This is a genomic window from Lactobacillus sp. VURO6/B1 (VP7) (assembly GCF_058139575.1).
In genome coordinates this window covers 1-57,671 of sequence record NZ_JBVOWJ010000005.1, presented here as the reverse complement: position 1 = coordinate 57,671, position 57,671 = coordinate 1, and the positions used below count along the sequence as shown (strand labels likewise).

The following is a 57,671-nucleotide window of genomic DNA, read 5'->3' as shown; positions in this document are numbered from 1 at the left end:
AGTCGTAATTTGGATATTTGCGATCTTTTAACTTTTTGGCAAGTTTAGCTGTCTGATACCAGTGACTATCTACATACCAATAAACATTCTGATATTCTGCATAACCTAAAACTTTATTTCCATCTAATTTAGCAACGTTATACCAATCAAGCGTACCTTCGTCAGGGTAACCCCAAATGCCAACTCCTATCCAAGTATAGCCTTTTTGAGTCATTTTATTTGATAAATAAATCCAAGATCTTGTTTTTTTACTAGGTTTAGGCATAACCTTAGGTTTAGCTTTTAACAATTTAGGATACTGGTGGCCGTTTTCGTAATAAATTTGTTTTGTTTTAGTGAAAGTCATCTTATCGATTTTCTTTGTCTTGGAATTATATGAGTACCATGTCCCACGCCAGCTTTTAGGAAAAACTGCCTGGGTTTGCTTAGCTTGCACATTACTTGGCGTATTAATAAAATTGCCAATCGTGCCGACACCTATCAAGGCAGCTACCAACATAATCACTTTTTTTAATTTCATTTTTTGTTACCTCTATACAAAATTTAGCTTTACTACAAACAAATTATACGCTTTTCATGTTTCGTGTAACACTTTAAAGTTGATAAAAAAACATAAATAAAGAAATATAAGTCACATAATTGAAAATATATAAGATCTGCTTTCAGATTTAGGCGAGGCAAAACAGCCTTTGATTAAGAACACAAAAAATCCCAGCTCTGACTACCTAACAGAACTGGGATAACATTATTTTAACGAAAAATGCAACCTACTACCATATTTAAAAATTTAGGGATAAGAAAACAACTTGCTTATTTGTCGCCATTCATGATTGTGTTTTTAACAATCACATAATCAACTAATTTAATTGAACTAAGATCTCTGCCCCCGGCATATGAAATTGAGGATTGCAAATCTTCCTGCATTTCTCTTAAAGTATCGGCAATGTGGCCACGGTAGGGAACGAGCATTTGTTTACCTTCAACATTGCGATAGGCACCTTTTTGGACTTCAGAAGCTGATCCCCAATATTGCTTATAGGTTTTACCGTTAATTTTGATTACATTACCAGGTGATTCTTCATGTCCTGCAAGCATTGAACCAATCATAACCATTGTAGCACCAAACCGAACTGACTTTGCTATATCGCCGTTATAACGGATACCGCCATCAGCAATCAGCGGTTTGCTAGCTACTTTACTGCACATTCTTAGCGCAGCGAGTTGCCAGCCACCAGTGCCAAAACCGGTTTTAAGCTTGGTAATACAAGCGCGGCCAGGACCAACACCAACTTTTGTGGCATCTGCTCCTGCACCTTCTAATTCACGCACTGCTTCCGGGGTCGCAATATTGCCTGCTGTTAAAAAAGTGTCAGGCAATTTTTCTTTAATATACTTAATCATATCAATGACATAGATAGAATGACCGTGAGCTACATCAATTGTGATATATTCAGGTTTGACGTTTTCTTCCACTAGTTGGTCAATAAAATCATATTCGCCTTTTTTAATGCCAACAGATATAGAGGCAAATAAGCCTTTTTCATGCATCATTTTGATAAAAGCGAAACGCTTTTCAGGTTGAAAGCGGTGCATGACATAGTAGTAGCCGTTTTGGGCCAGCCAAACCGCCAAGTCATCGTTAATTACGCTTTCCATGTTGGCAGGTACGACTGGTATTTTAAATGTTCGGTTTCCGAACTTAACACTGGTATCTGCATCATGACGGCTCTTAATGATCCCTTTATTCGGCACAAGCTGGATATCATCATAATCAAAGGCTTCCATACTGAAATAATTGCTCATAAATAAATCGGCTCCTAAATAAAATCTCTTTACAAACGAAGTAACTATAATCAATAAAAGTTTTTTTGTCAACATAAAAATCGAACTATCAAAAATGTACCAGCTATAATAATTCGTATTTAAATTTGACTAAAGAATGGTAAATTGCTAGACTATTTACGTGATATTTGTAGAAATTTAATGAGGTGAATAAATATGACAGCAGTTGCAGTCGTTGGTAGCCAATGGGGCGACGAAGGAAAGGGCAAAATTACTGATTTTTTGAGTAATGAAGCTGCTTATACTGTTCGTTCAAATGGTGGTAATAATGCTGGCCATACTATTGAAATAAATGGCCAAGATTTTAAGATGCGTTTAATTCCTTCAGGTATTTTTGCGTCAAAAGAAGGGGCCGTAATTGGTAATGGCGTAGTTATTAATCCTGAGGTTTTATTTAGCGAATTAGAGAATCTGGCTGAAAAGGGAATCGATACCAGTAAATTAAAAATCTCTAACCGGGCTCATATCATCATGCCATATCATATCAAGCAAGATGAATATCAAGAAGAAGCAAAAGGTGATCAAAAAATCGGTACTACTAAAAATGGTATCGGACCGGCTTATATGGATAAAGCATCCAGAATTGGTATTCGCGTTTGTGACTTACTTGAAAAAGACACTTTTGCAGCTAAATTACGCGCTAATTTAGAGCAAAAAAATGAAGTATTTACCAAAATTTATGGCAAACCGGCACTGAAATTTGAAGATATTTTTGACAAATACTTTGAATACGGTCAGAAAATGAAAAAATATGTTACTGACACTTCAGTGCTAGTTAACGATGCCCTAGATAATGATGAAAAAGTGTTATTTGAAGGGGCACAAGGAATTATGCTTGATATAGATGAAGGAACATATCCATTTGTTACCTCATCAAATACCATTTCCGGTGGCATTGCCAGTGGCATGGGGGTAGGTGCTAATCGGTTAAAAACTGTCATTGGTGTCTGCAAAGCTTATACGACCCGTGTTGGTGCCGGACCTTTCCCAACTGAGTTATTAGATGAAACTGGTAACCGTATTCGTGAAACTGCTCATGAATATGGGACAGTTACCGGTCGTCCTAGGCGCGTAGGTTGGTTTGATTCAGTCGCTTTACGTCACGCTAAGCGCGTTTCTGGCATTAACGGTTTAAGTCTTAACCTGCTTGATATTTTTAGCGGCTTTGACACTATTAAAATTGCAACTGCTTATGAACTTGATGGTCAAAAAATTGACTACTATCCAGCTAGTCTAAAAGAATTAGACCGCTGCCAACCTGTTTACGAAGAATTACCTGCTTGGAAGGAAGATATTACAGGTGCTAAGACTTGGTCTGATTTGCCAGAGAATGCACAGAAGTTTTTGAATCGTGTGTCAGAACTCGTGGGTATACCTCTAGTTACTGTTTCGGTAGGTCCTGACCGTGAACAAACGATTGTTTTACAAAATCCGTGGGAAATGTAATTTATGCTGGAACGTTATACTCGCCCTGAAATGGGTAAAATATGGTCTGATGAAAATAAATACGAAGCATGGCTAAAAGTAGAAATTGCTGCTACCAATGCCTGGAGTGAATTAGGCGAAGTCCCAAAAGAAGATGCTGCTAAAATTGCTCAAAATGCCAGCTTCACGCCAGAGCGGGTGGCAGAATTAGAGCAGGTAACTCATCATGACGTGGTTGCTTTTACACGAACAGTTTCTGAAAGCCTTGGACCTGAGAAAAAGTGGGTACACTTTGGGCTGACTTCGACGGATGTTGTTGATACGGCACAAGGATATATCTTAAAACAGGCAGATGCGATTATTCGTCAAGATCTGCACGAACTAAAAAAGACGATTGCTGAAAAAGCACGTAAATATAAAAATACGGTGGAAATGGGACGCACGCATGGTGTGCAAGCTGAACCCACTACTTTTGGCTTAAAACTAGCTCGCTGGTATGCGGAAATTAAGCGTGATATTGAACGCTTTGAACATGCAGCAAAAGGAGTAGAATCAGGAAAAATTTCCGGAGCCGTTGGGACTTTTGCTAACGTACCACCAGCTGTTGAAACCAGTGTCTTAAAGCAGCTAGGCTTAACTCAGCAGCCAATTACCAGCCAGGTATTGCCACGCGACTTACATGCCGAATATATTGCTACTTTGGCGTTAATAGCCACAAGTATTGAAAATTGGGCTACCGAAATTAGAAGTCTGCAACGCTCTGAAATCCACGAAGTAGAAGAGCATTTCCGTGCAGGTCAAAAAGGTTCTTCAGCAATGCCTCACAAACGTAATCCTATTGGCTCAGAAAATCTTTGTGGTATGGCACGGGTTTTACGGGGTCATATTATAACTGCTTATGAGGATGTGTCACTGTGGCATGAACGCGATATTTCCCATTCTAGTGCTGAACGTGTAATTCTACCTGATACGACAATTGGTATTGATTATATGCTTGATCGTTTTAATCGCATTTTGACTAACCTTGATGTTTTTCCAGAAACAATGCTTAAGAACATGGATAAAACTTATGGTCTGATTTATTCCCAGCGCTTATTATTAAAACTGATTGATGAGGCTGGTCTTTCTCGTGAAGATGCTTATGATATGGTTCAGAAATTAACCACAAGATCTTGGAACGAAGGAATTTCCTTTAGAAAATTAGTTGAAAGCAGTTCAATCATGGACTATCTTTCAAAAGATGATGTAAGTGACGCATTTGATTATCATTACCATTTGCGTCATGTTGATGAAATCTTTAAAAAAGTTGGTTTAGAATAAATAATTAGTAAAGCAGTTCACTTAATAGTGAGCTGCTTTTTGTCATGGAATTTAAATTGTTGATAAGCAAAAGAACCTCAAAAAAGTTGAGGTGCTGAAACAAGCTGAATCTGATGATTATGGTCAAAAGGCAATCAATGAACTACCAGCAAAGATGGTTAACGCAAATACAGTTGATGTCGATGCAGTTTCGGGCGCCTCTAATACTACTAGAGGATTGAAAGATGCTGTCAGGGATGCATTAAGCAAAATCAAATAGAGATATCATCAAGAATTTAATAAGAATTTAAAGCAGGTCATAAATTTGGTTAAAACTTATGACCTGCTTTTTGTATTATGAACTTGGGGCAAAATAAACTCATAATTAGCAAACTGAAATTTTGTTTATGAATTTACCTGAAAATTTTGAAAAAGAAAGTGCTTTTAAAAAATTTCTTAACCAATTAGGCTATATTTATAACTACGCTATTTGCGGAAAAGGAGAAAAGGTAATGGAAAAAATTAATAAATATATTGATCATACTTTATTGGAGCCAAATGCGACTCAAGAGCAAATTGACAAGGTGATAGCAGAAGCTAAAAAATATCAATTTGCGTCTGTCTGTGTAAATCCTTTTTGGGTAAAATATGTGAGTGAAAAATTACAAGGAACAAAAATTAATACTGTAACAGTGATTGGTTTTCCCCTAGGAGCAACTACTACTGAAACTAAAGTTTTTGAAGCAACACAAGCAGTCGCAAATGGTGCCGACGAATGTGATATGGTACAAAACATCGGGGCGTTTCTTTCAGAAGACTATGATATGGTGCTTAAAGATGAAAAAGCGGTTGTCGAAGCAGTACATTCAAAGGGAAAAAAGGTAAAAGTAATTCTTGAAAATTGTTTTCTTAATTCGCAGCAAATTAAAAAAGCATGCTTAATAGCAGAAAAATCTGGTGCTGACTATGTGAAAACGTCAACTGGCTTTGCAAAATCTGGAGCTAGAGTAGAAGATGTTAAGATTATGGCCGCAACCGTCGGAACTAAAATGGGCATCAAAGCAGCAGGTGGTATTCATACTAAAGCTGAAGCTCGCCAAATGATTGCTAATGGAGCTACCAGGTTAGGGGCAAGTGCAAGTCTAAAAATAATAAAAGAATCATAGATTTAGCGCAAAAATGAGTATTTAAAGAAGACACAATAATTGTTAATGCAAGGTGCCTTCTTTTTTAGTGTAGTTTTTTGCATAATTTTGTTGAAAGCAGGTAGACTATGTGTCTTCTTTTTCCAAAAAAAGTGGAAACAATAAACTCTTTTTTATATGTAAGCGGTAACGTATTATTTGAATTGAGGTGAGGAATATGAAAGACCGGCAATTACTGATAATAAATGAATTGCTTGATAAAGAAAATTTATCAATTGATGAATTAAGTCAAGCCTTGAATGTTTCTTCCAGAACTATTAGAAATGATGTGGATGATATTAATCGAACTTTAAGTGACCTTTCAATTACTGGAATTTCTAATAAGCGGGGACAACTTTATTTTTGTCTTGATTTGGACGCCAGACATTCCTTATCTCACTCTTTAAAAATTAGTTCGGATACGTTTCTTGATCCTAGAGAAAGGCAGCTTCATATCATTATCAGCTTTCTAAAAGCTCCTCACCAGGTAAAAATTTATGAAGAACAAAAGCAGCTGAATATAAGTAAAAGCACGATGGACAAGGATATGCGCCAGGTTAGAGAATTTCTTGCCAAATATTCTCTGACCTTAGATACGCAACAAGGAGCAAAAATTGAAGGTGCTGAAAGAAATATCAGAACAATGATTCAACAATTGATTGTTGAAAATATTGATATTTCCAAATTAACGGAAAAAGGCAGCTTTGAAGGAAGTGATAGTTACCAAATAGTAATTGATTATTTAAATCCAAAGATACTTAAGCAAACTAATAAAGTTGCTAAAGAGCTGATACTTGGTGGTCGTTATGAAGGAGTTTCTGCCAGAGAAGCACAAATTTCTGTTTTAATGGCCATTTGGATTAGACGTTTGCAGGAAAAACAATATCTTGATGACAGTCAGGTTTCCAATTTAGAAATTGCTAACACTAGAATTATGAACTCTGTGAACAATTTGCTGGATAAGTTAGAACTGACAGTACCGGAAAATGAAAAAAGCTATATGACTTTTATTCTTAAAACATTTTTGGGTGAAAAAGAGGTAAGAATTGACAAATGGGCTGAATCGGAACTTCTGACTTTACGGTTAATAGATTATATGAGTGATATAGAAAAAATTAATTACCGTGATTCTGAACAACTTTATGAACAGCTTAACTCACATATTTCAGCATTTTTGCAAAGGCAGGAAAATCATATTGAAGTATTTAATCCGTTAACTGAAGTTCTTAAGAACAGCTATGCAACTATTTATCAAGATATCTCAGCTTTTTTTAAAAGCAGATACAGTAAAAACGTTTCAGCAGGAGAGAAAGCTTTCATAACGGTTTACTTTAGTACTTATTACGAAGAAAGCGTCAAAGAAAACAACTTTTACAGAATTGCGGTTCTTTGTAATTATGGCGAAGCTACCGGTCAGCTATTAGCTGCCAATATTTCTAGAAACATGAATGTCGAAGTTGTGGCAGTTTTAGGATTACAAGATATAAATTCTTTAAGAAAGCTAAACATAGATTTTGTTGTTAAGACAATTAATGAATCAACAGGAATGGTTCCCAGTTTTAAAATGCCTCCTGTTCCCAGGAAGCAAGACTATCAAGAGTTAAAGAAATTTATTGCCAAAGCAGATATTAAAAAACATATGCTGTCTTTAAAGCAAAGTCCTTCAGTTAAGAAAAATTTGCTTAAAGACACCATTTCGCTAATTGAATCAGAAACCAGAAAAAATGTTTCAGCCCGCTTAGTGGACAAATTAATTGAAATTTTTTCTGAACATCATATTGAAATAAAAGAGAGGGAGGTGAGGCCAATGCTTCAAGATTTGTTAACTGATGACAAAATCCAAATACACATAACGGCTAATAATTGGTGTGAAGCAATTGAAAAAACCAGCCAACCGCTAATAAAAAATAAATCAATTAATGATGATTATGTTGTCGCAATGGAAGAATCAGTTAAAAAATTCGGACCTTATATTGTCATAGGTCCTGGAATTGCTTTGGCCCATGCAAGACCGGAGGACGGGGTTGCAAAATTGGATGTCAGTGTAGCATCACTGGCTGAACCAATAGAATTCGGCAACAAGGCAAATGATCCAGTAAAAATCATTTTTGTTTTGTCTGCAATTGACAGCTATTCACATTTAAATGTTTTAAAAGCAATTGTGGATTTAATAAATAAGCCAAATAAGATTGAAGAACTTTTTAATACGGGCGATAAGGAAAGTTTTAAAAAGACCTTGTTTGGCGTAGAAAAATAATAGAGTTAGGAGTGTAAAAATATGGCAAAAGTACCTACAGTGTTCTTTATTTGCGGCAATGGCTTGGGCTCAAGCTTAGCTTGTCAGATGGAAGCAGATGATGTTTTTAGTGAAGCCGGTATCGAAGTTAATTCAGATCATGATTCGATTTCAGATGCACCTTCACTCAATGCCGATGTTATTGTTTCAGCAAGCAATTTTGAATCTCAATTTGCCAATATGCAAATTGATCCCAAAACCAAATTTGTCTATTTAGACAACATCGTTGATAAAGACGAAATTAAAGAAAAAGTTTTACCAGTTGTGAAACAAATTGCAGATAGTTAAGTTTATAAAAAGGAGTGAGAGAAATGGTCGTTATTCAATGGATAATTAACAATATCCTTACTCAGGCAGCAATTTTAATTTCATTAATTGCGATGCTGGGATTAATATTACAGGGTAAAAAAATAGGAGCGGTCATCAGTGGTACGCTTAAAACTTTGCTTGGGTTTGAAGTTTTATCCGCTGGTTCCACAATTATTCAACAAAGTTTGGCTTATTTTGCAGTAATTTTTCAGCATGGTTTTCACACAAAAGGTATTGTACCTAGTATTGAAGCTATTAATGGTCAGGCAATGAACAAGTTGGGTTTAGGTAATAGTATTGCCTTAACTCTTTTAGGTATTTTCATTGTGAACATTATCATAGCCAGATTTACTAAATGGAAGTATGTCTTTTTAACCGGACAAGCTTTATTATGGATGGCAACTATGACTGTTATTGGTGGTCACTTTGCCGGCTTAAAAGGTTTTCCGTTAATTTTAATGGGTAGTATTATAGGTGGTATTTTTGCCATTGCAATGCCGGCATTAGCGCAACCGATTGTTCGTAAAATTACTGGTAGCAATGCAATTGCCCTTGGTCACTTTTGTACAATTGGATATTTGGTTGAGGCAGGCGTGGCCTGGCTAGTCAGAGACCGCAAAGTTGATCAACATGTAACTAACATTAAGGAAAGAACAGATTCTTGGGAACACGTTAAGCTTCCTAAGAGTATGTCATTTTTACAGGATAATTCCCTTTCTATTATGGTAGTAATGGTTCCTTTATACATTATTACTGCTGCTTTTGCTGGTCCTTACTGGTCTATTAAAGCTGCCGGGGGAGCTGCGGGAGGCGTAAACTACATTATTTATGCCTTTTTACAAGCTATTCAATTTACAGTTGGTGTTTATGTAATGCTTTCAGGGGTTCGTTTGATGTTAGGTGAAATTGTTCCTGCCTTTCGTGGTATTGCTATGAAGGTAGTTCCTAATTCAGTACCTGCTCTCGACTGTCCAGTTTTATTCCCATATTCACCAAATGCAGTCATTATTGGTTTCGTAACGACAACTATTGGAACAGTTATTGGCATGTTCCTATCCCCGTTAGTAGGACTAGCAGTAATCTTGCCAGGCATGACTACTAATTTCTTTGCGGGCGGTACTGCAGGGATCTTTGGTAATGCAATTGGCGGCAAACGTGGTGCCATCATTGGTGGTATTGCACACGGTTTGTTTATTACCTTGCTTCCAGCACTTTTAGTTGGCGCATTATCATCAGTTGGCTTTGTAAACGCCACAGCTACAGATGTTGATACCATTACCGCTGCTTTATTATATCTGTGGGTTATTGCACCGGCCTTTCATGCCTTTGGCTAAGTACTTTGGAGGTGTTTAATAATGTCGTTTTGGTCGAAAATTTTTAAATCAAATGCAACGGAAAATAATTCGGCTGCGGATAAAGAAACTAATAAAACAAGTAGCCAGTTAACAGAAGATGAAAAGCAACAAATCAAGAGTCAAATCAAAGACTTAACTGAACAACTTAATGACAATGACTCAGAGTCAGTAGCAAGCAATAAACAAAAAGCTACTGTTTTAACCCAGTTAGGGCAGAACCATCAAAAGCTGGGTAATGTTGATGATGCTATTGATGCTTATGAAAAAAGCTTGAAACTCAACGAGGATTTTGGTCCGGCTTTTGACGGTTTGCTTAAGCTTTATGATATCAAACGCCAAAAAGCTGCTTATGCTAAAAATAATGATGAAATACAAAAATGGCTCAACAAGGGTGACGAATTAACAGCATTATCTAAAAAAATAATGCGTTCTAAATAAATTTCCAGATTATATAGTTGAGATTAACAATTAAAGGAGAAAAAATGGCTTATAAAACGTTAAAAGAAGTACTAAAAGAAGCAGAAGAAATGGATTTCACAGTCGGTGCGTTTAATGCTCATAACTTAGAAATGGTTCCGGCTATGATTGAGGCTGCGCACGAAGAAGGTGCTCCTATTATTATTCAAACTTCTGTTGGTACGGCTGATACGGAGGGGATGAGAAACTTTGTAGCTGTTTGCAAAAGCATGGCAGAACACGAAGCGGTGGATGTTGTGCTCCACTTAGATCATGCCCGTGATATTAAAGACATTGAAAGAGCAATTGCAGCCGGATACAGTTCGGTCATGTTTGATGGGTCATTACTTTCATTTAAGGAAAACATTGCCAAAACTAAGCGAGTTGTAGAATATGCCCATAAACGCGGTGTCTCAGTTGAGGGTGAAATTGGAACAATCGGTGGAACTGAAGAAGGATTTACGGTTAAAGAAGGAAACTATACTCGCCCTGAAGATGCTGTCAAATTCTTGCAAGAATGTGACGTTGATGCCTTAGCTGTGGGCGTTGGTACACATCACGGCCAATTTCAATCTAAAACCGAGTTGAACTTTCCACTTATTGAAGAATTGCATAGTAAACTGGATAAGCCAATGGTTATCCATGGTGGAACCGGAGTTAACGAGGAAGATTACCATAGACTAACCGAAAATGGTATTCGCAAATTTAACGTCGGTACTGAACTATTAGTTTCATGGACTAAGAAAGCAAAAGAGATGTTTGACAAAACCGAAGTTAATGAATCTCTGAGAAATAACATTATTCCATGTAACGAAAGCGTTCATAATATTATTAAACATAAAATTGAATTATTCATGAATAAAGGGTGATCTCGTTGAAAAAAACGATGTTGCTTTTAGCTGGTTGTCCTGGTACCGGTAAATCTTATTTGGCAAAACTGATATGCAAGGCCATTCCTGATTATTTTAATGAGGTTTCTATAGATCTGTTTAAAGAGCAGCTTTATGAAAGTAAAGGCTTTGATAATCCGTCTGAAAAAACAGAGTTAGATAATCAAGCGTACAATATGTTTTACCAAAATGTCGCAAACTTTATGCAAAAAGGTCAATCAATTATTTCTGATTACCCTTTTTCCTATCGCCAGCACGATATCTTAGAAAAATTAGCTAACAAGTATCATTTTCAAATAATTACAATTACGCTGACTTGTGATTCAGATATTTTATATGAAAGACAAAGAAAACGTGATTTGGATCCTGATCGTCCTTTAGGATTCATAATGAACCATTATCATAAAGGTGATACTTTAACCGACAGGACAAAAATGGATATCCAAAAAACAAAACAGGAATTTGAGAGTTTTAATAAAAAAAGGGGATATTCAACTTTTACATTAGGTAAAACAATTTTTCTTAATGTTTCTGATTTTAGTAAAGTTGATTATGACGGTACAATTGTTAGGCTAAAAAGCTGGGTCAACTAGGTACAAATTTACTTCTTAATATTTTGTTCAATATTCATTTAAAAACAATATTTTAGCCGTATCTCGTATTAAAGCGAATTACGGCTTTTTAAGTGCTCTTGAATTTTTTGTTTCTTCTGAATCAAAAAAATATGCCACTTGGTTTCTTATAATTGCCACTTAGTCAAAAGTGCTAGATTTTACATTAAAATAAGCGTTTAATTAAATCATCAAGTGATGAAGGGCAGGTGAGAAGCGTGAAAATAAAAATAGAACTGAATCCGGATATGGAAGATGACGATACCAGTGTAACAATTCATGCTAAAGCTGTGACGCCAGAAGTTGAACAGATATACCGACAGTTGCAAGGTATCAGTGAACATCCTGACCAAATAGAAGGCAAAAAAGATAATGTATCCTATTACTTGAGCATGAATGAGATTTTATTTTTTGAAACAGAAGATAAACAGGTGATTGCACATACTGCCAAGGATGCCTTTACCGTAGACTACAAACTCTATGAACTAGAAAATTTGTTAAATAATCAGTTCATGCGGGTATCTAAGTCAACAATTTTAAATTTAAATCAAATTTATGCGTTAACACGTTCGATTTCTAACTGTAAGATTAATTTTCGCGATTCTTATAAAACTGTCTATGTTTCACGTCACTACTATCACAATTTGAATGATAGGTTAAACGAGAGAAGGTCATCATAATGAGAAAAAATAAAATTAGAGAAATTTTTTGGGGCATTGCTCTAGTAGCAGCTGCCGTATTCTTAGTCCTTAATCAGCTGCATCTGCTTTCATTTCATTTAAAAGTAAGCATGATTATTTGGACTATCATATTCGGAGCAGCACTGATCGAAAGCGTGGCTAATAAAAGTTTGTTTGGTACAACTTTTTCCATTGCCTTTTTATTAATTGTTTACGCTGAACCCTTGCATATTACCAAAATTGTACCATGGACGGTCTTAGTGGCGGCGTTATTAATTTATTTAGGTTTAACGCTGATTTTTAAGAGAAGCTGGTTTCCCAGGATAGTCTATTTTAACCAAAAAAAAGACGGCAAATGGAAGAACTTTAGCAATAATCGTTCAAGAATTGATAATAACGTATTCAGTAGCGGTACTGGAAATGTTGATGGAGAAGATATAGTAATCAATCAGCGCTTGTCATCAGTTTCGCGCTACGTTCATTCACAAAATTTACGCAGTATAACAATTAATTCTTCTTTGGGTGAAGTAGAAGTCTACCTTGATCAGGCTAAAGCTGCAGGCGATGTAGTGACTGTTGACATTAGTGGCACTATGGGTGAGATTGAAATTTACGTGCCAACTTCATGGAGAGTCAATAGTGATAACTTAGACTTAGCTCTGGGAGAATTAGATATTAATGACGAATCTACCGGTGACGGTCCTACATTAATGCTAACTGGGCATTTCAGCATGGGTGATGTGGAAGTTAATTATATTTAACTTGGAGAAAATAAAATGGTTAATTTAAAACAATTACATGATTATGTCAAAGAAAATTATGAAGCCGGAAACTATAAAGATGCCGAAAAAGCGTATAAAAAATGGCATGATACCCATGATTATACCTATCATGCAGCAAAAACTGCTGTGAAAAAGAGTTCTCTCAGTGATTATCAAATGGGTTATGAACAAGCCAAAAAGGACTATGCAGAGAGTCATTCTTTCAAGGCTTTTCCTAAAAAAGGTGTTAACTTAGTTAATCGTGTTACCCAGAATAAAGCAATTGAAATAGAACGCTACATTGACGGCTACAATGATGCCAAAGCCAAAATTTTACGGGCGAAAAAATAATAGCCCATAAAGGAGATTATTAATTATGTATGGCTCATTATTAGCCAATGTAAGTCCAGATAGAAAAATTAAGGAAGCTGTAGAACAATTTCCTCAACATACACAAGCCTATTATCTCGAAAATAAGCCAGTCGGGTTAATGACCTGTTGGCAAAATGCTTTTCACCCTTATTCCTTAAATTTTGCGGGCTATCTTGCACCTAGATTAACCAGCGGTGAACAAATGCAGGTTTATGAGCAAATATTGACGGATTTAACGGCAAAAGCCCAAAAAAATCACCAAAACGCATTAATTACTTATGATTATGCACCGCAGTTACTCTTTAATGCTATTGGTCAAAAAAATGGTTTTAAATTAATCAGAACTACTGTAGAACCCCAGATGCCCTTGAAAAGGGCACTGAAAAATATTCTGATAGATACTGATTTGCAGATGGTCACTCTACATGAAATAAAAAAAGATTCTGTAATGATGAATAAGCTGGCACAAGTGAGTTTCTCTGATTATCAAAAAAATCATTTAGCAAATCCGGTTGCAAAGATACCTCTTAGTGAGTGGAGCAAAACCATTTTCACTGATCAACTTGAACACGCTCCCTTAGCACTAATTGCTGCTGGACAAATTAAGGCTTATTGCTTTTCTTTTGAGGATGCCCCTCAAGAATTGACTTTAGGATGGATGGGTGCTGTTAAGCCTAATTTATTAGACCAATTGCAACAGCAATTGCTAAATTGGGCACAAGCAAAGTATCAAACTTTAAGTGGTGAATTTGATTCTACAGACCCATTAGCAACGCGGACTTACAGAAAGTATGCGTTTAATCTGTGTCCAGTTTATGAAACGTATTTAAAAAAATTAGATTAGAAATTTAAAAAGGCGCCTTTATGCAAATTGATATAACCCCCAAATTTGTCCTAATTTTAGGGTTCACATCAAATAATGACGTCTTTTTACTTGTCTATAATTGATAGCGGTAAAAATAATAGGGGATATTCCAACTTTGCGAATTAGCTGCAACTAAATCATCATTCATTAAGTATTTAGGCAATAATGCAGTTGCCTGACCTTTTTTGACTAGCTCTAAAATCATTTCTAGTGAATCAATTTCAGTGACGCTGTTTTTATTCTGCGTTAATTTGAGAGTCAAGTTACGAAACGGACAATTTATGTCTGCGTTTATGGCAACCGGTACTCTTTTATTTTCCTGCTTTTTGCCTTTTAAAAAACAGGCTTGTAAATGACTTTTCTTGATTAACGAATATTGGGGTAAAGTGATCGGAGTAAAGGCCCAGACCATGTCATAGGGATGCTTAGTCAATAATTCTTGAATTTCATTAGTACTTTTAATGATGACTTCATAATGATCAACTGCAAACTGTTTCTTTTGGGTAATAATATAGCCAAAAAGCAATTCGGAGATTAAAACTTTTGGTTTGTTACTGGTTAAAGCGTCTTTTAAATTTTGATAGTTTTGTAGTGCCTTAGTCGCAAAATAATACATTTTTTGTCCATTTTTAGTTGGTCTGACTCCTAAATTAGAACGCACAAAAAGCGGAGTTCTCATTTCTCGCTCCAATGCTTTGAGCCTGGCCGTAATATTGGACTGAGTGTAGCCCAATTTCAGTGCCGCTTTATTAAGCGATCTAGTTTCATAAATTGTTTGGTAAATATATAAATCGTTAAAATTCATAATACTCCATATCATTAAAAGTGATAACCCTATTATAATCTCGGATTATGCAAGGTGAATTAATTTTAATATACTAATTTTGTAATCTAAAGGGGGAACTTATTATGACTACAAAAATTGGTATTAATGGTTTTGGTCGTATTGGTCGGCTCGCTTTACGGCGAATTTATGAAGTGGCCAGTAACGACATTGAAATTGTCGCAATCAACGACTTAACCTCACCAGCTATGTTAGCACATTTATTAAAATATGATACTGCGCATGGTCAATTTAATCATGAAGTAACTGCTACAACTAATAGTATTGTAATTGATGGTAAAAATATTCCGGTTTATGCGGAAAAAGATGCTAGTCAAATTCCGTGGGTTAAAAACGACGGGGTTAAAATAGTACTTGAATGTACCGGATTTTACACTTCAACTGCAAAATCACAGGCTCACCTTGATGCCGGTGTTAAAAGAGTATTAATTTCTGCTCCTGCAGGCAATATGAAAACAATTGTTTATAGCGTAAATGATGATCAATTAACTGACTCTGATCAAATTATTTCCGCAGGCTCATGTACCACCAATTGCTTGGCACCACTAGCTCAGGCAATGAACGATGAATTTGGCATTCAGGTGGGAATTATGTCTACAACGCATGCCTACACAGCTTCACAGATGTTACAGGATGGCCCTGATCGTGGTGGCAACGTCCGTAATGCTCGTGCCGCTGTCGCTAATGTTATTCCGCATTCAACCGGGGCAGCTAAAGCTATTGGCCTAGTTATACCTGAATTGGATGGCAAACTTACGGGTATTGCACAAAGAGTTCCGGTTATTTCTGGTTCAATTACTGAACTAGCCGCTATTTTGGGAGAGAAAGTTACGGCTGAAGAATTTAACGCTAGAATTAAAAAGCATACCGAAGGCAATGCCTCTTTTGGCTATAATGACGATCAAATTGTGTCATCAGATATTATTGGCACTGAATTTGGTTCGGTATTTGATCCAACTCTGACTCAGGTTGAAACTGGTGATAATGGTGCACAATTAGTTAAAGGCTACGCCTGGTATGATAATGAGTCCGGCTTTGTAGCCCAAATGATTAGAACACTGCAAAAGATTGCCCAACTTGATTAATTTCAAAATTTTACTGCTATTTTAATAAATTAAAAACTGTATATCATCAATAAAAAAATGGTTCTGCCAAGTGCAGAATCATTTTTATTTCTTTAAAATATGCTAGTCATTTTTCACCCATGGCGCTGTGAGCATTTGACTGACAGTCTGCTTAATATCTTTGCTTTGAGCAATCATTGAGATTACTGCAGCACCAGCTGCCTTAGTTTTAGCAATTGCGCTTAAGTCGCTAGCGGTAATCCCGCCAATAGCAACAATTGGCCGGGTTGTGCTTTTGACCAGTTGGTTTAAGCCGTTAATACCAATTTCGGGGTCGGCATCACTTTTAGATTGGGTGGCATAAATTGGGCCACTGCCATAATAATCAATTCCGCTGATTTTATTGGCTTGTTCAACTTGCGTTAAATTCGAACAGGAATAGCCAATAATCATTTGAGCGCCAACTTCTTTAATGACCTGTCTGATTTCTTCATCGCTTTGCCCAACATGAACGCCTTCGGCATGAACTTGTTGAGCTAGCTGAACATCATCGTCAATGAAGAAAGGCACGTGATACGTTTGACACAATTGGTGCAGCTTTTGCGCCATAGGGAGTCTCTCGGCTTCACTTAAAGTTGAATTAGGTCCCTTGTCTCGAAATTGAAAAGCAGTAATACCTGCAGCAAGTGCTTCTGCGACTATGCCCGGTAATGTTTTACCTTCTGGAACGTCTTGACTGCCACAAATAAAGTAAGCATGTAAAAAATCAGTGTTAAAGTCTTTCATTATTTCTCCTAAATTACTGAGCCCAATGATTTAAAGGGCCGTGACCATGACCAACTTGAATAGTTTCTTTAATAGTTTTAGTAACGTACTTTTTAGTAATTTTAATTGCTGACGGTAAACTTTGACCTAAAGCCAGCTGAGCCGTAATTACTGCAGCTAACGTGTCACCGGTGCCATGGGTGCGCTCGGTATGTATCCTGGAACTGCTGACCCAAAGATCAGAACCATCAGCAAATAAAGCATAATCTTTTACTTGTTCGCTACTTGCATGACCGCCTTTAATTAGCACATTTTTAACTCCCATATCTTGTAATTTATGAGCTAATTCTGGATATTGGGCTTGATCTTGTACCTTGATGCCAGTTAAAGTCTCCGCTTCTGGTAAGTTAGGTGTTATAAGATCGGCTAAAGGCAGTAGTTCATTTTTAACAGTGGCAACAGCATCTTGACTTAATAATGGAGCCCCACCCTTAGCAACCATCACTGGATCTATGGTAACAGGGCCAAAGTCATACTTTTGCAAATTAAGTGCGACTTGGTGAACATGAGCTGCATCACCTAACATTCCCGTTTTACAAGCACGGATGTGGAAATCTTCTGCCAGAGAGGCGAATTGGGCATCGATCATTTCTAAGGGAAGTAAAAAAGATTTTTGTACACCTAAAGTGTTTTGTGCTGTCACTGCTACTACTACAGCTGTACCAAATACTTTTTGCATTTGAAAAGTTTTTAAGTCAGCCATGATTCCAGCACCACCACCTGAATCAGTGCCGGCAATAGTTAAAACTTGGGGAAAAGAATTAATTTTTTCTGTCATCATAAAGCTCCTTAATCAAAATCAGCAATTTGTTCAATATCTGCAACTTTTACTTTATACAAATAATCCATGAGATACATGCCAAAAGTAGCAGGTCCGACATTGGGATGATCTTTAACTACTAATTGACCGGCGCAACTGAAAACTAAAGCACCTATTTGAGCTGCTTCAAAAGGATCGGCAGCAACAGCTGTAAAAGCTGTGACAATACTGGTTAACATATCTCCTGAGCCGACATGTGTTTTAAAAAGGGGTGAGCCGTTATGGACGTGGGCTATTCTTTTACCGTCGCTGATTGTGTCTGTAGGTCCGCTCGCAATGACTGTGCAACGATATTTTTGAGCAGTTTTAGCAGTAATTTCATCAATATCACCAGAACCGGAGCCTGCATCAATCCCCTTTGAGCTCCAATCAAAGCCACCTAAGGCAGCGATCTCACCAATATTGCCGCGAATAATACTGGTATGAAAATCCCATAAAAGTTTATCTGTGATTTTATAACGGTACTCCACGGCGCCAACGGCAACGGGATCAAATACTATGGGTTTATTATATTGGCGCGCTAAATCTTCCACTTTTTTAATGTGGTTAATTTGCTCTTTAGTTAAACAGCCAATATTAACTGCCACAGCGGCAGCCATCCGCACTATTTCTTCAGCTTCAGCGACTTCATTGCTCATAATTGGTGAAGCACCAATAGCATTAACAGCATTGGCCACATCTTGAACTGTTACAAAATTAGCAATATTGAAAATAACCGGGTTTTCTGCTCGCAATTTGTCTAATAATTTTAACTGCATTTTATTACTCCTAATTTAATATCCTTAGAATTTTTGACTAATAAAAAAACTTTGGCATGCGGAAATGCCAAAGCTTCAGCAGTTTTGACACGTTCCTACGCAAGTATTGACTTACAGGTTCAAAGGGTCTGAAATACTTTCATCTCAGCCAAAAAGGCACCCCTCGTGTTATCGCTTACAATTATAACGGAATTTATTACTGATTACAATAGTAGGTTGATAAAGTTGCTATCTATTATAAACTATAAATGCTGGTACTTTGACTGTTATTAAAAGATTGTGCATAACAGTCAAAAACAGTATAGTGGTTAGAATTTATCTTTAGTAAAATGTAATTAGTAATAATTAACAGTCATTTTACAATATTACTTAACTCGAAGGAGAATATTCATGAATTTTACGGATCGACTGCACGAAGCTGGGAAGGCATTGTGGCATAAAAGTATGGTGCATCCCTTTATTAAGGAATTGCAAAGTGGCGAACTCCCAATTGCAACTTTTAAATTTTATCTGTTGCAGGATCGCTATTATTTAAGAGAATTTAGCAAGTTGCATGAATTAATTGCGGCAAAAACGGATAATCAGGAAGTAAAGGAATTTTTACTAGCAGGGGCGCAAGACTTGAAAGATGTCGAAATATCAGTGCGAGGCCATTTTTTTGAAGAATTAAAAATAACTGCGACTGAAATAACTGCAACTCCGGTGGCTCCGACAGCTTATAACTACGTTAACCATATGCATATGACATTAAATCGATCTGGTGTTAAACCAGCGGTTGCAGCACTTTTACCATGTTACTGGCTCTATCAGGAAATTGGCCAAAAAATGGCAGAAAAGGGCTCACCGGTTTCTTATTATCAGGAATGGATTGATACTTATAATGGCGAATGGTATGGCACCAACGTAGCCAAAATGCTGCATTTAACCAATTCTTTGGCTGAAAGTGCCACTAATGAAGAACTTGAGCAAATGCAAACTGCATTTGTGCGCAGCAGCTATTATGAATTGCAGTTTTGGCAGATGGCTTATGAAAAGCAAGATTGGAAGTAACTTTTGTAAAAACCGCTTTTATTTTATTCTTACTTGTCTTTAGTCAATTTCATAATAAAATTTTGATATTGAACAATGTAATTATTGTTCAAAGTCCCAGGTAAGTGTGCAACTTGGGGAAAGCAAGATATACTTATCTTGTAATAATGTATATTTACTTAATATTATTATATTAATGGTTATTTAGGAATTTCTAAAGTGTGGACTTCTGGCGGCAGCATATATTATGCACTAAAAGTAACTGACCGTAACCCTGTATTTGCTGTCTTTAAATGATTTGGGAAGCTAACAATGCACTACTATGCTAGCGGAAGCATAAAAGCAAGTACCGTCAGTTATAGAGTTGGCGGTATAGGCCGATGCCAAACTTAACCGCAATATTCTCACTCTTGCACTCGTGGGTGATATGGCTAAGCCACTTTAAGCGGTAAAATTGATTGCTTCTTAGGAGATATAATGTTTCCACGCACCGCCTTTTAAATGGAATGATAAAAATGAATGATGAACAATTTTTTAAATTAAGAAAGATACTAGATCTTTTTAAAAATCAAGCTCCGACAGCTATTATTGAAGAGAATGTAAATAGCGTTGAAAATTATAAGGCAGAATCTGCTGATGAGTATAATAGAGCGAAAAGATATCTTGGCGAAAATAATAGTTCGTTTAAATCTTTTCATGTAAGTGTGGCTTCAGCAAAAGATTTCTTGTGTTTATTGAATTTGCTGGGTGCAATACATGCAAATTTTAATATACGTTCAAAGCCCTTTATAATAGAAGGAGAAGAAAATAGTAAGTCGCTAAAAAAAGAGAACGACTATTTTAACAATTGGATGGAGTGTTTTTCAAACTATGAATTTATGATAGTTAATTTTGATGAAACTGCTTTAGACCGGGATCAATATTACGGTTAATTTCATTAATTCATAAAAAGGCAGTAACTGATATGACCCCAAATTTGACCTAAATTTTGGGGTCATATAGCTTAAGCTGCCTTTTTAGTTCAGTTATTTCGCATTGTTAAAATTATTATATTAAAAGCTAATATGCTATTATTCATCAATTTTTTTAATATAAATTAATTTTGCTTTTCTTAATATGCCACGATCTTTAAATAGAAAGCCATAATATCTATTATTAATTTTTCCGCCATAATAAAGCGTATCATAAGATCCTTGATTATCAGTAGTTATTTTAACAGAAGCAATTTTTTTATTATGTAAGCATTTATATGTGTCTAAGTTATATGAATATTTTCTTTCGCCAGCACTAAGATATACGGTTTTTTCTAAAGAATTAATTCTATAATAATGTATAAAGCTTATTCCAATGCCGATAAAGAGAAATGTTAAAATAAATACAGTTATAGTTTTTGTTATTTTTTCATTTTTGCTCATTTTTAATATGTTAGGAAGAGAGAAAAAATTATGAAAACAGAATTTAAAAAATATAAACAGTCATCTTTATTAATAGTAGCCTTAATTATATCACTTTTGGGGCTTTAAGAATTAATACCGTTTTTGCATCAAATGATAATATGCCTGAGATGAATAATACATCGGCAGAGCCTTTTGAGCTTGTTGCAATATATAAAAAATCTGATATAGACTCTAATACTTTTTCTATTATTAAAAATATAGCAACAATTGACAACACAGTGGTTATTGAGGTCAAAGGTGACGATGTAACTCTCATTAAAATATATGGAAAATAAAGATATTCCTGAATTAGCCTACAACAAAAAAATCATTCCTTTTGTAAACAATCAAATTAAAAAAATTGCAATTTTGACCACTACACCCCAATTCAGCAATTTACAGCCTGCCAAAACTATTGGTAAAGATTGGAACGATGTGCTAGTTAATAGTAAAAAACAAGAAAATTCTACTAAGCGGAGATACAATTAAATAAAGACAAAACAGATAGTGTTGTGATTTCCAATAAGCAGGTAATACAATCCACAGGTATAGAACTTGAATAGCACTACTTTAAAATCTAATATCGCTTTTTACCATATATCACTATAAAAGTGATTAAATATGGTATAATATAAGTAAAGATATTGGAGGCTTTAAAATGAGTGCAACAATCGTTAAACTACTCAAAAGCAAAAATATAAGCGTCGCTAAAGTCGCTGAGGCCAGCAACGTCCCACTTAGTACTTTAAGAAACTCAATTGTTAAACCAATTGAGACCTGGTCAATTAGGGTCCTTAATGCCTTTGCAATCGCACTTAAAGAGAAGCCAGGAGATTTACTCAATATGCTAGAAACACAACCATATATTTTAGATATAAACGATGAAACGCAGACTATCCAAGGCGTTTTCATTGCTAATAAAGAAATTTACCAACAAATTAGAACTGTCGTGGAAGTCAACCACCTGGAAGGGTGGAATCCTACAGAATCAGATATCCAGGAATTGCTTGATGAAGCTATCCAGCCTGACCCAGTAGTAGCTGAGCGCTTTGAAGAAATTTGGGGCAAGGATAATGAGTGATTGGATTAGTGAAACCTTGTATTCAAATGGCGTCCTAAAAAATAAGCTCCATATCCATGACCCAAAGGAGTTAGAGAAAAAGGAATATGAGCTATCCGCTCGGAATGCTTTGTTCTTGTTGCAAAAAAAGCCCCAAATAAACGATATCGGAGACCTTAAGAAGGTACATCAATTCTTATTTGGTGAACTATACGATTGGGCCGGTAAATATCGCCCCGGCAATTTCAATAAAAACGGGTATGAGTTTTTTGATCATACCAGATTCGATTTTGCCGAAAAAGATATTAATAATATGCTGCACAAGCACCCCGCGAGAAAGCCTTTGGCTAACAAAGACTATGCTGAGCTGCTAGACGCAATTAATTTCATGCACCCGTTTAGAGAGGGCAACGGCCGTAGTTGCAAAGTTTTTCTTTCTGCATACGCGGCTAATCATGGCCAAGTAATTGACTATCCGCGAAGAAACAAAGAGATGATTGAAGCGCAAAATGAAGCTAATGTTGACAAAATTGCTAAACTAATTAAAGTCGAAAACACACCCAGCCGCAATCGAGCGTTCCAAGTACTACAAAGTGCTGGAAAGACACTTAGCCAAGCTGAACTTGCCCAAAAACACGCTGAACAACAGGAAAAAGAGCAGCGGGGGCTTGATCGTGACGATAGCCTTGGATTAGATTAGAAAGCAGGATAAATCAATTGAAGTATGAAGACAAGTTCAGACTAACGCCTGAAGAAAATAGACGCTTTGCCAAAACTAATTTAACCAAATTAGTCTTCACGAACTCACGCTTTGAAGGCCTGACTACCACTATGCCACAGACCCAGACAATCATTGATGGGTCTGGGTGTTGAGGGCATTCCAATCGATGATATTAATATTATCGTTCAATTGAAGCGCGGCTGGCAGTTTGCCATCAACGAAAAAATGCCCCTAGACTTAAACTTCGAAAAGAAGCTTAATAAGATTGTTGCCCGCGATACGGCTGCCTTTCCAGGATATTTGCGTAATGGATCAGGCGGTGTAGCAACTTACCGGGGCGAGTTTAGTTTGAACCGCCTATGATTGAAGAGGGCCAGGAACAGGAATATTTAAAGCAGCTGCTAGCCAGTGATAGTACTGCCACCGATAAGGCACTGACCCTGATGTATCACAATATGCGCCAGCAAATGTTCTACGATGGTAACAAGCGAACTGCTCCAACCTGATAGTTCTGCCAAAGATGAAAGACTTTAATTTTATCTTGCTTAGACAATTTAGACATAAAAATATGACCTGCGAAATTGTCTTAATTCGGGGGTCATATCATTTACTACGCCTAGAAGCTTTTTTGTAATTAATTTGTTTTAGCTGCTATTCGCTCATCATGCCATTCAAGAATCATCTTTACTATGGCGTTAGCGACATTCAAGTTTTTTAACAACGGCCCGTGAGAATAGGTACCAATGAAATTGCGATAACGCAGGCCTTCAACGTGGTCTTGCGGGTTGTTGCCGTAGCCTTCAATCATTTCCCCTAAGGGATGCAACTTATCCTGATCGTCAAAATAAGTTTGCCCGGAATGATTTTCAAAGGCCTTGACTTCGCCCCATTCACTCATGTAGCGGGTATCGCCAATCATGCGCTTATCTGCTTTAAAAACAGTATGGAAGGGCAGGATATCTAGCCCCTTGATAGTCACACCGGCATTAGTTTTGTAATAAGTGCCAATGAGTTGATAGCCGCCACAAACGCCTACCATAGGTTTACCTGCGTTAATGTACTTGGTTAAGGTTTCCTTATGACGCGGTAAATCTTTGGCAATAACAGTTTGCTCGAAGTCCTGTCCGCCGCCAAAAAAGATGAAGTCGTAGTCAAAAGCATTGAACTCACTACCAAGAGAAATATTATCCACTTGCGTAGTATAGCCTTGCTTTTTAAGTAAAAAACTTATGATTTTAACATCTCCGGAATCACCATAGGTGTTCATCAGGTCTTCGTATAAATATGCAATCTTGATTATTTTGTTCGCCATTGTTTACCAACCCCTATTTTCTTGTTTAAAGTATATCTTAATAGTTAGAAGTGGGCAAAGAATAGTTATTTAAGATTTTGTTGCGCTGCAAAGTGATTAATTGGGCCGTATTTGGAGCCAACTGCAATTGGGTGAGCAATAGCTTCATAAGTAAAATCTTTAGCAGTCTGGACACTGGCAATAATTGATTGTCCTTTTGCTAATTCAGCAGCAATTACTGCTGATAAGGTGTCACCTGTACCATTAATTCTATCTGTATTAATGAAAGGCTTGGTAAATTCGTGAAATTTGCCGTCTGCAGTGAGTAAAATATCTGTTACTTGCGACTGCGCAGAATCATCATGACGCCCCTTCATTAAAACATTTTTAGCGCCCATATCCTGCAATTTTTTCGCGCCCTGATGAATTTCATCTTTGGTTTCTAAATTCAAACCGGTTAATTTTTTCTGCTCGTAAAAGTTAGGCGTAATAATGTCGGCTAGTGGCATTAACTGCTCAAGAAAAGCTTGGTAGGCATCGTCATCAAGCAAGGTATCACCGTGTTTGGTCATAATAACCGGATCGAGCACGATCTTACCCATATCATACTTGTGCAAATTAGCAGCAACGCAGGCAATTACGTCCTGGTTAGCCAGCATACCGGTTTTAAGTGCGTCAATTTTAAAATCATCGTTTAAAACATCAAATTGTTTTTGAATAAAAGAAATAGGCATAACTTCTTGTGCATATATACCAGTAGTATTACCAGCAACGGCAGCTGTTAAAAGTCCCATACCGTAAACTTGACGGGCATAAAATGAATGCAAATCAGCAGTCATCCCTGCGCTGCCATCGCTGTCATTTCCCGCTATTGTTAAAGCAATAATTTCTTTTTTCATTTTTATGTATCCTCTTTTTAATGTAAGCTCTATGTAACCAGTATAACTTAAAATAAGGATAATGTTATAATAAATTCTTGTAAAAGCAAGGCCGGGTAGTAAAATTAGTATAAACCGCTTTCTGTCGGAGAGGATACAAGAGACAACATGCTAAAACAATATATTATGGCAATCGATGAGGGAACTACTTCAACTAGAGCGATGATAATTGATCATCAGGGCAGAAAAATAGCTTCTTCACAAAAGGAATTTCCCCAATATTTTCCTCAACCTGGTTGGGTAGAGCATAAACCTGAAGAGATTTGGCACGCAGTCCAAACAACAATTGCCAATGCCATTATTAATTCTGGCGTGCGACCGGGGCAGATAGCAGCAATTGGTATTACTAACCAGCGTGAAACAACGGTAATTTGGGATAAAAGAACTGGCAAACCTATATATAATGCAATTGTTTGGCAATCGCGGCAGACAACCGACTTGGCTGAAAAGCTAAAGGCAGATGGCTATAGTGAATTGATCCATAAAAAGACGGGATTAATAATTGACCCATACTTTAGTGCTACTAAAATTCGCTGGATTTTAGATCATGTTGCTGGTGCACAAGAAAAAGCCGAAAATGGCGACTTGCTTTTTGGCACAATTGACAGCTGGCTTTTGTGGAACTTAACTGACGGTGAAGTTCATGTGACTGACTACACTAATGCTTCGAGAACGATGCTGTTTAATATTCACGACTTAAAATGGGATGATGACATCTTAAAGTTGCTCAATATTCCCAAAGTAATGTTGCCGGAAGTTAAGTCCAATTCTGAAATCTATGGTTATACTAAATCTTATACCTTTTTTGGTGGCAAAGTGCCAATTGCCGGTATTGCCGGAGACCAGCAAGCAGCCTTGTTTGGTCAGCTGGCCCTGAAAAAAGGCATGGTTAAAAATACTTATGGTACTGGCTCCTTTATCGTCATGAATACTGGTGACCAGCCGACAGAGTCGGACAATAATTTGTTGACGACTATTGCTTATGGCTTAAATGGCAAAATTTCTTATGCTTTAGAGGGTTCTATTTTTGTTTCGGGCAGTGCTATTCAGTGGCTGCGCGACTCGTTAAAAATGATTAAGACGGCTGCAGATTCGGAAAAAGCAGCCAGACAATCTAAGTCTGAAAATGAGGTTTACGTTGTTCCGGCTTTCACAGGTTTAGGTGCTCCGTACTGGGATTCAGAAGCACGTGGATCCGTTTTTGGAATTACACGTGGAACAAATGATAAGGATTTTATCAAGGCGACGTTGCAATCGTTAGCTTACCAAACACGGGATGTAGTGGATACGATGCAGGTTGATTCCGGCATTAAAATTCCAACCTTGCGCGTTGATGGCGGAGCGTCCAATAATGATTATTTGCTCCAATTCCAGTCTGATATCCTGGGCATTAAAATCGAACGTGCTAAAGTATTGGAAACAACTTCAATGGGCGCAGCCTTCTTGGCCGGTCTGGCAGTCGGCTATTGGCAAAATGTGGCTGAATTAAAAGATATTTTTGTTGTAGGCAAGACCTTTGAGCCTCAAATGCCTGAAAGTGAAAAAGAACATTTATATCAAGGCTGGAAGAAGGCCGTGAAGGCCACTCAGGTTTTTGCACATGGTGAATAAGTTATTTAAAAAAAGGGGGACAAGAAATTGGCACATGATCGAATAGTTGCACTAGATAGTCCGATGAACTTTCGTGATGTTGGCGGTTATCAAAGTGTGACTGGCAAAACAGTTAAATGGAATAAAATTTATCGTTCAGATTCACTTAGTTCTTTAACGGCCAGGGATCAAGTTAAATTAGCTAAAATGCGTGTCACTGTTGATTGCGATTTACGCTCTGAATACGAGAAGTCCTCTTCACCGGATATTTCTTGGCCCGATGTGGAATATGTGGACTTGCCGGTATATTCTGATAACGTCAATGATGCCCAAAACAATCGTTCAATCTACCGTTTCTTACATCATATTCCTGATATGCACCATAACTTTATTGGTCGCATTTACCAGCAAACTCTGCTTAGTTCGCACAGTCAGGAAATGTTTGCCCGTGTTTTTGCGGAGTTGCTGGAATTGCCCGCAGATGAGGCACTGGTCTATCACTGCAGTGCCGGAAAAGATAGAACGGGAATGGTTTCGGCTTTAATATTAATGGCGCTGGGCGTAGATGATGATACCATTGCCCGCGATTATTTATTAACTAACGAGTTATATGATTTTGCTATTTCGCGGCAATTACCAAGTAATGATGAAATTACGCAAATGGTTTCCAAAATGAATGTAACTAAAGGTGAAGGTATAGCCATTCGCGGCATTACAGAAACAGTCCGTGGCGGCTGGGGCGATTTTCCCACCTTTTTCAAAAAAGTATTGGGCTTTAATGATGATGACTTGGCTCAACTAAAACGAATGTACTTAGATTAGGGGCGAATCGTGATGGTAACCTTGCTTGATGTTGCTAAAAAGGCTAATGTTTCAAAGATGACAGTTTCGCGGGTAATTAATCATCCTGAACAAGTGACCGATGAATTGCGCGAATTAGTTGAACAGGCGATGGATGAACTTGATTATCACCCTAATTATGTTGCTCAGGCTTTGGTAAATAAGCGGACAAATGTGATTAAATTTGTCACGCTGGAAGATGTGGATACGACAGAGCCCTATTATATGAACCTGTTATTTGGTATTGCTCGCGGGTTATCTAAAAAGCAATATGCCATCCAGCTGGTTACAGACAGAAATCAAATAGAAGATGGCAACTTTGACGGTTACCTGATTACTGGTGCCCGCTCCAGTGATTATGCTTTATTTGACAGTCTTAAAAAACCCTTTATTTTATTTGGCGAAAATCATCATGGCTATGATTATGTGGACAATAATAATCAGTATGGTGGAGAACTGGCGACAAAATATGCACTTGCGCGGTTATACCAAAACGTTGTTTTCATAGGCATTGATGTCAGAGAGCCATTTGAGTATTCGCGTGAAACGGGTTATGTCAATACTTTACAGAAGCACAAAAAGGTCCCGCAAATCTACCGCATTGCTAATCACAGTCACGCTGCGCAAGAAGTAATCAAAAATAATTTCCACAAGTTTCCTAAAGATACCTGTTTTATCTGTGCCAGCGATCGTATTGCTATAGGAGTGGTCAGACAATTGCAGGATGAAAAGGCTAAAGTTCCGGCTGACTTTGGTGTGATTGGCTACGATGGCGTTTTTCTGGATCAGGTTTCCAACTTGAAGTTAACTACCATTAAACAGCCAATTTTTAAAATGGGTGAGCTCTTGGCCAACATGCTCTTACGCAAAATTGATCAAAAAGGGTCTCCTCAAGGAGAGGCACTAATTAAGCCTTCCTTAGTTAAAAGAGAATCAACCAGGTAAAATATTTAAGTACAAATAGAAATACACATAATAATCAGATATCGGACTGATTATTATGTGCTTTTTTAATGGTTAAAAAGGCTAGTCTGTGAGAATTGAAATGATATAATTGAACTCACAAAAAATGCAATAGTTTTTTAGGAAAAAACATACCTGAATATAACGAACTACGCTAATTTAATTGAACTAGCGACGATTTTTTCTGATAGCGGTAACATTGCTATTACCATTGCCTCTCACCAGCTTTCTCAGCTAAACTTTAAGTGGAGGTATAAATTTATGACGCATTGGTATGAGCATGCAATAATTTACCAAATTTATCCCAAGTCTTTTCAAGACAGTAACGATGATGGTATTGGTGATTTAAATGGAATCAGGCAGAGATTACCTTATTTACAACAGCTCGGTATTAATACTATTTGGCTAAATCCTGTTTTTGTTTCCCCGCAGGTTGATAACGGCTATGATGTGGCTGATTATTTTAAAATAGATCCCCGAATGGGAACAACAAAAGACATGAAAGCTCTAATTGCTGCTTGTCATCAAGTAGGGATTCATGTGCTTTTAGATTTTGTTTTAAACCATACTTCTGATCAAAATGAATGGTTTAAAAAGGCCAAAAGTGATCCGCATAGTCAATATCGCGACTACTATATTTTTGCAGGTGCAAATAATCAGCGTCCCAATAACTGGGGCAGCTTTTTTGGCGGCAGCGTTTGGGAGCCGGATCCAGCAGGTACGGGCCAATTTTATTTCCATTTGTTCGACAAGCACATGCCGGATTTAAACTGGCGTAATCCTAAAGTAAGACAAGAAATGCTCAAAAGTGCGGAATTTTGGCTGGCTCAAGGAATAGATGGCTTGCGCCTTGACGCTTTTATTCATATTGCCAAGGCAGATTTACGGCAAAGTTTCCCAGTAAAAGAAATAGCAAACGACCAAACGATAGTTGCCGAACCCTTTTTTGCTAATTTGCCCCAAGTTCAGAAGTGGCTGCGACCATTTTGTGAGCAAATAAAAAAGGATTATCCGGAAGCTTTGCTTTTGGGGGAAGCTGCCAGCGCTAATGTTAACTTAGCAGCGGACTATACGGCAGAAGACCACCATCTTTTAGATAGTGTTGTTACTTTTCGTTATTTTAAGGATGATCAAAGGCACATTGATCATAACTTGCCTGCAGATTTTCAGCCTAAAGGACTTGACTGGGATGCTTTTAAGAAGACGCAGGTTATTTGGCAACAAACTCTGGCGCAGGTTTCTCAGCCTACATTATATTGGAGTAATCACGACATGCCGCGACTGGCTAGCAGAATAGCAAGAACTGAAACACAGGCACGCAGCTTAGCAATGTTGATGTATTTGCAACGGGGAATCCCCATTATCTATTATGGCGAAGAATTGGGCTTAAAAAATCTGCTTTTCACTGCTGAAGAAGAGTTTAATGATCAAGAAGCAGAACGTTTTATCACGAAAGCTGCAGATTGGGGACTAACAAAAGCGGAAGCATTAAAAATGGTCAGTCAAACGCATAAAATGCCGGCACGAGGACCGATGCCATGGACACTTAAAAAGCCAAATTATGGTTTTTCAAAAGTGAGTCCGTGGCTTGAAGGGCAAAGCCAAAATAACGCTAATGTTCAGGTTGAACTGGATGACCCTGACAGTATGTTTAACTTTTACAGACAACTGCTTAGTTTGAAAAAAACGGCTTTGTTTCAATCAGGTAGTTTTTACTTGTTAGCAACCGCTAATGACAGCTACGTTTACCAGCGGGATTTAGCAAATGATAGTGCAATTGTGGCAGTTTCACTAAGCAGTCAAAAATCAAGAATTAAAGTACCTGGTAAATATAGGAAAGTCATGCTAACTGCCGGACAGCATTATTTGAATAAGGATGAATTGATTTTGATGCCGTATTCTGGTGTGGTTTTAAGTAAATAATGGAGGAAAAAATGCAATTAGCAGCCCTGAAACATAGAACGGAAAGCGAAGACTGTTTTGTCATTAGTCAGCACCATGTGCGGATTCGGTTCCATAGTGCCAAAAATGATGTTAAAAAAGTAATAGTTCATTATACTGATAATTATCTTGATACCAAGACTGATAAAACCGTGGCCATGACTAAAGCAGGACAAGGTCAGGCAACTGATTATTGGGTAGCAACTTTGAAAGCTCCTTATCGCCGCCTTAAATATACTTTCGAAGTCGTTGGCCAGGATGACAGCCATAAAATTGTTGGAGACCGCGGGATCAAAGACTTTACTGCAGCAAATTTAGCAGCTGACAGCAGCTACTTCAAATTACCTTACTTGCATGAAATTGATCAAACCAAAACTCCTGACTGGGTTAAAAATACTGTTTGGTATCAGATCTTTCCTGAGCGCTTTGCCAATGGTGATAAAAATAATGACCCTCAAGGCACAAAACCCTGGAATCCGCAAGATCATCCCGGACGAGAAGACTTTTACGGGGGCGACTTACAGGGCATTATTGACCATCTGGACTATTTAAAGGAACTGGGCGTTAATGGGTTATACTTGTGTCCGGTTTTTAAAGCTAGCTCCAATCATAAGTATGATACGATAGACTATCTGCAGATTGACCCTGATTTTGGTGACAAGGATTTGTTTGCCAAGTTCGTGAGTGAAGCTCATAAAAGGGGAATGAAAGTAATGCTGGACGCTGTCTTTAATCACTTAGGTGGCCAGTCAATGCAGTGGCAGGATGTAATCAAAAATGGTTCTAAATCGCGGTTTGCATCCTGGTTTCATATTAATCATTTTCCAGTTAAACCATATCAAGGACCTGAGGCAGGCGGTCCAAATTATGATACCTTTGCTTTTGAAGGACAGATGCCCAAATTAAATACTGCCAATCCTGCAGTCCAAGATTTTCTGCTGGAAATCGCAACTTACTGGGTAAAATATTTTGATATTGATGCCTGGCGGTTGGATGTGGCTAACGAAGTAGACCATCATTTTTGGCGAAAATTTCATGATGCACTTACTGCAATTAAGCCCGACTTCTATATTGTAGGTGAAATTTGGCATAGTGCACGGCCTTGGCTCAACGGTGACGAGTTTTCTGCAGTAATGAATTATCCGTATACTTTACAGATTGAGGAACATTTTCTGCACAAAACCAAGACAGCTCAGGAACTAGTTGCGGCTCTTACTGATCAACTAATGATGTACCGCGACTGCACGAATCAGGCAATGATGAATATGCTTGATTCTCATGATACCGCCCGTTTACTGACGCTTGCAGGTGAAAATAAGGCGCTGGCTTTGCAAAGCTTGACTTTCATGTTCGTGCAGACTGGCAGCCCGTGTATTTATTACGGTACTGAAATGGGAATGACAGGAGGAGAAGATCCCGATTGCCGCAAGCCAATGGACTGGCAAAAAAAGGGCACGCCTTTTTGGTATAAAGTGCAAAAGCTGATTGCTTTTAGAAATAATCATGCTGCTAGTTTAGGTAATGGCACAATCAGTCTAAGCGTTACGTCTACCGGCTTAATCAAAGTTAAGCGAATTGGTACAGAAAAGATCACTGCTCTTTTTAATACAAGTCCTGATAAGATTGCCGTTTCCACAAACGGCCAGGTAGTATTAAGTCAGAATTTTGCAGCTGGTCAACTTGCCGAGCACGGATTTGTCATTGAACTTGCAAATTAATTTTAAAAACAACTAGTTGATGCTAGTTGTTTTTTTAAACATGATTCTGATACCGTTAACAGCGATTTTGCTATTGCCAAGTATCCCGTTTTTGCGAATAATGAAAGCGTAAACAAAAACCTCACAAAGAGGGAGCGAAAGTAAATGAAACGAATTTTTGAGGTTGACCCATGGAAAGTTGCCACGCACAAGTTTTCCCCGGTGGATAAAAGGCTGCAGGAAAGCATTACTGCGATTGGCAATGACTATATGGGGATGCGCGGTAATTTTGAAGAAGGCTATTCTGGAGATCAACTGCAAGGTACATACTTAGCAGGTGTCTGGTTTCCAGATAAAACGCGAGTAGGCTGGTGGAAAAACGGCTATCCGAAATATTTTGGCAAAAGCATTAATGCCCCCAGCTTTATTGGAATTGGCATCACAGTTAATAATGAAAAAATTGACTTAGCTAAGATTAAATTTACAGATTTTTATTTTGAATTAGATATGCATCAAGGCTTGCTTACCCGCAGTTTTATTTATGAGGGTGCAAATACTAAAGTCAAGTTTGAATTTCAGCGTTTTTTACACATTAGGTTAAAAGAAGCGGCTTTAATCACTGTTAAAGCTACTGTACTTGCAGGTCAGGCAGAAATTGAGTTTAATTCAACGCTTGATGGCACAGTTACTAATGAAGACAGTAACTATAATGAACATTTTTGGCTTAGCTGCAATGAGAATGCTGCAAAGCGTTCTATTCAAGTTATAACCAAGCCTAATCCTTACGATGTGCCCCAGTTTACGGTTTTATTAAAAGCAGGCCTGAGAAATAATAATCATGTTGTTAAGGGTACTGTTAAAACTGCAACTGCAAAGTTAAGTGAGAAGTTGGCAATTACTCTAAATGCCGAAGAAAGTTACACTTTGGAAAAAGATGTGATCGTAATTACCAGTCGTGATGTAGCACCCGAAAAGCAAAGTGATCGTGCGGATAAGTTGATGCAACAATTGCAATCAAAAAGTTTTGCAGAAAATTTGGCCGATCATACTGCGGTTTGGCAGGATCGCTGGACTAAAAGTGATGTAGTTATTACTGGTAATGATGAAGCGCAACAGGGTATTCGTTTTAACATTTTACAGTTATTCATGACGTATTACGGTGAAGACAAGAGGCTTAATATCGGTCCTAAAGGTTTTACTGGTGAAAAATATGGTGGAGCCACATATTGGGACACAGAGGCTTTTATCTTTCCGATGTACCTTTGTATTACTAAGCCGAATGTCACACGGGCGCTATTACAATACAGGCATGATCAACTTGACGGTGCCTATTATAACGCCCAGCAGCAAGGCTTAGCCGGAGCGCTTTTCCCGATGGTAACCTTTAACGGGATTGAATGTCATAACGAGTGGGAAATTACTTTTGAAGAAATACACCGTAATGAAGATATTCCCTTTGCAATCAAACAGTATACTAGTTATACGGGAGACGAATCCTACGTTAAGGACGAAGGCATGGATGTCCTGGTAGGCACTGCCAGATTTTGGGCTGATCGAGTCCATTATTCCAAATGGCGGCATAAATATGTTATCCACGGAGTAACAGGACCTGATGAATACGACAATAATGTTAATAATAATTGGTTTACCAACATTATGGCGCAATGGGTACTGCAATATACTTTAAAGAGACTGCCACTTGCGGATAAGGCTGCTCAAGAGCGTTTAAATGTAACTAAAGAAGAAAAGGCAAAATGGCAGGACATTATTGAAAATATTTATTTGCCTGAAGATAAAGAACGCGGCATTTTCTTGCAGCAAGATGATTTTTTAGATAAAGATATTAGACCAGCTACAGAAATTCCGCTTGACCAAAGACCAATAAATCAGCATTGGTCTTGGGATAAAATTTTACGGTCACCTTTCATCAAGCAGGCCGATGTATTGCAAGGTATTTATTACTTGGATGACAGATTTACCAAGGAGCAAAAAGAACGTAACTTTGCATTTTATGAGCCGTTGACGGTGCATGAAAGCTCTCTTTCCGCCTGTATTCATTCAATTTTGGCAGCAGAATTAGGGCGTAAAAAACAGTCAGTAGAATTTTATGAACGCACGGCCCGCCTAGATCTCGATAACTACAATAATGATACGAATGACGGCCTGCACATTACTTCGATGAGCGGTTCTTGGCTGGCAATAGTCCAGGGATTTGCTGGCATGCGTTATGGTCACAACCAATTGAGATTTAATCCTTTTGTGCCAGATAATTGGACCGGGTATAGTTTTAAAATTAATTATCGCGGCCGCTTAATTCAGGTAGAAGTGACGCAGCAGGAGACACGTATTACGTTAATTAGCGGACAGGAATTGACAATTTTAGTTAAAGAGCAAAAGGTTACTTTAAAAGAGGGTGAACAAAATTGCTTAAAGGCCTGATTTTTGATTTAGATGGTGTGCTGACAGATTCAGCCAAATTTCACCTGGCAGCGTGGAATAATTTAGTTCAAGAACTGGGTATTAAATTAACCAGCGCGCAGTTAGATTCTCTGCGGGGAATATCACGGATGGACTCTCTTAATTTAATTCTGAAGTATGGCAAGCAGGAAAATAAGTACACCGAGACCCAAAAAGAAGAATTTGCGGCAGAAAAAAATGAAAAGTTTTTAGAGCAGGTCGAAACCATGACGCCAGCTGATATTTTGCCCGGAATTACAGCATTATTAGCAGATGCCAAAAAAGCAAGTCTGAAAATGTGTATTGCTTCTGCTTCTAAAAATGCCCCCAAAATCTTGAGTAAGCTGGGTATTGCCAGTCAATTTGATCAAATTGTTAATCCTGCTTTGCTGAAACGCGGCAAGCCGGATCCGGAAATTTATCAAAAAGCACAGCAATTATTGCAGTTGCATAATGATGAAGTAATTAGCTTTGAAGATGCAGCTGCCGGTGTTGCAGCAATTAAGGCTGCGCACCAGTTTGCAGTAGGAATTGGAGATAAACAAATACTTAAAGGAGCTGATTATATCGTTAAATCTACAAAAGAATTAAAGCTGGATCAAATTGTGGCTGTATTTAAGAAAAATAATAAGAAGGTAGGTTAAAGATATGGTTGAAGTTGACTTAAACCATATGTGTAAAAAGTATGAAGGCAATGATCACTATTCAGTGAAAGACTTTGATTTACACATTAAAGATAAAGAATTCATTGTTTTTGTCGGTCCCTCAGGTTGCGGTAAATCAACTACTTTAAGAATGATTGCGGGATTAGAGGATATTAGCAAAGGCACTCTTGAAATTGATCACAAGGTAATGAATGATGTAGCACCAAAAGACCGTCACATTGCCATGGTTTTCCAGAACTACGCGCTTTATCCGCACATGTCAATTTACGATAATATGGCATTCGGCTTGAAACTACGCCATTATCATAAAGATGAGATTGATAAAAGGGTACAAAATGCTGCTAAGATTCTTAATTTGCGTGAATATTTGGATAAAAAGCCCGCAGAACTTTCTGGTGGTCAAAGGCAAAGAGTTGCACTAGGACGGGCAATTGTGCGGGATGCTCCCATCTTCTTGATGGATGAACCGCTGTCAAACTTGGATGCGAAATTGCGTGTTTCCATGCGGGCAGAGATTGCCAAGCTGCACCAGAACTTAGGTACAACTACAATTTACGTTACTCATGATCAGACTGAAGCTATGACTTTGGCTGACCGGGTAGTCGTAATGTCAGTCGGTAAAATTGAACAAATTGGGACACCGCAGGATGTATATAACCATCCAGTTAATCAATTTGTCGCCGGCTTTATCGGTTCACCGCAAATGAATTTCTTTAATGTCCACTATCATGATGGTCAAGTCTCTGATGGCAAGGGCCTTAATCTGGGAATACCTGAAGGCAAGTCAAAACTGCTTAATGAGCAGGGCTATAATGACCGCGACTTGATACTGGGTATTCGGCCAGAAGATATCCACGCAGAAGAGGCCTTTTTAGAAACTTGGCCTGACGCGGTGGTCGAATCTGAAGTCGTCGTTTCTGAACTATTGGGCGCTACTATTCAGCTTTACCAAAGAGTGGATGAAACAGAATTTGTAGCTAACATCAATGCCCGGGATATTTATCAACCAGGGCAAAAAGTCAAGATGGGCTTTGATTTGAACAAAGCACACTTTTTCGACAAGGATACGACCTTGGCAGTAGTTAATTAGGGAATAAAATCAGTGACTTTAATGGTCATTGATATAAAAACATGTTGTTTTATATTAGGAGGTAAATAACATGAGTATTTGGAAGAAAGTAGCTTTAGGAAGTACAGCAGTTTTAGCTGCAATGTCACTTGCAGCATGTTCTAATGGTAAGTCAAACTCTTCATCAAGCAGCAGTAGTAATCAAAATACCAAGTTGACTTTATGGGTTGATACTAACCAGGTATCATACTACAAGAAAATTGCCAGTGATTTTACTAAATCACATAAGAATATTTCAGTGCGCGTTACGCAAAATCCAACCGGATCAGCCAATGCTAAAACTGATGTAGGCAAGGACCCTTCAAAAGCAGCCGATGTTTTTGAAGCACCAAATGATCAATTAGGTCAACTGGCAGATTCTGGTTATATTAACCCACTGTCACCAAAAGATAGTAATAACATTAAATCTAATTACATTGACGTTGCAGCTAAAGGTGTAACTTGGAAGGGCAAGATCTATGCTTATCCATATGCACAACAGGCACAAACAATTTATTACAACAAGTCTAAATTGTCAGCAAGCGATGTAAAAGACTGGAAGACTTTAACTTCAAAGGGAGTTGTGGCAACAGACTTTACTAACGCTTATGTTATGTGGCCGGTATTCTTCTCTGCTGGTACAAAGCTTTATGGTGACAGTGGTGAAGATTTGAAGGGCTCAACATTTAACTCCGCTAAAGGTGTTAATGCATTGAAGTGGTTTGCAGAGCAAAAGAATAATAAGGGCGTAATGCAGACCTCTAATGCTTTGAACCAATTGAAGAAGGGCAACGCTCAAGCCATCTTGGATGGTCCTTGGAACGCAGCTAACATTAAGAAGATTTTAGGTAAAAACTTTGCTGTTGCTAAGTACCCAATGATTAATGTTGGTGGCAAGAACGTGCAAATGCAGGCCTTTTTGGGAATCGAAGGGTTCGCTGTTAATGCCCATACTAAGAATCCTAAGGCTGCATCACAATTAGCAGCATTTATTACAGACAAAAAGTCACAATTAATTGCTCACAAAGAAGCTGGTCAAATCCCTGTTCTTAAGGAAGCAGTTAATGACCCAGTAATTAAGAATGATCCAGTTGCTGATGCGGTAACTGAAATGTCTAAACCTGGCAATTCAGTCTTAATGCCGAAATTACCACAAATGTCTGTCTTCTGGAACGATGTTCCTCCTCTAATCAATGGTGCATATGATGGTAAAGTTAAACCTGATCAATATAAAGCACAACTTGATAAATTAGCTAAGCACTCATCAAAGAAATAGTTAATTAAATTACTTAAAGGTTGGACAAGTAGTGCCCAGCCTTTTTGTTCAAGAAGAGGAAGAATTATGTTTAGGAAGAAAAAACATGCGGCACCTGAAGCAACCTTTAAGGAAGTATGGTCTAAAGGCAATATTGCTACCAAATTATCATTCTTTTTCATGGGTTCCAATGCTCTGGCAAATAAGCAATGGGTAAAAGGCATAGCATTATTGCTGGCAGAAATAGCCTTTATTGTTTGGTTTGTTTTTAGTGGCATATCCGCAATTAGTATGTTGTCAAATTTGGGACCAATAAAAAATAAAAAGGTTGTTTATGACAGCGCACAAGGCGTTTATATTACCAAGCAACCTTCAAACTCAGTTTTGATTCTTTTGTTTGGCTTATTGGCAATTATTGTTTGCATTGCAATGGTTTACTTATACATTGTTAACCTGCGTTCTACCAGAAAAAATTATGTGCTCAAGCGGGATGGCAAACACATTTTAACCAATAAAGAAGAGCTGGCAAACTTGTTTGATTCTCGTTTGCATGATACTCTGATGACTTTTCCAATTATTGGTATTCTCTGCTTCACCATTTTGCCAACAATCTTTATGATTTCAATGGCGTTTACCAACTATAACCGGCAACACCCAATTGCCTTTTCTTGGACAGGATTTCAAGCTTTTGGCAATGTCCTTAGTGGCGATCTTTCAGGCACTTTCTTCCCGGTTTTGGGCTGGACACTCGTCTGGGCAGTAGCTGCTACGGCAACAACATTCTTTTTTGGAGTTTTGCTTGCCTTGCTGATTGAATCTAAAGGAATAAAACATAAAGGCTTCTGGCGGACAATCTTTGTGATTGTCTGGGCTGTACCTCAGTTTGTTTCTTTGTTAATGATGGCTCAGTTCTTAGATTATCAGGGCGCACTCAACAATATCTTAATGAATATCGGCTGGATTTCTCATCCGCTACATTTTATTGACAGTCAAGCCTCACCTTTGGTAGCACGAATAACGGTTATTATTGTTAATATGTGGATCGGTATTCCAGTTTCAATGCTGGTTTCGACTGCGATTATTCAAAATTTGCCAACCGATCAAATTGAAGCTGCTAAAATCGATGGTGCTAATGCACTACAGGTATTCAAGTCAATTACTTTTCCACAAATATTATTTGTGATGGCACCTTCTCTTATTCAACAGTTTATTGGTAATATTAATAACTTTAACGTGATCTTCCTGTTAACTGGAGGAGCACCAATGAATAATAAGTATAATGGTGCGGGTTCTACCGACTTATTGGTAACGTGGCTGTACAACTTAACCTTTGGTCAGGAGCAGCGCTACAATGCGTCAGCAGTCTTAGGCATCCTTATCTTTATTATCAGTGCGGTATTTTCATTAATTGCATACCGCCATACCAATGCTTTTAAGGAGGGCTAAAAATGAAATCATATCAAAATCAAAAACGCCTTTCACTCATTTTTCGTTATCTATTATTGATTATCCTGGCTGTGGTTTGGATTTTACCAATTATCTGGATAATATTAGCCAGTTTTTCCTATAATGATACGGGATTTGTTTCAACTTTTTGGCCTGACAAATTTACTTTTGACAACTACATTGGTATTTTTACTAATTCGCAGTACCCACTGGTCAGCTGGATTATTAACACATTGATTGTTTCTATACTATCAATGATCATTTCTACTTTTTTAACGATTTCAGTTGCTTATGTTTTGTCACGGTTACGCTTTTCGTTTAGAAAACCGTTCATGCAGATTGCACTAGTCTTAGGAATGTTTCCTGGATTTATGTCAATGATCGCTCTTTATTACATTTTAAAGGGCTTAAACATGTTAAACCTGGGCGGTCTGCTACTGGTATATGTCGGTGGCGCCGGACTGGGATTCTACGTTGCCAAAGGCTTCTTTGACACGGTCCCATTTTCAATTGATGAAGCAGCTGAAATTGACGGGGCCACTAAATGGCAAATCTTCATGCACGTTGATTTGCCATTAGCTAAGCCTATGATAGTTTACACTGCTTTAACAGCCTTTATTGGTCCGTGGACTGACTTTATTTTCTCGGGAATTATTTTGTCAACCTCAGGCAATCCTAAAACATACACAATTGCGTACGGACTTTATAACATGGTGCACAATACTAAGGGCAATGCTACCGCGTACTTTGCGGAGTTTGTTGCTGGTTGTGTGATTATCGCTATTCCAATCACGATCTTATTCGTCTTCATGCAGAAGTTTTACGTCAACGGTATTACTGCTGGTGCAGAAAAGGGATAGGACTTAGTAGGAAAAATGCGGCTCACATGAGTCGCATTTTTTTGTTTGGGTAATATTTTTTGAAATCATTAAGTGGTCGTTAACATTCAATTTGTAATAAAAGATTATGAAAGTTTGTTAATCCAATTATGCCATTCCTGAATATAAAAATTAGAGTCACACGGATCCATTTTTGGAATATAGAAAGTTGAATAATTTATTTCTTTAGAATAATGAACTGCATTATTTGCACTGCCAAAAGCACTGAGTTCTGAAATTGCGGCAGTTTTAACGTTTCTTTGAGCAATGTTACTTAAATACTGCATTAGATATTGATTGTGAATCATTCCCCCATCAGTATGAATTTCATGGTTGACTTGAGGAAATAGCTTTTTCGATTCTGGCTATTTGTTATTTTTTAATTTCTAAAGTGACTAATATGACAGAATTATCAATATTAATGGTAGTTGTAGGATTAGCATGGTCTTTGTTTTTACCCTATAGTTTCGGGCAAGCAATGGCTAAAGCACCAACAGGATCAGAAAACATGAGCGTATCAGTAGCCATGGTAGGATGCAACTTAGGCTGCTTTATAGCACCATATGTGATGGCAGCTTTGGGGAAACTGATTGGAAATACAAGTGCAACTAAATCCTTTATAATTTGTTCAATTTCATTTGTACTCATGGCGGTAATAATACTATTTTATGAATTGAAGTCATCAGCAAGCCATGATAGTATTTGAAAATTAGTTTATAAAAATTAATTATCCTAGCTAACAAAAATACATTGAGTTTATTGCTCAATGTATTTTTTTATAAATATTTTATTGACAAAAATCATAATTTGAGTAATACTGAAACCGTATTCAATATACGGTATTTTGAATATTCTATAAAAAGGGGATTTTAAATTGCAAACTGCACAGTATAAAATGAGAGGATTAGCGCTAACATTTTTAGCAAAAAAGTATTTACTTTTGGAACCTGACGATCGTGTACCAACAGTAGAAGAATTTTGCAAAGAATCAAATATATCTCAGGGTACAATGCAGGCAGCAATTAGTGTCTTAAAGGAGGATGGTGCAATTAGTACAAGATCAAGAGGTCATTTAGGTACATTTGTTGAAAACGTTAATCATCATAAACTACTTTCTTATATAGGAAATCATACATTGGTTGGTTCATTACCACTACCATATACTAAAAAATATGAAGGACTCGCAACTGGAATTTACAAGGCATTTTTCAACAATGAGATTCAGGTTAGCCTTTCGTATATGAATGGGAGTGAAAAGAGACTTTCGGGATTACAAGAAGATCGTAGCAATTTCATTATCACTTCAGGATTAACTGCTGATTATTTAATTAAAAGGAATGCCAACTTGGCTGAATTTTTAGTACTGCCTGAACAAACTTATGTTACAAAGCACGTTTTAGTTTTCAGAAAAGGTGAAGATGCACAAATAAAAAGTGATGCCAGAATTGGGGTAGATACACAGTCCATTGATTATACTTTGCTAACAAAGTATGTAACCAAAGGAAAAAACGTGCAGTTAATTCAAATGCCATATAACCAAGTGAGCAAAAGTATAGAAGAAGGACTAATCGACTTTGCTATTTGGAATGAGGATGAAGTTGTCGAACATAACTATCCACTTGATTATAGTGAAATAGACAATAATTTAACTATTCGCTCTTCTCAAGCTGTATTTGTAGGTAAAAAAACGGATATTTTCACAAAAAGTATTTTAGAGAAAACGTTAGATGTAGATAAATTGCTAAGCACACAGAAAAAAGTGATTTCTGGAGAACTTCTTCCAGAATATTAAGGATGTGGTCATTTTTAATGCAAAAACAGACACAAAATAAGCTGAATATACTATTGCAAGCAGGTAAAATTAATGATTTAGACGTAGAGTTTCTTAACGAAATTGATAATGATTTGAGTAAATATGATAGTGAAAACAAAGAAGAGATGTTGTTAATTCATGTAGCAATGACCATTTCAAGACAAAGAAATAACGAGAAGATTGATGCCATGCCGGAAGCTCTTTGGCAACAAATAGAAAATAAGCCTGCATATCAACGAGCAAAGCAATATTGGCTAGAAAAGAAAGCAAAAGCACCAGTTGTCCTTAGTAAAGATGAAGATCAATATATTATTATGCATTTAGTAAATGTTTTATCGAAGGGAGGTCAATAATATGACTAAAATAGTAATTGGTGGTCAAATGGGCAAAGAAGAAATCAGACAAGACTTAGAAAAATTAACAAGCGATAAAAATGTCGAAATTACTGTGCAGAGTGACCTGGATGCTGCAATGGCAGTTCAAAATCATCAAGCTGATTTTTACATCGGTGCCTGTCAAACTGGTGCTGGAGGTGCATTAGCGATGGCTACCGCCTTACTTGGTTCAGGAAAAACCCTCACTGTTGCTACACCAACTAAGGTATTAAAAGCAGATGAAATTAAAAAAGGGGTAGAAAGTGGCAAAGTTGCTTTTGGCTTTACATTTAATGCTAAAGATACTGTATTGCCAGAAATTGTTAAGGCATTACCTTTATAGTGTTTTTAATATCAATATTCAATTTTTAGAATATTGAATATAAGGAGGAGATAAAATGTCAATGACTACAATTATAAATTATGTTCTAATAGCCCTGGTTGGGGGCGTTGGTTCAGTTTTGGCGAATAAAGGCATTGCTGTTTTCAATGATGGATTAAGACCAATTTATCCAGAGTATTTTGACCACAAAATTAATAGACGTGAATTAGCTCTAACATCTTTTGGGGTTAGTTTTGGCTTAATTATTGGATTTGGTATTCCAGTATCAATTGGTTCAACAATTTTACTTGCTCATAGTATTTTGCTGGCTTGTGATATTTTTGGCACTTGGACACCTGATAATAAATGGGGCGCTGCCATTGCTTTTGCTATTGGTTCAGTTTATGGCGCAGGATTGTTACTTGGCTTATCTTGGATAGTTAGATTATTCAAAATGTTGCCATTTAATTTTTTCGGAGCACTTTCTCTTTTAGGTAGTCCAATATTGCTTGCCTTTTGTGCATTTCCTGCAATTGCAGTTGCAGAGCAACATAATGTAAAAAAAGGTCTTATTACCTTTGTTTGGACCTTTGTAACTTACATTCTAATTAGTAAGTTTGGAATCTTTAACTTGGGTAATGGTATTACCATCACTTTGAACGCAACCGGTATGGCACTATTAGTGGCCATGATTTGTATGGTTTATTACGCAGCCAAAGTAAAGGGAACCAATAACTCAAACGAAAATTTGGTTAATGTCTTTTCTGCACGTATTGGAAGAATTAAGAAAAATTGGATTTGGCTTTCATTAATGGGGGGCTTGATCACTGCTGCTTCAAGTGAATTAATTCTTGCAGTTGATGTTCTTCCTCAGCAATTATTGATTAAAGGGCAAATTCAAGAAGCAGCAATGGCAACTTTTGCCAGAGCCATCGGATTCATTCCCTTAGTATTTTCAACCGCTATTGTAACTGGTGTTTATGGTATGGCTGGAACAACCTTAATTTTTGCAATCGGCTTGTTATTAAAAGGTCAACCGTTAGTTGCCTTTATCGCAGGTGCTGTCTGGATGTGGATTGAAGTCCAAGCCTTAGGTGCTACCGCTAAAGGAATGGATAAGTTCCCAGGTTTACGTGACATGGGTGACCATATTCGTACTTCTCTGATGGAAACCATTTCAACTTCGTTATTAATTGGGGCGGCCATTGCATGTAATAAGATGGCACCAAATCTAGGATTCTTCTGGGTCATTGGTACCTGGCTCTTAAATAAAAAAATGAAAAAGCCTCTAGTTGATATGGCCGTGGGACCAATAGCTACTATAGCTTTAGGACTTTTATTAAATATTTTAAGAATAGTGCATTTATTCTAAGGAGATTATATGACAGTTTTAAAACCAGGTATTACATATGCCCATGAACATATTCCTATAGATCGTTCAGAAGTGATTGAAGATGAGGATGCATTACTTGATTCCCAAGGGCTGGTAATTAAAGAATTGAAGGAGCTTTATAACAAAGGGGTAAGAAACATTGTTGAAGCTACCTGCCGCGGTATTGGAAGGAATGTAGTATATGCACAAAAAGTAGCTACAGAAACAGGAATTAATATTGTCCAAGCTACAGGCTGGTATCAATCTGCTTTTTTACCAATAGAAGTATATCAGTTATCAGTCACACAATTAGCCGAAATGATGATCAAAGACATTACAGTAGGAATTAAAAATACAGATATTAAAGCTGGAATCATAGGAGAAATTGCTACAACTAAAAATAGATGGACTGAACAAGAAGAAAAAGTATTTAATGCAGCAGTTATTGCTAGTAAAGAAACTCATACTCCAATTATGACACATACTTCAATGGGCACTTTAGGACGTGAGCAAGTTGAATTTTTTCAAAAAAACCATGCCAATTTAAGCAAGGTCATTATTGGACATGTAGATCTAACGGGTAATCCTAATTATGTCTTAGAAATGTTAAAGACAGGAATTAATGTAGAAATAGATACTATAGGTAAAAATAACTATATGTCTGATGCTAAAAGGGTAGACATAATTAAGGCAGCTCAAGACGCAGGCTTTACAGATCAAATTGTTATGTCAATGGACATAACTAGAAAATCTCATTTAAAAGCAAATGGCGGCATTGGTTATGCATATTTATTGGATAGTTTCATTCCTGAGCTAAAAGCTGGTGGTGTAACTGAGGAGTTTATTAATAAAATGCTGGTAGAAAACCCTCAAAGAATTTTTGGTGGTGATTGGAATGATTGATTTTACAACTTATCCGCTAGAAAGTATTACACCAGATGAAGCTTTAACAAAGCAGTGGCAATTAGTAGATGCAATTACTAATGTTTTTGCGGGTAATGAGATTATTACCAGAGGGGACTTGGGAGTTATTCCAGGGTTAAATGAACCCAAGTTTACTAAAAAGGCAGAGGAAGTAATCGCTAAGTTTTTTAATACTGAAGCCGCCATGCTGGTAAGAGGCTCAGGTACTGGTGCTATTAGAAACGCACTACATTCTGTTTTAAATGCGGGACAAACTTTATTAGTTCATGAAGCTCCAATTTATCCTACTACCCAAGTTTCTCTGACTATGATGGGTGTAAAAACAAAAGAAGTTGATTTCAATAAAATTGATACTGTTAAATTACCGGAAAATATTGCTGGCATATTAGTTCAATATACCAGACAAAAGCCTGATGATTCTTACGATATGGGTCATGTTCTAAAAGTCTTAAGGACACATTATAACCGCAATATTCCTATCATTACAGATGATAATTACGCTGTTATGAAGGTGCATAAAATTGGAACTGAACTAGGTGCAGATTTAAGTTGTTTTTCCACATTTAAGCTATTGGGTCCTGAAGGGATAGGATGTATAGTCGGTAAAAAAATGTACTTGGATAAGCTACGAAAGGAAAATTATTCGGGTGGTTCGCAGGTTCAAGGACATGAAGCTTTGGATGTTTTAAGGGGCATGGTATATGCACCTGTCGCTTTAGCTAATCAAGCTCGAGTTATTAATGAGTTAAAAGAGAGACTTAATAACAACGAGGTTCCAGGAGTCAAAAAAGCTTACGTTGCAAATGCACAATCAAAAGTTTTACTGGTGGAATTTGCTCATCCGATAGCAAAAGAAATTTTAAAAAATGTAGCTAAATTTGGTGGGGCACCTAATCCAGTTGGTGCAGAATCTAAATATGAAATTGTTCCTATGATATACAGAGTTTCAGGAACATTTAAAGCTTATGATCCTGAATTATTGGACAATACGATTCGAATAAATCCGTATAGAGCAGGTGCAGATACTATTATTAACATTTTGCAAAAATGTATAAAGGAGGTGAAATAATGTTTTTACCTTCACTAAAAAAATATAACCCTTGTCTAATTGATTATGCAGTTCAACTTCATCAAAGTGGTCGGATTTTACCAGACACTTATGTCATTGATTTGGAAGCAATTAAAAATAATACTAAAAAAATGGTTAAGGCAGCTCAAGAAAATAAGGTTGAATTGCTTTATATGACAAAGCAATTTGGTCGTAATCCAGTTATAGCCAAAACGGTTGAAGAAGCAGGAATACCACTAGCAGTTGTTGTTGATTTTAGGGAAGCAGAAACCTTTATGCATTATGGACTGCACCTCGGTAATGTGGGAAATTTGGTGCAAATGCCGAGAAGTTTGGTCAAAAAAGTCTTAGCTTATGGAACCAAATACGTGACGGTCTATTCGATGAGCAATTTAGTATATATCAATCAGATAGCTAAAGAATTAAAAGTAACCCAAAAAATCATCCTTAAAGTTATAGGAGACAATGACGAACTCTATCCGGGGCAAGTGGGAGGGTTAACTATTAGCGAGTTTAAGTCTAATTTCACCAAAATAGTTAGCTTTTCAAATGTTGAGTTGGTTGGTATAACCTGCTTTCCCGCACTTTTATTTAATGACTCTACTAATAAAATTGAACCTACTACTAATATTAAAACTATAGAAAAAGTCAGAAAAATATTTCGGGAAAATAATTATCCTTTACGGGTTGTGAGTTTACCTTCTGCGACATGCTGTGATTCAATTCCATTAATAAAAAAATTGGGCGGAAACGAAGGGGAGCCCGGTCATGGTTTATCAGGTACTACGCCACTGCATGCAAATTCAAAGCAACCGGAAATTCCGGCATACTGCTATGTTAGTGAAATTTCGCATAGTTTTAAGGGCCACAGCTATTTTTATGGCGGAGGATATTACAGAAGAGGGCATGCAAGCAATGCATTAGTATTTGTTGATAATCAGAAATATGAGAGTAAAGTTTTGCCTTTTGACAACGAAAGCATTGACTATTACTTGGAGCTTGAAGATTCTTATACAGAGGGAGCAACAGTTATTACTGATTTTAGGACGCAAATTTTTGTTACAAGAAGTGTTGTAGCAATTGTAGATGGCTTGCAATCAGGCAGGCCAAAATTATTAGGTTTATATGATAGTCAGGGCAAACATATGCCTAAGGAGATAATGTAATGAGTAAATTTGGTGTAATAGTTTTAGACGGCTTCGGTGTTGGTGCAATGGACGATGTACCTCAAGTCCGGCCTAATGATGTTGGTTCAAATACAGCTTTGAATATCATTAAAGCTGAGCCGAATATTGATATTCCCAATCTTGAAAGATTAGGTTTAATTAATGCAATTGGTGTTGAACGTGGCAGACATATTTTTTCACCGGACGCTAACTGGGGTACAGCTCTTCTTAAACATCATGGAGCTGATTCTTATTTAGGACACCAAGAAATAATGGGAACTAATCCGCCAATGCCTTTACTTCAACCCTTTAATGAAGTAATTGATCAGGTTGAAAAACAAGTAAGGGAAGACGGCTTTACTGTAAAAAGATACGGAGATCCAGGATTAGAAATTTTAGTTGTTAATAAATGTGCGACTGTTGCTGACAATTTAGAAGCAGATCCAGGACAAGTATATAATGTTACGGCTACTTTAGATAAAATGTCATTCGCAGAAATTACAAAATTAGGAGAATCCGTTAGAAAAGTAGTCAAAGTATCCAGAGTAATTGCTTTTGGTGGTAGTGATGTGACCATTGATAATATTCTTGATGCCCGACACATTAAAAAAGAAAAGTATGTTGGTATTTCTGCACCGGAATCAGGTGTATATAAGAAAAATTACCACGTTGTTCACTTAGGTTACGGTATTAATCCCAAGGTACAGTTAGCCAGTATTTTAATTCGTCATGGGATTGATGTTGCCTTAATTGGCAAAGCTTCTGATATAGTAAGAGGTGACACTGATAGACGATTTCCTGGTGTAGATAGTAACTACTTATTTGATAGATTTATAGATCAGGCAAAAGAAATAAGTAATGGATTAATTTTCATGAATATTCAGGAAACTGATTTAGCTGGCCACTCTGAGGATACAGATCATTATGCAAATATTTTGGAGATAGTTAATAGAAGATTGCCAGAAGCGGAACAGTATTTTACCGGAGATGATATTTTAATTGTCATGGCTGATCATGGTGATGATCCTACTATTGGCCATGCACAACATACTAGGGAAAAGGTTCCTTTATTAATATATAAGGAGAATGTTCATTATAAATATGTTGGTGAAAGAGAATCTCTTTCTGATGTTGGTGCAACTGGAGCTGAATTTTTCGGAGTAGAAATGCCACAGAATGGAACTAGCTTTCTCAACAGAATAACAGGTGGTGTGGATATTTCTTGATAATGCTATAACATATTTAAGGCTTTTACTATTTATATAAAAGAAAAATGCGGCTCACATGAGTCGCATTTTTTGTTTTGGCAAAAAAATAATTTGGGCTTAAAATGAAATAAAAAAGAGGCCAAGTTTATGAAAAATATCAAAATTATTCAAGGGGACATAACTAAATTAACGTTAGATGCAATTGTTAATGCTGCCAATAAGACATTGTTAGGTGGCCTGGGTGTTGATGGGGCAATCCACCGGGCAGCTGGACCGCAGCTGCTGGCTGAGTGCAAACAGCTTCATGGCTGTGAAACGGGCCAGGCTAAGATTACCAAGGGGTACAAGTTACCTGCTAAGTTCGTCATTCATACCGTGGGGCCAATTTATTCAGGGTCGGCAGAAGATAATGAGTTATTAAAAGACTGTTATGTAAACTCGTTAAATTTAGCTAGAGATCATAACCTGCATAGTATTGCTTTTCCGGCAATTTCTACAGGGGCTTACGGCTTTCCGGCTGCACCAGCTGCACATATTGCTTTTGCAGCCGTGCAAAATTGGCTCATTCAACATTCTGATTATCAAATGAAAGTTATTATGTGTGCCTTTGATGCCAAAACGGCAGAGTTATACCAAGCAGAAGTTAAAAAATAGGTTTGAGTAAAAATTAAAAAAGTTGCTATCAATTGCTTTTCGAAAATTAATCTTCCTGACATCAAACCATCCCTTTAATTGTTAAATCTTATTTTGATGATTCAGCCACAATAATACCCCTAAATTTAGAACAAATTTGGGGGTATTTTTCACGTAAATACGGTTGGTTCTTATTTTACGACCACAGCGAAGGCTTCATATGGCCTTAAGTTAATGTTATTAAGTGATTGCGGTGCATTATAATTACTGATTAAAACTTGGTCAATTTTATCAGGTGCAGAAAATCGTTCTTCATTGCCAGTCAAATTAGCAACGACTAACCAGCGCTTGCCAGCAAGTTCACGGTAATAAGCCAAAACGTTAGGACTGGCAGAAACAGGAGTGAAGCTGCCATTAACGATAATTTCGTTTTCATGACGCAATTTAATGAGTTTTTGATAGGTATAAAAAATTGATTGTGGGTCAGCTAAAGCCGTTTGAACGTTAATATCTTGATATTTGGGATTAAGCGCCAGCCAAGGCGTCCCGGTAGTAAAACCAGCAGCAAAAGACGCTGACCACTGCATGGGTCTGCGGGCATTGTCGCGCCCTTTAGCATTGATTGACCTGATAAGTTCGTCTTTGGTATAACCTTGCTTGATTCGCTCATTATACATATTGACACTTTCAAGGTCTTCAACTTCAGAGATATCCTTGACCGGACAGTTTGTCATGCCAATTTCTTCACCGTTATAAATATAAGGAGTACCCCGCATTAAATGTAAGGCAATGGCAAACATTTTGGCAGATTGTACCCTGTATTTATTATCATTGCCCCAACGAGAAATGACACGGGGAAGATCATGATTTTCCCAAAACAAACTATTCCAGCCATGATTATAATCAATTTGTGTTTGCCATTTAATCAAGACCTCTTTAAGATCGCTGGCCTTAAACAGTTTAAGATCCCATTTTGTCTTTCCCGGCTGCTTATCAATGTTTTGATCTTCAAACTGAAAAATCATAGAGAGCTCATGCCGGTCAGGATCAGAATATTTACGGGCACTATCGAGATCAGCACTCCAGGTCTCACCGACAGTGACTACATCGCGGTTAGCTAAAACAGCTTGGTTCATTTCCTGAATATAATGATGAAGCTGGGGACCATTTTCGCGAATTTTTCGATCCGGCTCTTTGCCAATTAGTTCGATCACGTCCATGCGAAAGCCGCCAATGCCTTTATCAAGCCAGAAGTTCATCATGTCATATATTTTGTGCCGTAATTTTGGATTTTGCCAGTTCAAATCTGGCTGTTGCGGGGCAAAAAAGTGGAGGTAATATTGATCGGTTTGAGCATCAAATTGCCAAGCAGAACCTGAAAAGTCAGATTTTAAATCGTTAGGTTCATGACCGGCAACAGGATCACGCCAGATGTAATAGTCTCGGTAAGGATTATTTTTACTTTTGCGTGCTTCAATAAACCACTCATGTTGATCAGAAGTATGATTAACGACTAAATCCATGATGATTCGAATGCCGCGTTTTTTAGCCTCACTAATCAACCTGTCCATGTCTTGCATGGTGCCATATTGCGGATCAATTGCTTCATAATCGGCAATATCATACCCATTATCGATGCCAGGAGATTTATAAATTGGTGAAAGCCAAATTGCATCTATTCCCAATTTTTGCAAATAATCCAAGTGACTAATAATGCCGGGCAGGTCACCGATACCGTCACCGTTACTGTCTTGGAAAGACTTGGGATAGATCTGATAAATTACTGCATTTTTCCACCATGGTGTCATCTTAATTCTCCTTTGCAATCGCTAACATTATCAGTTAATTATAACACTGCAAGATAGGATAAATTAATGTTACCGGTATCTGATTAAAGGCCTAAGTCCGCAATTAGCTGCATCGCTTCTTTATCATCGCCCAGTTGCAATAGGGCATCTTTTAAGCATAACATGGGCTTGCCGTCACGGTCGGGCGTTGTTTGGGCATGAGCCAAAGAACTGAGAATAGCTTCGTTAACTATATCAACTGTAATCCTAAAGTAGCGGTCAATTTTGTCATCAGTAATTGCCTGAATCATACTTAATTCGTGGTCAGGGAAATGACTTACACGGTTAGCAGTAGAAAAAGCCAGAGTAATCTCGCCACTACCGTTACCGCTAAATGAACCGCTGCGTGTGATACCAACACCGGAACGCTTGGCAATGCGTTTTAATTGTCTGGAGTTAAACGGAATGTCAGTAGCAATTATTGTGATAATGCTGCCTTTTTCCTTACTATCCTTGTTATCCACAAACTTTTTACCAATAGCATGGCCGTAAATGTTGAGATCGGTGCTAAGACCAAAATTGGACATGACTAGCGCGCCCATTGTAAAGGTCTTACCGTCAATCTCGACTTGTCTTGAAGCAGAACCAATGCCACCCTTAAGTTCATAGCAGCGCATACCTGTACCGCCACCAACGCCGCCTTCAGCGAAATCAATTGTGGCAGCGGCAAAAGCATCATTCACATCGTCTTCGGTGACGCCTAAATCGCGAATATGGTTAATCGAACTGTCATTGCACTCCATGATGATCGGATTAACGCTGACAGTTGAAAGGCCAATTTCTGGGTTTTCAGCCAGCATTCTTTTGACTAAAGCCATTGATGCGGTACCCACGCTGAGAGTATTGGTTAACACCAGAGGCGTTTCAATTGTACCCAGTTCGTTAATTTGAATTAGACCTGTACTTTTGCCAAAGCCGTTAATCACATGTGTAGCAGCCGGCATCTTTTCGCGAAAAATGTTGTCCGGGCAAGGGTTGATTACAGTGACACCAGTTCTGAGTCTATCAGTGATAACTGTTTTATGCCCGACAGTAACACCGGCAACATCTGTAATTAAATTTTTTGGTCCTGGCTTAGTATTGCTAAGCGCAAATAAAAGTGGTTTGTTAAGTCCCATTTTTACTCCTTTTTTTAAAAATTTTTCTTCTCTTATTAAAACGGTTCGTTTATTTTTATGCAAGACAAAAAATTCCATCAATTATGACGGAATTTTTGAATTTGCAATCATCCTTTTTTCTTTTTACTAAAGTAGCGGGGAAGCAGGCTGCAAATTACCGACAAAAAGCCTAACAGCAGCTCGATTATTTGTGAACGTTCATTAGTGCCCGTATGTGGCATCTCTTCATCATGGCTATTGTTGGTGATAAGTACTGGGTTTGCGAAGTCAGAATCACTGTCAGAGGATTTGAAAACAGTATAGTTTTCAGTAACACCATAAGTGTGTGACTTGTGTTTATTTGGGGATTTATTTGTTTGTGAAGTATCATTTTGGCTAGGATTATGACTGTTTGAATTTGTTGGATCTTTTTGATCATTTTTTTCAGGGATGATATCAGTTTGGGAGCCATTTCGAGCATAAATATAAGTTACGCTTTGCGGTGCAGTGCTGAAAAAACCGGTGGCATTTTCTGGTTTTACTTTTAAAGTATAGCCCGGGATCTCAACAGTACCAGTAGTATAGCCGTCACCCATATTGCCTTGTAATATCATTTCAGGTGCAATTTGATTGCCGTTTTCATCTTGATAAAAGACGGTAACATCTGCAGCTTTAATTGGTGTGGTGGTAGAGGTAGATTCGGGGTCAGCGGAATAAACAAATTTGACGTTCTGCGGCTGATCGGTGAAAACCCCAGTGGCATTATCTGGGATTTCCTTTACGATATAACCCGGAATTGTTTTTGCCGTCACATTATAATTAGCGCCAATTTTGCCCTTCAAACTAATATCGGGTGTAAGTGATCTTTTACTAGTATCCAAGTAAGAAACAGTAATAGGATTACCTGGTCGAATATAAGTGTCACCAAGAATGTCTTGAGCATGGGCAATTAACTCTTCAGACAAATATTTATTGTTTGCTTGTGGTGCATTTTCGCTTCCATTGCCAATATTGACCCAAGTTCCCGGAGTGTTAAGACGTGTATCATTAATATATGTACTTTTACCTAGTTTAAGGGTATTTAATTTAGCGAGTCCATCTAACATATAACCCTTATCAATATTGGGATCTATGACAAAACTCCTGAGATCAAGTTCTTTTAAGTTACTACAATTATTAAACATCCCATTCATATCAATTACGTTAGCAGTGTCGAATGATGATAAATCCAACTTGGTTAAGCTGGAACAGTCCATAAACGTCCCAATCATCCATTTAACTTGACGAGTATTAAACTTACTGAGATCTAAAGCAGTTAAGCTTGAACACCCACTGAACATGCGATTTATGTTGTCCACCTTGGCTATTGTGAAATTAGGTGAAAACTTAATGCACTGTAAATTTTCACAATCCTGAAACATGCTCTCTACCTGTCTAGTATTAGCAGTATTAAAATTTGATAAATCCAGACTAGCTAATTTACTGCAGCCCGCAAACATAAAAGACATATTAGTAACTTTGGGGGTCTGCAAATTGGCAATGCCAGCTATGCTGGTTAAATTTCGGCAATTTGCAAACATATACCGCATATCACTGGTAGCAGATGTATCAAGATTTTCTAAGCCAGTGATTTTAGTTAAATTAGTTAAATCCTTAAACATTTCAGAAGCTGAGCCAATCTTTAGTTGGCCGGTAAATTTAACTTCTTGGACATCATCACTATTAATGCCGTTAATGTGAGCTAAAGAATCCGGTTGACCTACACTGCCACTGGGGACGGTAATTACATGGTTACTATAGCTGACATCAAGGTTGCCCCATTTAAAATTAGCAGCATTTGGAGCAGTCGACTCTGCAATTTTTGGCTGAAGCTGTTTCTGAAAGTTGGGTTGCTCCTTACTCCTTAACTTAGGATTAGCATAATTGGTATTATTAGTTTGTTTATTCTTGATTTGTGCTGAAGAGGGCAGGGATGGATCTGCTTTAACTGTTATAGAGTTAACAGTTAGTGAACTTAAAATTGCTGTAACAACACTGAACAACATTGTTGCTACTTTGGTTCGCATAGGTTTCTTTTTCTGGCTCATTTTATTATTCATTCCTTGATTATAAAATAAACGTATACATGATTAATACTTTTTTAATATCTTATTTTCCTTATTATACAATTCATTAAACTTAATAACACTATTTATACATTTTGAGGTCATAGTTTGTGATTTTTGTAATTTATGAATGTATAAATATTTGCATGTTGGATAGAAATACTGAAAGAGAGTCAATATCTTAGATAAATTTATTATTTTAAGGCAAAAAAGAACCCAATTAGCATTTTTAACTGCTAGTTGAGTTCTTTTCATTTATAAAGTAAATCTCTTAATCTTTAAAAGTTAGCTTTCTTGACAAATTGATTCTTGCCTACGATGTAGTATAACTTATTGTGCATCTTAACAGCACCACCGTAAGTTCTAACTTTCTTGTTCTTCTTCAGAACATCACGACCATAGCGTTTAACTTTGTTATTGGCTTTCTTAGTGTAAATAAACGCATTATGCTTTAATTTACGGTTGATACCAGTAACATTATTAGCCTTAACGAAGCGGTTCTTGCCTAAAGCATAGAACTTCTTGCCGTTAATGGTCTTAGTACCATAAGTGGTAATAGTTTTACCAACAAAGTATTCACCTTTTACACGCTTGCCTTTTTGATTAAAGATATAAGCGTTGTGAGTAACTACTCTCTTGACACCTTTCTTGGCTTTCTTAGCTGGCTTCTTGTTGTCAGCAGCAGGCTTGGTTGTGTCTGGCTTGTTAGTATCCGTCTTATTAGTGTCTTGTTTGTCAGTTGTATTAGATGTGTTGTTACCTGGGTTGTTAGTAGTATTACCTGAAGTACTTGGTGTACTTGGGGTTGAAGGGGTGCTTGGAGTGCTTGGCGTTGAAGGTGTGTTTGGTGTAGTTGGAGCAGGCTTGGTGGTAGTGTATTCACCAGCATATTTAGTAGCATCATTTTTACCGTCAAATTTCTGCATAAGTTCTACTGAACTTAATCCTTTGTCCTTACTGTCCTTTAAGAACCAAGTAGTCTTAGTCTTTCCACTAGTTAGACTCTCTTCTACTGAACCAGGGAGTCCTGAATTGTTAATGACATTGCCTGCACCAAGTTTAATATCACTTAAGCTATCCATACCTGACAACATATCTTGATCAATGGTATTTGTTTGACGAGCTGGCTTTGTAGTACCTTTATTATCGTCGGTATTGTCAGTGTCAGAAACGTTATCTTTAATGGTTTCACTATTTTCAAGCATCTTAAAATTACTAATGTCTAGGGATGTCAAAGCCTTATCACCCTTAAACATTTCCCACATCTTAGTAACTTTTTCGGTGTTGAAATTTTTCAAGCCATCAATTTTAGTTAAACTTGAATCATTACTAAACATATAAGACATGTCTTCTACTGATTCTGTGTTAAGCTTGGATACATCTAAAGTACTTAGTGCTTCATCATCAAAGAACATACCCATCATGTCAGTTACACTACGAGTGTCAAAGTTTGACAGGTCTAATGAAGTTAATTTAGGATCACTAGCAAACATTTGTTTCATGTTAGTGACGTCTTTTGTATTGAGGTTCTTTAATCCCTCAATTTTCTCTAAATTTGGCAAACCAGCAAATAAGGAACTAGCATCGCCTTTAAAAGTAACGGGACCGGCAAATTCAATGGTTTGAATTTCATCTGTATCAACACCATCAATGTTCCAAGCTATTTGGGCAGGATTGATAGGATGATCCTCACCAGCTGTGTAATCATTGTCAATTGTACCGGCTTTAATAGTTAAAGTCTTAGTCTTTTCATCATAACTGCAATTGTCTTTAGTCCATTTTGAAGGCAACAGCATGTTTGAATCATCTTCGCCAATGTTATCACTAGAATTAACTGGTGGTGTTGTCGGCTTTGTGTCAGCTGGCTTAGAAGTTTGCTCTTCCTTTGATTCGGCGGCAGCCTTAGCTGCAACTGGATTTGTAGCCAAGACACTTAAGGCAGCAACTGCCATACTAGTAAATAATATTTTTTTACCTTTATGATAAAAATTATTGTGCTTACTCATTATTTGTCCTCCCTTTTTTCATCTTAATTTCATAATTTCACAGTTAAGTATACACACATATCTCTTATAAATCAATAATTTTATAAGTAATTTCGTATATATAAAAAATTTTTACATCATACGAGTAAATAAAACTTGACTCATATTCATAAAATTTGCTTACTTACGGAAAAATAGATGTAACTAAATCTAAACTAATATTTTTACGGTTAAACCAAGTTCCAATTGAACTGATAAATATGGCTAAGTTACCGAAAAGTAAGGCAACCAGCGAACATATATGACATGTCAGTTACGTTAGTTGTGTCAAGCTGGTCGAGATTTTCAATTGATACTAAATTATTAAGCTCACTAAATAGCTCAAGTGCCGAACCATTAATTGTTAATTTACCATCTAGTTTGATTTTCGTAATGTGGCTTGTATCAAAACTTTTAATGTTACCAGCTATTCTTTTGGGATTTGTAACAGTACCACTGTGAATTGTTAAAACATGGTTATTGTAACTAACTTCCAACTTGTTCCATTCATTTTTAATTGTGGAATTGTCGATTTCAGAATTAGGTTTATTATTCAGATAATCGGCAGAAACTGCGTCATTGTTTGTTTTGGCAGGAGCTAAAGTGGAATTAGATTTAGGATTAACAGCTTTCTTAGTCAAAGTGCTGTTAGTTACCTGGTTTTTCGGTAATTTATCCGCTTGAACGACTTGCGAATTGATACAAAACAGTCCCAATGTTACGACTGCCATACTGCTATATAATGTTTTTTGTTTATTAATAAATTTTCCTATACTACTAATATAAAAATGTTCATAAATAGTATATTAGGATAGTAATTATGGGTAAAATAAACATTTTTTAATATAATAATAAGTTAATGTTTACATAAAAAATACTTCGAAAAGCGATATATACTTCACGAAGCATTTTTGCAATTAGTATTGATTTTAGTTATTCTTTCTTTTTCCGATTAAACCAAGCACCTGCTGTACTGCTAATAGTTGCCATAAAACCAAGTAACAAAGCAGCCAATTGTGAATGTTCATCAGATCCAGTTTGTGGTATTTTTTCATCCTTTTTTGCATTATTATTGTTTGCTACCTTGGTAGGAGTTTGACTATTATGGCTGTCAGTATTAATTAAATTACCGGAACTATCATTATTTTTACCACTATTATTACGCTTATGATTTCCGGTTTCTGTTACCTTATTGGACTTTCCGGTTTTATCAGTTTTATTAGTTTTATCCTTACCCGTATCACCGTCATTAGTTTGGGGACTATCCTGATTGTCTTTGGCATATACGTAAATTACGTTTTGTGGATAAGCACTAAAGAAGCCTGTGGCATTATCTGGTCTAGTTTTTAAAGTATAGCCTACAACAGGCTTGGAACCAGTTGTATAGCCATCGCCAACGTAACCATTTAAAACTATGCTTTCAGCTAAAGTATTACCGAATTCGTCTTGATATTTTACAGTAACTGGTGCAGCTTTTTGGCGATAGTTTGGAGTAACTGTATCTTTGAGGTTATCTGGTTCAGGCTTTTTGTCTTTTTCGTAAATGTAAATTACCTTTTGTTTCTCGGTCGTGAAAGTACCAGAGGCATTAGCCGGGGTTGTCTTGAGATGCCAGCCGCTAATCGTTTGCGGCTTTGATTCATAGGTGCTGCCGAAAGTGCCGGACAGGTGAACCGGCTCAGCCAGGTCTTTGCCGTTCTTGTCTTGGAAGAAGACGGTGACGTTGCTTTCTGCATCAGGCTCGTA

Annotated in this window: 60 protein-coding genes and 1 riboswitch (1 of these 61 running past the window's edge); of the genes, 43 read left to right on the top strand and 17 right to left on the bottom strand. The window is 37.3% G+C overall.

Features of this window, described 5'->3' with window-relative positions; genetic code table 11:
* Both ACZ2M0_RS03805 and ACZ2M0_RS03800 read right to left on the bottom strand, forming a co-directional pair.
* Positions 1 to 520: the 5' portion of a hypothetical protein gene (locus ACZ2M0_RS03805; RefSeq protein ID WP_490058587.1), read on the bottom strand. The gene continues 26 nt to the left of window position 1, outside the view; the window shows 520 of its 546 coding nt (coding positions 1-520); the start codon lies at positions 518 to 520; the stop codon falls past the left edge of the window.
* Between the two features lie 290 nt (positions 521 to 810).
* Positions 811 to 1,803 carry a GMP reductase gene (locus tag ACZ2M0_RS03800; protein WP_490058586.1) on the bottom strand — a complete coding sequence of 331 codons (993 nt, stop codon included), beginning with the start codon at positions 1,801 to 1,803 and terminating at the stop codon, positions 811 to 813.
* A gap of 195 nt (positions 1,804 to 1,998) precedes the next feature.
* Between ACZ2M0_RS03800 and ACZ2M0_RS03795 the strand changes: the two genes are divergently transcribed.
* The 14 genes from ACZ2M0_RS03795 (at position 1,999) to ACZ2M0_RS03730 (ending at position 14,324) form a co-directional block, all read left to right on the top strand.
* Complete coding sequence (locus ACZ2M0_RS03795) at positions 1,999 to 3,288, top strand: adenylosuccinate synthase (RefSeq protein WP_490058585.1); 1,290 nt, start codon at positions 1,999 to 2,001, stop codon at positions 3,286 to 3,288.
* A 3-nt stretch (positions 3,289 to 3,291) separates the two neighbouring features.
* Complete coding sequence (gene purB, locus ACZ2M0_RS03790; RefSeq protein WP_223902353.1) at positions 3,292 to 4,587, top strand: adenylosuccinate lyase; 1,296 nt, start codon at positions 3,292 to 3,294, stop codon at positions 4,585 to 4,587.
* A 55-nt stretch (positions 4,588 to 4,642) separates the two neighbouring features.
* Positions 4,643 to 4,846, top strand: coding sequence for an FMN-binding protein (locus ACZ2M0_RS03785; RefSeq protein ID WP_490058635.1), 204 nt, complete (start codon positions 4,643 to 4,645; stop codon positions 4,844 to 4,846).
* Between the two features lie 232 nt (positions 4,847 to 5,078).
* Positions 5,079 to 5,732, top strand: a complete 654-nt coding sequence (gene deoC, locus ACZ2M0_RS03780) for a deoxyribose-phosphate aldolase (protein ID WP_490058584.1) — start codon at positions 5,079 to 5,081, stop codon at positions 5,730 to 5,732.
* Positions 5,733 to 5,928: 196 nt separating this feature from the next.
* A complete protein-coding gene (locus ACZ2M0_RS03775) occupies positions 5,929 to 8,007 on the top strand; it encodes a BglG family transcription antiterminator (RefSeq protein ID WP_490058583.1) in 2,079 nt (692 codons plus the stop codon).
* Positions 8,008 to 8,028: 21 nt separating this feature from the next.
* On the top strand, positions 8,029 to 8,334 hold the full coding sequence (locus tag ACZ2M0_RS03770) for a PTS sugar transporter subunit IIB (protein WP_034980994.1): 306 nt from the start codon (positions 8,029 to 8,031) through the stop codon (positions 8,332 to 8,334).
* Positions 8,335 to 8,357: 23 nt separating this feature from the next.
* Positions 8,358 to 9,689 carry a PTS sugar transporter subunit IIC gene (locus tag ACZ2M0_RS03765; protein WP_294760929.1) on the top strand — a complete coding sequence of 444 codons (1,332 nt, stop codon included), beginning with the start codon at positions 8,358 to 8,360 and terminating at the stop codon, positions 9,687 to 9,689.
* 21 nt (positions 9,690 to 9,710) lie between these two features.
* Positions 9,711 to 10,148 carry a tetratricopeptide repeat protein gene (locus tag ACZ2M0_RS03760; RefSeq protein ID WP_490058582.1) on the top strand — a complete coding sequence of 146 codons (438 nt, stop codon included), beginning with the start codon at positions 9,711 to 9,713 and terminating at the stop codon, positions 10,146 to 10,148.
* Between the two features lie 44 nt (positions 10,149 to 10,192).
* On the top strand, positions 10,193 to 11,035 hold the full coding sequence (locus ACZ2M0_RS03755; RefSeq protein ID WP_338207280.1) for a class II fructose-bisphosphate aldolase: 843 nt from the start codon (positions 10,193 to 10,195) through the stop codon (positions 11,033 to 11,035).
* Between the two features lie 5 nt (positions 11,036 to 11,040).
* The gene (locus tag ACZ2M0_RS03750) at positions 11,041 to 11,649 is read left to right on the top strand and encodes a P-loop nucleotide/nucleoside kinase family protein (protein ID WP_490058581.1); all 609 of its coding nucleotides are present in this window, start codon (positions 11,041 to 11,043) and stop codon (positions 11,647 to 11,649) included.
* A gap of 236 nt (positions 11,650 to 11,885) precedes the next feature.
* On the top strand, positions 11,886 to 12,347 hold the full coding sequence (locus ACZ2M0_RS03745; protein WP_490058580.1) for a LytTR family DNA-binding domain-containing protein: 462 nt from the start codon (positions 11,886 to 11,888) through the stop codon (positions 12,345 to 12,347).
* Positions 12,347 to 13,108: a LiaF transmembrane domain-containing protein gene (locus ACZ2M0_RS03740; RefSeq protein WP_490058579.1), complete on the top strand. Its 762-nt coding sequence runs from the start codon at positions 12,347 to 12,349 to the stop codon at positions 13,106 to 13,108. Before ACZ2M0_RS03745 ends, ACZ2M0_RS03740 begins: the two co-directional genes overlap by 1 nt.
* 15 nt (positions 13,109 to 13,123) lie before the next feature.
* Positions 13,124 to 13,459, top strand: coding sequence for a hypothetical protein (locus ACZ2M0_RS03735; RefSeq protein WP_490058578.1), 336 nt, complete (start codon positions 13,124 to 13,126; stop codon positions 13,457 to 13,459).
* A gap of 25 nt (positions 13,460 to 13,484) precedes the next feature.
* Positions 13,485 to 14,324, top strand: coding sequence for a hypothetical protein (locus ACZ2M0_RS03730; protein WP_490058577.1), 840 nt, complete (start codon positions 13,485 to 13,487; stop codon positions 14,322 to 14,324).
* A 94-nt stretch (positions 14,325 to 14,418) separates the two neighbouring features.
* On the opposite strand, the gene ACZ2M0_RS03725 is transcribed toward ACZ2M0_RS03730, so the two are convergent.
* Positions 14,419 to 15,150, bottom strand: coding sequence for a LysR family transcriptional regulator (locus tag ACZ2M0_RS03725; protein ID WP_490058576.1), 732 nt, complete (start codon positions 15,148 to 15,150; stop codon positions 14,419 to 14,421).
* Positions 15,151 to 15,254: 104 nt separating this feature from the next.
* On the opposite strand from ACZ2M0_RS03725, the gene gap reads away from it, so the two are divergent.
* Complete coding sequence (gene gap, locus ACZ2M0_RS03720) at positions 15,255 to 16,274, top strand: type I glyceraldehyde-3-phosphate dehydrogenase (protein ID WP_109586868.1); 1,020 nt, start codon at positions 15,255 to 15,257, stop codon at positions 16,272 to 16,274.
* A 102-nt stretch (positions 16,275 to 16,376) separates the two neighbouring features.
* Here the strand turns inward: gap and thiE are convergent, their stop codons facing one another.
* Genes thiE through thiM form a run of 3 tightly spaced genes read right to left on the bottom strand, consistent with a single transcriptional unit; the run spans position 16,377 to position 18,656 of the window.
* Positions 16,377 to 17,039 carry a thiamine phosphate synthase gene (thiE, locus tag ACZ2M0_RS03715; protein WP_490058575.1) on the bottom strand — a complete coding sequence of 221 codons (663 nt, stop codon included), beginning with the start codon at positions 17,037 to 17,039 and terminating at the stop codon, positions 16,377 to 16,379.
* A 13-nt stretch (positions 17,040 to 17,052) separates the two neighbouring features.
* Entirely contained in the window at positions 17,053 to 17,856 is an 804-nt protein-coding gene (gene thiD / locus ACZ2M0_RS03710; protein ID WP_490058574.1) for a bifunctional hydroxymethylpyrimidine kinase/phosphomethylpyrimidine kinase, read from the bottom strand.
* 11 nt (positions 17,857 to 17,867) lie between these two features.
* Entirely contained in the window at positions 17,868 to 18,656 is a 789-nt protein-coding gene (gene thiM / locus ACZ2M0_RS03705; RefSeq protein WP_490058573.1) for a hydroxyethylthiazole kinase, read from the bottom strand.
* 75 nt (positions 18,657 to 18,731) lie between these two features.
* Positions 18,732 to 18,830: riboswitch (TPP riboswitch) on the bottom strand.
* Positions 18,831 to 19,046: 216 nt separating this feature from the next.
* On the opposite strand from thiM, the gene tenA reads away from it, so the two are divergent.
* On the top strand, positions 19,047 to 19,706 hold the full coding sequence (tenA, locus tag ACZ2M0_RS03700; RefSeq protein WP_490058572.1) for a thiaminase II: 660 nt from the start codon (positions 19,047 to 19,049) through the stop codon (positions 19,704 to 19,706).
* 494 nt (positions 19,707 to 20,200) lie between these two features.
* Positions 20,201 to 20,617 (top strand): hypothetical protein, encoded by a 417-nt coding sequence (locus tag ACZ2M0_RS03695; RefSeq protein ID WP_490058571.1) that lies wholly within the window; start codon positions 20,201 to 20,203, stop codon positions 20,615 to 20,617.
* A 138-nt stretch (positions 20,618 to 20,755) separates the two neighbouring features.
* On the opposite strand, the gene ACZ2M0_RS03690 is transcribed toward ACZ2M0_RS03695, so the two are convergent.
* Positions 20,756 to 21,100, bottom strand: coding sequence for a hypothetical protein (locus ACZ2M0_RS03690; RefSeq protein WP_490058570.1), 345 nt, complete (start codon positions 21,098 to 21,100; stop codon positions 20,756 to 20,758).
* A 306-nt stretch (positions 21,101 to 21,406) separates the two neighbouring features.
* Between ACZ2M0_RS03690 and ACZ2M0_RS03685 the strand changes: the two genes are divergently transcribed.
* From ACZ2M0_RS03685 to ACZ2M0_RS03660, 6 genes are all read left to right on the top strand, one after another.
* The gene (locus tag ACZ2M0_RS03685; RefSeq protein ID WP_490058569.1) at positions 21,407 to 21,610 is read left to right on the top strand and encodes a hypothetical protein; all 204 of its coding nucleotides are present in this window, start codon (positions 21,407 to 21,409) and stop codon (positions 21,608 to 21,610) included.
* Between the two features lie 169 nt (positions 21,611 to 21,779).
* Complete coding sequence (locus ACZ2M0_RS03680) at positions 21,780 to 22,202, top strand: helix-turn-helix domain-containing protein (protein WP_084600369.1); 423 nt, start codon at positions 21,780 to 21,782, stop codon at positions 22,200 to 22,202.
* Positions 22,195 to 22,881, top strand: coding sequence for a Fic/DOC family protein (locus tag ACZ2M0_RS03675; protein ID WP_490058568.1), 687 nt, complete (start codon positions 22,195 to 22,197; stop codon positions 22,879 to 22,881). Before ACZ2M0_RS03680 ends, ACZ2M0_RS03675 begins: the two co-directional genes overlap by 8 nt.
* Before the next feature lie 17 nt (positions 22,882 to 22,898).
* Positions 22,899 to 23,054, top strand: coding sequence for a hypothetical protein (locus ACZ2M0_RS03670; RefSeq protein WP_233560927.1), 156 nt, complete (start codon positions 22,899 to 22,901; stop codon positions 23,052 to 23,054).
* Entirely contained in the window at positions 23,038 to 23,265 is a 228-nt protein-coding gene (locus tag ACZ2M0_RS03665) for a hypothetical protein (RefSeq protein WP_490058567.1), read from the top strand. The genes ACZ2M0_RS03670 and ACZ2M0_RS03665 overlap by 17 nt, the downstream gene beginning before the upstream one ends.
* A complete protein-coding gene (locus ACZ2M0_RS03660) occupies positions 23,262 to 23,408 on the top strand; it encodes a hypothetical protein (RefSeq protein ID WP_490058566.1) in 147 nt (48 codons plus the stop codon). The genes ACZ2M0_RS03665 and ACZ2M0_RS03660 overlap by 4 nt, the downstream gene beginning before the upstream one ends.
* A gap of 128 nt (positions 23,409 to 23,536) precedes the next feature.
* Here ACZ2M0_RS03660 and ACZ2M0_RS03655 read toward each other — a convergent pair whose 3' ends face one another.
* Positions 23,537 to 24,214 carry a type 1 glutamine amidotransferase gene (locus ACZ2M0_RS03655; RefSeq protein ID WP_490058565.1) on the bottom strand — a complete coding sequence of 226 codons (678 nt, stop codon included), beginning with the start codon at positions 24,212 to 24,214 and terminating at the stop codon, positions 23,537 to 23,539.
* A 65-nt stretch (positions 24,215 to 24,279) separates the two neighbouring features.
* A complete protein-coding gene (gene thiD, locus ACZ2M0_RS03650; RefSeq protein WP_490058564.1) occupies positions 24,280 to 25,092 on the bottom strand; it encodes a bifunctional hydroxymethylpyrimidine kinase/phosphomethylpyrimidine kinase in 813 nt (270 codons plus the stop codon).
* Positions 25,093 to 25,239: 147 nt separating this feature from the next.
* Here thiD (ACZ2M0_RS03650) and glpK point away from each other — a divergent pair, with 147 nt between their 5' ends.
* From glpK to ACZ2M0_RS03595, 11 genes are all read left to right on the top strand, one after another.
* A complete protein-coding gene (gene glpK, locus ACZ2M0_RS03645; RefSeq protein ID WP_490058563.1) occupies positions 25,240 to 26,742 on the top strand; it encodes a glycerol kinase GlpK in 1,503 nt (500 codons plus the stop codon).
* Between the two features lie 27 nt (positions 26,743 to 26,769).
* Entirely contained in the window at positions 26,770 to 27,543 is a 774-nt protein-coding gene (locus ACZ2M0_RS03640) for a tyrosine-protein phosphatase (protein ID WP_490058562.1), read from the top strand.
* A gap of 12 nt (positions 27,544 to 27,555) precedes the next feature.
* A complete protein-coding gene (locus tag ACZ2M0_RS03635) occupies positions 27,556 to 28,506 on the top strand; it encodes a LacI family DNA-binding transcriptional regulator (protein ID WP_490058561.1) in 951 nt (316 codons plus the stop codon).
* 279 nt (positions 28,507 to 28,785) lie between these two features.
* Positions 28,786 to 30,447, top strand: a complete 1,662-nt coding sequence (locus tag ACZ2M0_RS03630; protein WP_490058560.1) for an alpha-glucosidase — start codon at positions 28,786 to 28,788, stop codon at positions 30,445 to 30,447.
* Positions 30,448 to 30,458: 11 nt separating this feature from the next.
* Positions 30,459 to 32,183, top strand: coding sequence for a glycoside hydrolase family 13 protein (locus ACZ2M0_RS03625; protein WP_490058559.1), 1,725 nt, complete (start codon positions 30,459 to 30,461; stop codon positions 32,181 to 32,183).
* A 144-nt stretch (positions 32,184 to 32,327) separates the two neighbouring features.
* The gene (locus ACZ2M0_RS03620; RefSeq protein WP_490058558.1) at positions 32,328 to 34,601 is read left to right on the top strand and encodes a glycoside hydrolase family 65 protein; all 2,274 of its coding nucleotides are present in this window, start codon (positions 32,328 to 32,330) and stop codon (positions 34,599 to 34,601) included.
* Positions 34,586 to 35,263, top strand: coding sequence for a beta-phosphoglucomutase (gene pgmB / locus ACZ2M0_RS03615; protein ID WP_490058557.1), 678 nt, complete (start codon positions 34,586 to 34,588; stop codon positions 35,261 to 35,263). The genes ACZ2M0_RS03620 and pgmB overlap by 16 nt, the downstream gene beginning before the upstream one ends.
* A gap of 4 nt (positions 35,264 to 35,267) precedes the next feature.
* Positions 35,268 to 36,374, top strand: coding sequence for an ABC transporter ATP-binding protein (locus ACZ2M0_RS03610; protein WP_490058556.1), 1,107 nt, complete (start codon positions 35,268 to 35,270; stop codon positions 36,372 to 36,374).
* Positions 36,375 to 36,444: 70 nt separating this feature from the next.
* On the top strand, positions 36,445 to 37,668 hold the full coding sequence (locus tag ACZ2M0_RS03605; protein ID WP_490058555.1) for an extracellular solute-binding protein: 1,224 nt from the start codon (positions 36,445 to 36,447) through the stop codon (positions 37,666 to 37,668).
* A gap of 66 nt (positions 37,669 to 37,734) precedes the next feature.
* A complete protein-coding gene (locus ACZ2M0_RS03600; RefSeq protein WP_046332750.1) occupies positions 37,735 to 39,093 on the top strand; it encodes a carbohydrate ABC transporter permease in 1,359 nt (452 codons plus the stop codon).
* 2 nt (positions 39,094 to 39,095) lie between these two features.
* On the top strand, positions 39,096 to 39,953 hold the full coding sequence (locus tag ACZ2M0_RS03595) for a sugar ABC transporter permease (RefSeq protein ID WP_045928744.1): 858 nt from the start codon (positions 39,096 to 39,098) through the stop codon (positions 39,951 to 39,953).
* Positions 39,954 to 40,057: 104 nt separating this feature from the next.
* Here ACZ2M0_RS03595 and ACZ2M0_RS03590 read toward each other — a convergent pair whose 3' ends face one another.
* Positions 40,058 to 40,279, bottom strand: coding sequence for a glycerol kinase (locus tag ACZ2M0_RS03590; protein ID WP_238480651.1), 222 nt, complete (start codon positions 40,277 to 40,279; stop codon positions 40,058 to 40,060).
* Positions 40,280 to 40,430: 151 nt separating this feature from the next.
* Positions 40,431 to 40,619, bottom strand: a complete 189-nt coding sequence (locus ACZ2M0_RS03585) for a hypothetical protein (protein WP_490058554.1) — start codon at positions 40,617 to 40,619, stop codon at positions 40,431 to 40,433.
* Between the two features lie 226 nt (positions 40,620 to 40,845).
* On the opposite strand from ACZ2M0_RS03585, the gene yhfZ reads away from it, so the two are divergent.
* The 9 genes from yhfZ to ACZ2M0_RS03540 all read left to right on the top strand — a co-directional run bounded on the left by yhfZ (position 40,846) and on the right by ACZ2M0_RS03540 (position 48,873).
* Entirely contained in the window at positions 40,846 to 41,763 is a 918-nt protein-coding gene (yhfZ, locus tag ACZ2M0_RS03580; protein ID WP_490058553.1) for a GntR family transcriptional regulator YhfZ, read from the top strand.
* Positions 41,764 to 41,780: 17 nt separating this feature from the next.
* On the top strand, positions 41,781 to 42,137 hold the full coding sequence (locus ACZ2M0_RS03575) for a PRD domain-containing protein (RefSeq protein WP_490058552.1): 357 nt from the start codon (positions 41,781 to 41,783) through the stop codon (positions 42,135 to 42,137).
* Between the two features lies 1 nt (position 42,138).
* Positions 42,139 to 42,501: a DUF2620 domain-containing protein gene (locus ACZ2M0_RS03570; protein WP_198212572.1), complete on the top strand. Its 363-nt coding sequence runs from the start codon at positions 42,139 to 42,141 to the stop codon at positions 42,499 to 42,501.
* A gap of 55 nt (positions 42,502 to 42,556) precedes the next feature.
* The gene (locus ACZ2M0_RS03565) at positions 42,557 to 43,852 is read left to right on the top strand and encodes a YhfT family protein (RefSeq protein ID WP_223902380.1); all 1,296 of its coding nucleotides are present in this window, start codon (positions 42,557 to 42,559) and stop codon (positions 43,850 to 43,852) included.
* Between the two features lie 9 nt (positions 43,853 to 43,861).
* Positions 43,862 to 44,755 carry a phosphotriesterase family protein gene (locus ACZ2M0_RS03560; protein ID WP_490058551.1) on the top strand — a complete coding sequence of 298 codons (894 nt, stop codon included), beginning with the start codon at positions 43,862 to 43,864 and terminating at the stop codon, positions 44,753 to 44,755.
* Positions 44,748 to 45,845: an aminotransferase class V-fold PLP-dependent enzyme gene (locus tag ACZ2M0_RS03555; RefSeq protein WP_490058550.1), complete on the top strand. Its 1,098-nt coding sequence runs from the start codon at positions 44,748 to 44,750 to the stop codon at positions 45,843 to 45,845. The genes ACZ2M0_RS03560 and ACZ2M0_RS03555 overlap by 8 nt, the downstream gene beginning before the upstream one ends.
* Complete coding sequence (locus tag ACZ2M0_RS03550) at positions 45,845 to 47,011, top strand: alanine racemase (protein WP_490058549.1); 1,167 nt, start codon at positions 45,845 to 45,847, stop codon at positions 47,009 to 47,011. Before ACZ2M0_RS03555 ends, ACZ2M0_RS03550 begins: the two co-directional genes overlap by 1 nt.
* Positions 47,011 to 48,237: a phosphopentomutase gene (locus ACZ2M0_RS03545; RefSeq protein ID WP_490058548.1), complete on the top strand. Its 1,227-nt coding sequence runs from the start codon at positions 47,011 to 47,013 to the stop codon at positions 48,235 to 48,237. Before ACZ2M0_RS03550 ends, ACZ2M0_RS03545 begins: the two co-directional genes overlap by 1 nt.
* Positions 48,238 to 48,366: 129 nt before the next feature.
* Positions 48,367 to 48,873: an O-acetyl-ADP-ribose deacetylase gene (locus ACZ2M0_RS03540; protein ID WP_490058547.1), complete on the top strand. Its 507-nt coding sequence runs from the start codon at positions 48,367 to 48,369 to the stop codon at positions 48,871 to 48,873.
* Positions 48,874 to 49,043: 170 nt separating this feature from the next.
* Here ACZ2M0_RS03540 and ACZ2M0_RS03535 read toward each other — a convergent pair whose 3' ends face one another.
* The 6 genes from ACZ2M0_RS03535 to ACZ2M0_RS03510 form a co-directional block, all read right to left on the bottom strand.
* Entirely contained in the window at positions 49,044 to 50,660 is a 1,617-nt protein-coding gene (locus ACZ2M0_RS03535; protein WP_490058546.1) for a glycoside hydrolase family 13 protein, read from the bottom strand.
* Between the two features lie 83 nt (positions 50,661 to 50,743).
* Positions 50,744 to 51,817 (bottom strand): P1 family peptidase, encoded by a 1,074-nt coding sequence (locus ACZ2M0_RS03530; protein WP_490058545.1) that lies wholly within the window; start codon positions 51,815 to 51,817, stop codon positions 50,744 to 50,746.
* A 107-nt stretch (positions 51,818 to 51,924) separates the two neighbouring features.
* The gene (locus tag ACZ2M0_RS03525) at positions 51,925 to 53,883 is read right to left on the bottom strand and encodes a MucBP domain-containing protein (RefSeq protein WP_490058544.1); all 1,959 of its coding nucleotides are present in this window, start codon (positions 53,881 to 53,883) and stop codon (positions 51,925 to 51,927) included.
* Between the two features lie 296 nt (positions 53,884 to 54,179).
* A complete protein-coding gene (locus tag ACZ2M0_RS03520; protein ID WP_490058543.1) occupies positions 54,180 to 55,907 on the bottom strand; it encodes an SLAP domain-containing protein in 1,728 nt (575 codons plus the stop codon).
* A gap of 248 nt (positions 55,908 to 56,155) precedes the next feature.
* A complete protein-coding gene (locus ACZ2M0_RS03515; protein ID WP_490058542.1) occupies positions 56,156 to 56,656 on the bottom strand; it encodes a hypothetical protein in 501 nt (166 codons plus the stop codon).
* Positions 56,657 to 56,858: 202 nt separating this feature from the next.
* Positions 56,859 to 57,671, bottom strand: an 813-nt coding sequence (locus tag ACZ2M0_RS03510) for a MucBP domain-containing protein (protein ID WP_490058541.1), incomplete at its 5' end; no start/stop codon positions are given.

Coding starts and splice junctions, on each gene's coding strand:
- ACZ2M0_RS03800 (WP_490058586.1), bottom strand. CDS start 1,803: ATGAGCAATTATTTCAGTATGGAAGCCTTTGATTATGATGATATCCAG.
- ACZ2M0_RS03795 (WP_490058585.1), top strand. CDS start 1,999: ATGACAGCAGTTGCAGTCGTTGGTAGCCAATGGGGCGACGAAGGAAAG.
- purB (WP_223902353.1), top strand. CDS start 3,292: ATGCTGGAACGTTATACTCGCCCTGAAATGGGTAAAATATGGTCTGAT.
- deoC (WP_490058584.1), top strand. CDS start 5,079: ATGGAAAAAATTAATAAATATATTGATCATACTTTATTGGAGCCAAAT.
- ACZ2M0_RS03775 (WP_490058583.1), top strand. CDS start 5,929: ATGAAAGACCGGCAATTACTGATAATAAATGAATTGCTTGATAAAGAA.
- ACZ2M0_RS03770 (WP_034980994.1), top strand. CDS start 8,029: ATGGCAAAAGTACCTACAGTGTTCTTTATTTGCGGCAATGGCTTGGGC.
- ACZ2M0_RS03765 (WP_294760929.1), top strand. CDS start 8,358: ATGGTCGTTATTCAATGGATAATTAACAATATCCTTACTCAGGCAGCA.
- ACZ2M0_RS03760 (WP_490058582.1), top strand. CDS start 9,711: ATGTCGTTTTGGTCGAAAATTTTTAAATCAAATGCAACGGAAAATAAT.
- ACZ2M0_RS03755 (WP_338207280.1), top strand. CDS start 10,193: ATGGCTTATAAAACGTTAAAAGAAGTACTAAAAGAAGCAGAAGAAATG.
- ACZ2M0_RS03740 (WP_490058579.1), top strand. CDS start 12,347: ATGAGAAAAAATAAAATTAGAGAAATTTTTTGGGGCATTGCTCTAGTA.
- ACZ2M0_RS03735 (WP_490058578.1), top strand. CDS start 13,124: ATGGTTAATTTAAAACAATTACATGATTATGTCAAAGAAAATTATGAA.
- ACZ2M0_RS03730 (WP_490058577.1), top strand. CDS start 13,485: ATGTATGGCTCATTATTAGCCAATGTAAGTCCAGATAGAAAAATTAAG.
- ACZ2M0_RS03725 (WP_490058576.1), bottom strand. CDS start 15,150: ATGAATTTTAACGATTTATATATTTACCAAACAATTTATGAAACTAGA.
- gap (WP_109586868.1), top strand. CDS start 15,255: ATGACTACAAAAATTGGTATTAATGGTTTTGGTCGTATTGGTCGGCTC.
- thiE (WP_490058575.1), bottom strand. CDS start 17,039: ATGAAAGACTTTAACACTGATTTTTTACATGCTTACTTTATTTGTGGC.
- thiD (WP_490058574.1), bottom strand. CDS start 17,856: ATGACAGAAAAAATTAATTCTTTTCCCCAAGTTTTAACTATTGCCGGC.
- thiM (WP_490058573.1), bottom strand. CDS start 18,656: ATGCAGTTAAAATTATTAGACAAATTGCGAGCAGAAAACCCGGTTATT.
- tenA (WP_490058572.1), top strand. CDS start 19,047: ATGAATTTTACGGATCGACTGCACGAAGCTGGGAAGGCATTGTGGCAT.
- ACZ2M0_RS03695 (WP_490058571.1), top strand. CDS start 20,201: ATGAATGATGAACAATTTTTTAAATTAAGAAAGATACTAGATCTTTTT.
- ACZ2M0_RS03690 (WP_490058570.1), bottom strand. CDS start 21,100: ATGAGCAAAAATGAAAAAATAACAAAAACTATAACTGTATTTATTTTA.
- ACZ2M0_RS03685 (WP_490058569.1), top strand. CDS start 21,407: ATGGAAAATAAAGATATTCCTGAATTAGCCTACAACAAAAAAATCATT.
- ACZ2M0_RS03680 (WP_084600369.1), top strand. CDS start 21,780: ATGAGTGCAACAATCGTTAAACTACTCAAAAGCAAAAATATAAGCGTC.
- ACZ2M0_RS03675 (WP_490058568.1), top strand. CDS start 22,195: ATGAGTGATTGGATTAGTGAAACCTTGTATTCAAATGGCGTCCTAAAA.
- ACZ2M0_RS03665 (WP_490058567.1), top strand. CDS start 23,038: ATGGGTCTGGGTGTTGAGGGCATTCCAATCGATGATATTAATATTATC.
- ACZ2M0_RS03660 (WP_490058566.1), top strand. CDS start 23,262: ATGATTGAAGAGGGCCAGGAACAGGAATATTTAAAGCAGCTGCTAGCC.
- ACZ2M0_RS03655 (WP_490058565.1), bottom strand. CDS start 24,214: ATGGCGAACAAAATAATCAAGATTGCATATTTATACGAAGACCTGATG.
- thiD (WP_490058564.1), bottom strand. CDS start 25,092: ATGAAAAAAGAAATTATTGCTTTAACAATAGCGGGAAATGACAGCGAT.
- glpK (WP_490058563.1), top strand. CDS start 25,240: ATGCTAAAACAATATATTATGGCAATCGATGAGGGAACTACTTCAACT.
- ACZ2M0_RS03635 (WP_490058561.1), top strand. CDS start 27,556: ATGGTAACCTTGCTTGATGTTGCTAAAAAGGCTAATGTTTCAAAGATG.
- ACZ2M0_RS03630 (WP_490058560.1), top strand. CDS start 28,786: ATGACGCATTGGTATGAGCATGCAATAATTTACCAAATTTATCCCAAG.
- ACZ2M0_RS03625 (WP_490058559.1), top strand. CDS start 30,459: ATGCAATTAGCAGCCCTGAAACATAGAACGGAAAGCGAAGACTGTTTT.
- ACZ2M0_RS03620 (WP_490058558.1), top strand. CDS start 32,328: ATGAAACGAATTTTTGAGGTTGACCCATGGAAAGTTGCCACGCACAAG.
- ACZ2M0_RS03610 (WP_490058556.1), top strand. CDS start 35,268: ATGGTTGAAGTTGACTTAAACCATATGTGTAAAAAGTATGAAGGCAAT.
- ACZ2M0_RS03605 (WP_490058555.1), top strand. CDS start 36,445: ATGAGTATTTGGAAGAAAGTAGCTTTAGGAAGTACAGCAGTTTTAGCT.
- ACZ2M0_RS03600 (WP_046332750.1), top strand. CDS start 37,735: ATGTTTAGGAAGAAAAAACATGCGGCACCTGAAGCAACCTTTAAGGAA.
- ACZ2M0_RS03595 (WP_045928744.1), top strand. CDS start 39,096: ATGAAATCATATCAAAATCAAAAACGCCTTTCACTCATTTTTCGTTAT.
- ACZ2M0_RS03590 (WP_238480651.1), bottom strand. CDS start 40,279: ATGATTCACAATCAATATCTAATGCAGTATTTAAGTAACATTGCTCAA.
- ACZ2M0_RS03585 (WP_490058554.1), bottom strand. CDS start 40,619: ATGAGTACAAATGAAATTGAACAAATTATAAAGGATTTAGTTGCACTT.
- ACZ2M0_RS03575 (WP_490058552.1), top strand. CDS start 41,781: ATGCAAAAACAGACACAAAATAAGCTGAATATACTATTGCAAGCAGGT.
- ACZ2M0_RS03570 (WP_198212572.1), top strand. CDS start 42,139: ATGACTAAAATAGTAATTGGTGGTCAAATGGGCAAAGAAGAAATCAGA.
- ACZ2M0_RS03565 (WP_223902380.1), top strand. CDS start 42,557: ATGTCAATGACTACAATTATAAATTATGTTCTAATAGCCCTGGTTGGG.
- ACZ2M0_RS03560 (WP_490058551.1), top strand. CDS start 43,862: ATGACAGTTTTAAAACCAGGTATTACATATGCCCATGAACATATTCCT.
- ACZ2M0_RS03555 (WP_490058550.1), top strand. CDS start 44,748: ATGATTGATTTTACAACTTATCCGCTAGAAAGTATTACACCAGATGAA.
- ACZ2M0_RS03550 (WP_490058549.1), top strand. CDS start 45,845: ATGTTTTTACCTTCACTAAAAAAATATAACCCTTGTCTAATTGATTAT.
- ACZ2M0_RS03545 (WP_490058548.1), top strand. CDS start 47,011: ATGAGTAAATTTGGTGTAATAGTTTTAGACGGCTTCGGTGTTGGTGCA.
- ACZ2M0_RS03540 (WP_490058547.1), top strand. CDS start 48,367: ATGAAAAATATCAAAATTATTCAAGGGGACATAACTAAATTAACGTTA.
- ACZ2M0_RS03535 (WP_490058546.1), bottom strand. CDS start 50,660: ATGACACCATGGTGGAAAAATGCAGTAATTTATCAGATCTATCCCAAG.
- ACZ2M0_RS03530 (WP_490058545.1), bottom strand. CDS start 51,817: ATGGGACTTAACAAACCACTTTTATTTGCGCTTAGCAATACTAAGCCA.
- ACZ2M0_RS03525 (WP_490058544.1), bottom strand. CDS start 53,883: ATGAGCCAGAAAAAGAAACCTATGCGAACCAAAGTAGCAACAATGTTG.
- ACZ2M0_RS03520 (WP_490058543.1), bottom strand. CDS start 55,907: ATGAGTAAGCACAATAATTTTTATCATAAAGGTAAAAAAATATTATTT.
- ACZ2M0_RS03515 (WP_490058542.1), bottom strand. CDS start 56,656: ATGGCAGTCGTAACATTGGGACTGTTTTGTATCAATTCGCAAGTCGTT.